Source organism: Pseudolabrys sp., assembly GCF_035943735.1.
GTDB lineage: Bacteria > Pseudomonadota > Alphaproteobacteria > Rhizobiales > Xanthobacteraceae > Pseudolabrys.
The window spans coordinates 1-57,671 of record NZ_DASZBV010000013.1 but is presented as its reverse complement, the minus strand read 5'-3'; the positions used below and the strand labels follow the sequence as shown (position 1 = coordinate 57,671).

Annotated in this window: 36 protein-coding genes and 1 pseudogene (1 of these 37 running past the window's edge); 13 read left to right on the top strand and 24 right to left on the bottom strand. The window is 63.4% G+C overall.

Translation table 11 applies throughout. The features are described 5' to 3' along the window. Positions 1 to 15,317: the 5' portion of a leukotoxin LktA family filamentous adhesin gene (locus VGV41_RS07355; protein WP_326863124.1), read on the bottom strand. Its footprint begins 1,084 nt before the window's first position; the window shows 15,317 of its 16,401 coding nt (coding positions 1–15,317); the start codon lies at positions 15,315 to 15,317; the stop codon falls past the left edge of the window. 445 nt (positions 15,318 to 15,762) lie between these two features. On the opposite strand from VGV41_RS07355, the gene VGV41_RS07350 reads away from it, so the two are divergent. Further along, on the top strand, positions 15,763 to 17,478 hold the full coding sequence (locus VGV41_RS07350; RefSeq protein ID WP_326863123.1) for a winged helix-turn-helix domain-containing protein: 1,716 nt from the start codon (positions 15,763 to 15,765) through the stop codon (positions 17,476 to 17,478). An 81-nt stretch (positions 17,479 to 17,559) separates the two neighbouring features. Here the strand turns inward: VGV41_RS07350 and VGV41_RS07345 are convergent, their stop codons facing one another. Further along, positions 17,560 to 17,832: a hypothetical protein gene (locus VGV41_RS07345; protein ID WP_326863122.1), complete on the bottom strand. Its 273-nt coding sequence runs from the start codon at positions 17,830 to 17,832 to the stop codon at positions 17,560 to 17,562. 272 nt (positions 17,833 to 18,104) lie between these two features. Here VGV41_RS07345 and VGV41_RS07340 point away from each other — a divergent pair, with 272 nt between their 5' ends. Continuing rightward, positions 18,105 to 20,006 carry an autotransporter outer membrane beta-barrel domain-containing protein gene (locus VGV41_RS07340; protein ID WP_326863121.1) on the top strand — a complete coding sequence of 634 codons (1,902 nt, stop codon included), beginning with the start codon at positions 18,105 to 18,107 and terminating at the stop codon, positions 20,004 to 20,006. 45 nt (positions 20,007 to 20,051) lie between these two features. Here the strand turns inward: VGV41_RS07340 and VGV41_RS07335 are convergent, their stop codons facing one another. Further along, positions 20,052 to 21,038, bottom strand: coding sequence for a SphA family protein (locus VGV41_RS07335; RefSeq protein ID WP_326863120.1), 987 nt, complete (start codon positions 21,036 to 21,038; stop codon positions 20,052 to 20,054). 602 nt (positions 21,039 to 21,640) lie between these two features. Between VGV41_RS07335 and VGV41_RS07330 the strand changes: the two genes are divergently transcribed. Further along, the gene (locus VGV41_RS07330) at positions 21,641 to 23,191 is read left to right on the top strand and encodes a long-chain-fatty-acid--CoA ligase (protein WP_326863119.1); all 1,551 of its coding nucleotides are present in this window, start codon (positions 21,641 to 21,643) and stop codon (positions 23,189 to 23,191) included. 133 nt (positions 23,192 to 23,324) lie between these two features. Here VGV41_RS07330 and VGV41_RS07325 read toward each other — a convergent pair whose 3' ends face one another. From VGV41_RS07325 to VGV41_RS07305, 5 genes are all read right to left on the bottom strand, one after another. Beyond that, positions 23,325 to 24,539: an acyl-CoA dehydrogenase gene (locus tag VGV41_RS07325; RefSeq protein WP_326863148.1), complete on the bottom strand. Its 1,215-nt coding sequence runs from the start codon at positions 24,537 to 24,539 to the stop codon at positions 23,325 to 23,327. A 60-nt stretch (positions 24,540 to 24,599) separates the two neighbouring features. Further along, a complete protein-coding gene (locus tag VGV41_RS07320; protein ID WP_326863118.1) occupies positions 24,600 to 25,988 on the bottom strand; it encodes a tetratricopeptide repeat protein in 1,389 nt (462 codons plus the stop codon). 69 nt (positions 25,989 to 26,057) lie between these two features. Further along, a complete protein-coding gene (locus VGV41_RS07315) occupies positions 26,058 to 28,424 on the bottom strand; it encodes a xanthine dehydrogenase family protein molybdopterin-binding subunit (protein WP_326863117.1) in 2,367 nt (788 codons plus the stop codon). A gap of 23 nt (positions 28,425 to 28,447) precedes the next feature. Beyond that, a complete protein-coding gene (locus tag VGV41_RS07310; RefSeq protein ID WP_326863116.1) occupies positions 28,448 to 28,930 on the bottom strand; it encodes a (2Fe-2S)-binding protein in 483 nt (160 codons plus the stop codon). Between the two features lies 1 nt (position 28,931). After that, a complete protein-coding gene (locus VGV41_RS07305) occupies positions 28,932 to 29,813 on the bottom strand; it encodes a xanthine dehydrogenase family protein subunit M (RefSeq protein ID WP_326863115.1) in 882 nt (293 codons plus the stop codon). A 229-nt stretch (positions 29,814 to 30,042) separates the two neighbouring features. Here VGV41_RS07305 and VGV41_RS07300 point away from each other — a divergent pair, with 229 nt between their 5' ends. From VGV41_RS07300 to VGV41_RS07290, 3 genes are all read left to right on the top strand, one after another. Continuing rightward, on the top strand, positions 30,043 to 30,795 hold the full coding sequence (locus VGV41_RS07300) for an SDR family NAD(P)-dependent oxidoreductase (RefSeq protein WP_326863113.1): 753 nt from the start codon (positions 30,043 to 30,045) through the stop codon (positions 30,793 to 30,795). 29 nt (positions 30,796 to 30,824) lie between these two features. Continuing rightward, complete coding sequence (locus VGV41_RS07295; RefSeq protein WP_326863112.1) at positions 30,825 to 31,586, top strand: N-acyl homoserine lactonase family protein; 762 nt, start codon at positions 30,825 to 30,827, stop codon at positions 31,584 to 31,586. A 61-nt stretch (positions 31,587 to 31,647) separates the two neighbouring features. Next, a complete protein-coding gene (locus tag VGV41_RS07290; protein ID WP_326863110.1) occupies positions 31,648 to 32,298 on the top strand; it encodes a PadR family transcriptional regulator in 651 nt (216 codons plus the stop codon). A gap of 100 nt (positions 32,299 to 32,398) precedes the next feature. On the opposite strand, the gene VGV41_RS07285 is transcribed toward VGV41_RS07290, so the two are convergent. Beyond that, positions 32,399 to 33,892, bottom strand: coding sequence for an ABC transporter substrate-binding protein (locus VGV41_RS07285; protein ID WP_326863108.1), 1,494 nt, complete (start codon positions 33,890 to 33,892; stop codon positions 32,399 to 32,401). On the opposite strand from VGV41_RS07285, the gene VGV41_RS07280 reads away from it, so the two are divergent. Continuing rightward, on the top strand, positions 33,830 to 34,300 hold the full coding sequence (locus tag VGV41_RS07280; protein WP_326863106.1) for a MaoC family dehydratase: 471 nt from the start codon (positions 33,830 to 33,832) through the stop codon (positions 34,298 to 34,300). The two genes, VGV41_RS07285 and VGV41_RS07280, sit on opposite strands and share 63 nt — an antisense overlap. 82 nt (positions 34,301 to 34,382) lie before the next feature. Here VGV41_RS07280 and VGV41_RS07275 read toward each other — a convergent pair whose 3' ends face one another. The 3 genes from VGV41_RS07275 to VGV41_RS07265 all read right to left on the bottom strand — a co-directional run bounded on the left by VGV41_RS07275 (position 34,383) and on the right by VGV41_RS07265 (position 37,160). Beyond that, positions 34,383 to 35,657 (bottom strand): TRAP transporter large permease, encoded by a 1,275-nt coding sequence (locus VGV41_RS07275; RefSeq protein ID WP_326863105.1) that lies wholly within the window; start codon positions 35,655 to 35,657, stop codon positions 34,383 to 34,385. 4 nt (positions 35,658 to 35,661) lie between these two features. Further along, a complete protein-coding gene (locus VGV41_RS07270; protein ID WP_326863103.1) occupies positions 35,662 to 36,159 on the bottom strand; it encodes a TRAP transporter small permease in 498 nt (165 codons plus the stop codon). Between the two features lie 83 nt (positions 36,160 to 36,242). Then, entirely contained in the window at positions 36,243 to 37,160 is a 918-nt protein-coding gene (locus VGV41_RS07265) for a TRAP transporter substrate-binding protein (RefSeq protein WP_326863102.1), read from the bottom strand. A gap of 252 nt (positions 37,161 to 37,412) precedes the next feature. On the opposite strand from VGV41_RS07265, the gene VGV41_RS07260 reads away from it, so the two are divergent. Further along, positions 37,413 to 39,038, top strand: coding sequence for a UbiD family decarboxylase (locus tag VGV41_RS07260; RefSeq protein ID WP_326863101.1), 1,626 nt, complete (start codon positions 37,413 to 37,415; stop codon positions 39,036 to 39,038). Between the two features lie 161 nt (positions 39,039 to 39,199). Next, positions 39,200 to 40,156 (top strand): tripartite tricarboxylate transporter substrate binding protein, encoded by a 957-nt coding sequence (locus VGV41_RS07255; RefSeq protein ID WP_326863099.1) that lies wholly within the window; start codon positions 39,200 to 39,202, stop codon positions 40,154 to 40,156. 73 nt (positions 40,157 to 40,229) lie between these two features. Here VGV41_RS07255 and VGV41_RS07250 read toward each other — a convergent pair whose 3' ends face one another. From VGV41_RS07250 to VGV41_RS07195, 12 genes are all read right to left on the bottom strand, one after another. Beyond that, the gene (locus VGV41_RS07250) at positions 40,230 to 41,891 is read right to left on the bottom strand and encodes a UbiD family decarboxylase (RefSeq protein WP_326863098.1); all 1,662 of its coding nucleotides are present in this window, start codon (positions 41,889 to 41,891) and stop codon (positions 40,230 to 40,232) included. 32 nt (positions 41,892 to 41,923) lie between these two features. Beyond that, on the bottom strand, positions 41,924 to 42,970 hold the full coding sequence (locus VGV41_RS07245) for a Bug family tripartite tricarboxylate transporter substrate binding protein (RefSeq protein ID WP_326863097.1): 1,047 nt from the start codon (positions 42,968 to 42,970) through the stop codon (positions 41,924 to 41,926). A gap of 71 nt (positions 42,971 to 43,041) precedes the next feature. Further along, on the bottom strand, positions 43,042 to 43,677 hold the full coding sequence (locus VGV41_RS07240; protein ID WP_326863147.1) for a UbiX family flavin prenyltransferase: 636 nt from the start codon (positions 43,675 to 43,677) through the stop codon (positions 43,042 to 43,044). A gap of 75 nt (positions 43,678 to 43,752) precedes the next feature. Further along, positions 43,753 to 44,715 carry a tripartite tricarboxylate transporter substrate binding protein gene (locus VGV41_RS07235; protein ID WP_326863096.1) on the bottom strand — a complete coding sequence of 321 codons (963 nt, stop codon included), beginning with the start codon at positions 44,713 to 44,715 and terminating at the stop codon, positions 43,753 to 43,755. A 31-nt stretch (positions 44,716 to 44,746) separates the two neighbouring features. Next, the gene (locus tag VGV41_RS07230) at positions 44,747 to 46,330 is read right to left on the bottom strand and encodes a class I adenylate-forming enzyme family protein (RefSeq protein ID WP_326863094.1); all 1,584 of its coding nucleotides are present in this window, start codon (positions 46,328 to 46,330) and stop codon (positions 44,747 to 44,749) included. Positions 46,331 to 46,349: 19 nt separating this feature from the next. After that, positions 46,350 to 47,921: a UbiD family decarboxylase gene (locus tag VGV41_RS07225; RefSeq protein ID WP_326863093.1), complete on the bottom strand. Its 1,572-nt coding sequence runs from the start codon at positions 47,919 to 47,921 to the stop codon at positions 46,350 to 46,352. A gap of 59 nt (positions 47,922 to 47,980) precedes the next feature. Further along, entirely contained in the window at positions 47,981 to 49,078 is a 1,098-nt protein-coding gene (locus VGV41_RS07220; protein ID WP_326863092.1) for an MBL fold metallo-hydrolase, read from the bottom strand. A gap of 38 nt (positions 49,079 to 49,116) precedes the next feature. Next, complete coding sequence (locus VGV41_RS07215; protein WP_326863090.1) at positions 49,117 to 50,514, bottom strand: amidohydrolase family protein; 1,398 nt, start codon at positions 50,512 to 50,514, stop codon at positions 49,117 to 49,119. A gap of 17 nt (positions 50,515 to 50,531) precedes the next feature. Then, positions 50,532 to 51,029 (bottom strand): cupin domain-containing protein, encoded by a 498-nt coding sequence (locus tag VGV41_RS07210; RefSeq protein WP_326863089.1) that lies wholly within the window; start codon positions 51,027 to 51,029, stop codon positions 50,532 to 50,534. Continuing rightward, complete coding sequence (locus VGV41_RS07205; protein WP_326863087.1) at positions 51,026 to 51,538, bottom strand: (2Fe-2S)-binding protein; 513 nt, start codon at positions 51,536 to 51,538, stop codon at positions 51,026 to 51,028. Before VGV41_RS07205 ends, VGV41_RS07210 begins: the two co-directional genes overlap by 4 nt. Beyond that, complete coding sequence (locus VGV41_RS07200) at positions 51,535 to 52,344, bottom strand: FAD binding domain-containing protein (RefSeq protein WP_326863086.1); 810 nt, start codon at positions 52,342 to 52,344, stop codon at positions 51,535 to 51,537. Before VGV41_RS07200 ends, VGV41_RS07205 begins: the two co-directional genes overlap by 4 nt. Next, positions 52,341 to 55,280 (bottom strand): xanthine dehydrogenase family protein molybdopterin-binding subunit, encoded by a 2,940-nt coding sequence (locus VGV41_RS07195; RefSeq protein WP_326863085.1) that lies wholly within the window; start codon positions 55,278 to 55,280, stop codon positions 52,341 to 52,343. Before VGV41_RS07195 ends, VGV41_RS07200 begins: the two co-directional genes overlap by 4 nt. Positions 55,281 to 55,487: 207 nt before the next feature. Between VGV41_RS07195 and VGV41_RS07190 the strand changes: the two genes are divergently transcribed. The 4 genes and pseudogenes from VGV41_RS07190 to VGV41_RS07175 form a co-directional block, all read left to right on the top strand. Next, positions 55,488 to 55,937 (top strand): GNAT family N-acetyltransferase, encoded by a 450-nt coding sequence (locus tag VGV41_RS07190; protein WP_326863084.1) that lies wholly within the window; start codon positions 55,488 to 55,490, stop codon positions 55,935 to 55,937. A gap of 28 nt (positions 55,938 to 55,965) precedes the next feature. Further along, the gene (locus tag VGV41_RS07185) at positions 55,966 to 56,409 is read left to right on the top strand and encodes an Rrf2 family transcriptional regulator (protein ID WP_326863083.1); all 444 of its coding nucleotides are present in this window, start codon (positions 55,966 to 55,968) and stop codon (positions 56,407 to 56,409) included. An 87-nt stretch (positions 56,410 to 56,496) separates the two neighbouring features. Further along, positions 56,497 to 57,369: an alpha/beta hydrolase gene (locus tag VGV41_RS07180; RefSeq protein ID WP_326863082.1), complete on the top strand. Its 873-nt coding sequence runs from the start codon at positions 56,497 to 56,499 to the stop codon at positions 57,367 to 57,369. A 53-nt stretch (positions 57,370 to 57,422) separates the two neighbouring features. Beyond that, positions 57,423 to 57,671, top strand: a pseudogene (locus VGV41_RS07175) (hypothetical protein); the annotation flags it as partial.

The following is a 57,671-nucleotide window of genomic DNA, read 5'->3' as shown; positions in this document are numbered from 1 at the left end:
CCTTGCAGCGCGATGGTCTGGGCAGCCGTCATGCCTGCTCCTGCCCCCATCGCGATCGAGTCCGCCGTGACCGCGATGAGATCGGTCCGGGACGTGAGCTGGCCACCGGCGTTCTCGGTGAAGGCGCCGCCGGCGTTTGCCCGGATCTTGCCGGCCGCCGCGGCAGTGCCGACGGTCAGGTTGCCGGTAGCCAGGTAGACGATGTCGCCGAGTACGGCCTCGGAGACCGAGGCAGTTGCGACTGCGGCGTTGCCGCCAGCAGTCACAGAGACGTGGCCTCTGGTCGACGCCAGCGTCGTCGCGGCCGCATCGCCGGTGGTCACGACGGCGATATCCAGCAACGCCGCCACCTGCGACCCTGCCGCCATGGTCAATGACGCGCCGTTCAGACTCGCCGCGCCAGCGGACGCGGCCACTTGCTCGTTGCCCAGCAGGTCGATGGCGCCGCCTGCGGTGACGGCGATGTTGCCGTTCGCCGCCAGCAGGGTCGCAAGCGTGGCGGCCCCGCCGGTCACCAGCGTCGCGCCGGTCGCGCCGGAGATCCGCGAGCCGGCCGCCATGCTCAGGCGGCTGTTCGCCGGCAGCGAGCCGAAGGACGTGTTGACGTCGACCGCATTCGCGGTCGAGTCGACCCGGCTGTTCGCGGTCAGCGACACGAGGCCGGCGACATCGAATTCGACATGACCGGCCGACGACACCGTCCCGTCAACAGTGACATCGAGCGCGGCCGTCACCAGCACGTCGGCGGCGCTGGCCACCGACTTGATGACGAGCTGATAGCCCGACGGACCGTAAAGATTGACGAGACCGAGCGCATTGGTCGTGACGCCGCCGCCGGCGCTGTCGCCGACGTTGATCGCGTTAAGACCGCCGGTGGCGCCGATGGTGCCGGCCGCGGCGTTCAGCACGACGTTCTTGCCCAGGATATTGATGAGCAGGTCGCCATTCGCATTCAGCAGCGAGCCCGCGGTCGACGTCAGCTTGATGTCGTTCGGCGAGAACACCGTGTCGATGTTGAGCGTTGCCGTCGAGGTGATGTCGATGCCGGCTTGGGCGCGGGCCACCAATGACTTGCCGGTGTGGACCGCGACGCGCAGCGGCTGGTCATCGTAGGAGCCGCTGCTATTGGCGATCAGCCCGATGCCACCGCCTGACGCTTCGAGAATAAGGCTGTCGGTATCGATCGCCGCGCTGCTTGGCGTCGCGTTGACGATCGAGCCGCGGACCTTGAAGCGGGCCTCGCCGCTGACCGACACGTTGGCGAGCAGCGCGTCACCCATCGACGCGAGATAGGCATTGCCGGTCACGTCGACGTTGAGCGCGGTCGCCGCCGAGAAGTTCAGCGGCTGCTTCGGCGCCACCGTGATGACCGTCGCGGAGCTGCCGAAGTTGATGAAATCGGAGCGCTCGGCCGCCGCGATTGCCACCAGCGCGTTCTTCTGCGCGGTCGTCAGGTTGGCGAGATCGGCGGGGATCGTGGTCGTGTCGAGGCTGACCGTCGCGATCGCCTGGCCAAGGCCCTGCCCCGCATTCAGCGTCACCAGGTTGCCGGACACGTTCGGCGCCTTGATGATCGGGTTCGTGCCGGTGATCGTCTTCAACGCGCCGGGTGACAGCGAGAACGCCAGCTCACGGGTCGTCCAGGAGATCCCGTTCACCAGCGTCGCCTCGTCGGTTCCGCGTTGCGCGGCGATCGACGTCGCCGTCGCGTAGTTGAAGTTCCCATCGAATAACGCGGTGTAACCGCCGACCTCGGCGTTCAGCGCGCGGTATTGCGTGGTGCGGCTGGCTTCATAGTCGGCGATTTTGCCGGCGATCTGACCGGACGGAACGCCCTGGGCGGTGAACTGCTGGGTCAGCAGCGTTCGCTCCGAGGCGGAGGCGACGTACTGGAAATTCGGATCGTAACTCGTGCCGCCGTTCGCCTGCGTCGCGCGGATCTGCCAATAGCTCTTGTAGTCGGCGTTGCGCGACGCCTCGAAGGTCGCGACCTGCGCCGCCTGTTTGTCCGCGTTCGCCTGCGTGCCGCCGACGAGGCCGAGCGACGTCCAGTAGGACAAGAGCTGGTTATAGGTCCGGGTATCGGTCGACTGGATCGGGTTGTTGTCGATGATGCGGCCGGGGGCGGTGAGCGTCACGTTGCCGCCGAGCGAGACAACCGTGTCGAGCAACAGGTCGCCGTTCGGATTGCCGTAGGTGCCGGTCCAGGCGGCTGCGGTGACGTTGATGTCGTTCGCCGCCAGCGCCTTGAGGCCGTAATAGCCGACGAAATTGCTGGTCGTGTCGATATCGCCGACACGGACGACGAGCGGCGTCGCCGCCGAGCCGATCGCGCCGTTGGTGGCTGTCAGCTCGATGCGGGCCGCCTGGATATAGCTGCTGCCATTGGCCGCCGTGATATTGCCGCCGGCGGTCAGCGACACCCGGCCGTAGCCGGCGGATGGGTCGCCATTCGCGACGATGCTACCAATGTTCGTGTCGCGCGCGACATCGACGACGAAGTTGCCCTGGTTGACGCCGCCGCTGAGCGCGCCGCCGTTGGTAATGTCGACCTCGATCGGCCGCGCCGCCGTCGTGCCGTTGCCGAGCGCGCCAACGCTCGCCGCCACGCCCACGGCGTTGAGCGCAAGATTCTTCGAGGAGATCAGCGCGCCATCGGTCGACTGGACGATAGTTTTGCCGGTAATGGATGTGTTGCCGTTCTTGTTGCCGATCGCGCCGCCGAGCAGAACCGCGCCGCTGTTCGACGTGACATTGATGATGCCGCTGTCAACGCCGCCGAACTGGATGGCGATCGGGTAGTTCGCCTTCAGCGAGTATGTATCGATCACCGTGTTGTAATCGGTCTTAGTCAAATCCTTGTAGTGGTCCTGCGCGGTGCAAAGTGTCCACCAGTTGCAGTCCGTCCACTCCGCTGTGGTGACCCAGACCGTACTGTTGGTGCGGGTCGCTTGGTTGTGGTTGTTCGCGACCGAATCCACCGACGTGTCGACGAGCGTATAGGTGCCGTTGGCGATCCGGTACACGCTGAGCGTATGCGGCCCGTCGACACTGTCGAACTGCGTATTGGAATCGACGGTCAGCGTGCTCGAACCGAACAGCTGCGTGCCGTGATAGGTGTAGTACGTCACCGTCGATTGGTCGGTGCCGGTCGTGTAGACGTAGCGCTGGCCGGGCGAGATCGTGCCGAGATCGTAGACCGTGTTGCGGCCGTCGCCGCTCGCCGTCGAAGTCGTCGTCGTGCCGACGACCTGGCCAAGCGAGTTCAGCGTACCGTTCGTGTTGGCGACCTGGATCTGGCCGTTCGCGCGCGTGTAGACGGTGTGCATCGCCGCGACGACGCCCGACGTATCGTTCACGCTCAGAATATTGGTGATGTCGATGAGGCCGGCCACGCCGCGGCCGGTGCCGCTATTGTCGAGGCCCGTGTTCAGCGTCGTGAGGTAGACGTCGTAGCTCGAATTGTTGGTCAGGTTGATCTGGCCGAAGCCGTCGAGCACGCGGATACGGCCGACCGCCGAGCCGTCCGCGTTTGGCTTCGACGTATTCATGATCTGGCCGTAGAGCTGGATGTAGCCGCCCAGGACCGCCGTCGCGTCGACATGGTAGCGCCCGTTCGCGGCGTCGAAATACGACGTCATGTTGCTGCCGGACGGCGTCACGAGCTGATACAGCCCGCTTGCCACGTGGTTCGCGCCGGTCGCGTAGTCGGCAAGCGCGAAATCGGTGCCGAACTGAATCTGCCCCGGCGTGCCCGTATAGGTCACGTTGTAGGAGTGGCCGCCGACGTTCACCGCGAAGGTCACCGCCTGGCCGCCGTTCGACTGGTATGTCCCGATCGCCGACGACAGGTCGATGCCGAACAACGCGGCGCTTGCCGTCAAGGTCGGCGTCGAGGGCAGGTTCAGGGTCCAGTTGTCGATGCCGCTCTGGATCAGGCCGTTGATGTTCAGGTAGCGCGCGCTGATGAACACGGCGCCGTTGGCGACGATGCCGCCACCGAGCGCGGACGTGTCGGTCGGATCGCCGCCATTGAGCCCCGTCCCCGCCGGATCGCCGGCGACGTGGTCGTAGCCAAACACGTAGCTCTGGACGAAATCGCCGTTCTTGACCTGGATGGTGACGGTGTTCGCATTGATCTGGCCGTTCGAATAGATGTTGCCCGCCTGGCTTTGGATCAGCACCGAGCCGAGCGGATTGCTGATCGTGGTGCCGGAGTTGAGAACGATGTCGGGCGCCGGATTGCGCAGCGAGGCGATCGCGGTCGTCGGATCGTAGTTGCTGACGATCGTGACGGCGGGGAAGATGCCGAGCGCCGCCTGCGTCCGCGCGGTCGTGATGCTGTTGAAATTGGCGACCGCGCCGCCGCGATTGATCGCATTGATGTCGGCATTGCTGTTGACCAGTACGCCGTTGAGCCGGAGGTGACCGCCGCTGTCGCTGTTGATGGTCAGGTTGTTGACCAGCAGGCTGGCGTCCGTGTTGTTGGTCAGCGCGATCTGTGCATCGCCCGGCGCCTGCAGCTTGCCGGTGCCGGTGAGCTTGTCGGCCCGGACGCTGAGATCGCCGAGCGTCGCAGTGATGTCGCCGACTGAGACGGCGCGGCCGGAGAGCCCGCTCGACGCATTCGCCAAGGCATGCGCATCCGCGGCGTAACCGCCGACCGTGTATAGCGTGGAATTGTCCGTGAACCCGTTGTAATAATTACCGAAATTGATCGAGTAGTAGCGGATCTGCGCGGCCGCCGTGCTGGCCGGAATGCCGAGGACGACACCCCAGACCGTTTGCTGAATCCCGGTGGGATCACCGAACGCCGTGACCGCGGTGTTCGTGCTGGTCTGGTTGGCATTGACCGAGCCCTGATAGCCGCTCGCGTCCGAGATGTTCTGGTCGTATTTCGCCAGCTTGGGCGCGACCGCACCGCTGTTGATCGCCGCGTCTGCCGCACTGTGATTGCCATTGCCGCTCGACGTATCGGTGGCGAGCGATTGCAGCGCCAGCAACTGCGATTTCACGCTGGTGGTCGCGCTCTGGAGGTTGCCCAGATCGGTCTGCAACTGGGTCGTCTTCGTCTGGATCTCGCCCATTTTGCTATAGGCGTTGGCGACGGCGGTGTTGAGCGTGGCCATCGCCGTGTTCATCGTCGCGTAGGCGGCATCGATGCTCGTCTGCGAGGAACTTGCGGACGCCACAATGGCATTCTGGGCGGTGACGATCTGCTGCTGGGCGATGATCGTGCCCTTCAGGACATTCAGCTGACTGTTGAGGCTATCGAGCGCAGCCGCATCGGCACCTGAGGTCGAGGCGTAGCTGCGGGCCGTCGAAAGCGCGTTGATGTAGGCCGTGTAAGTCGCCGACGCGACGGCGGTCGACCATTTGCTCAGGCTCGTCATGTTGGTGACGATGTTGACCGCCAGCCAGTCGTTCGTGTCGAACGAATTGCTGTCACCCCAGTAGCTGACGACCGAAGTCGCATTCGTCTTGACGTTCGACGCCGCCGTATAGGCGTTGCCGGAATAGGTCGCCGCGTCGGACAGCTTGGCCGTCACGCCGGAGATCGCCGACGAGAGCTGAACGGCATCGCGCTGAACCGCGGCATACGCGGTCTGGATGTTCTGCGCCCAGGCGCCGATGTTGTAGGTGCCGGCCGCCGGGTCGCCGGTGGCGAGTCCCATGGCGACCAGTTTGCGCTGCAGGAACAGGATCTCGCTGGCATAGGCGCCGGCCGCAACGGGATCGCCGCCATAGACTTGCAGCAGGTTTTGCAGCTGTGCGAGCCGGATCAGGATCGTCGTCGACACCGAGCGGCTGTTGTCGACCGTATAGCTGACGCCTGGGCTCGCATCGAACAGAAGATCGCCCAGCGTGTTCGCGAAACTGATCGTGAGGAAGCGCGAGCGCTGGATTCCGGTCGTCGCGACGCCGTCGATCTGCGCGGTCGCCGTGCCGCCCTGCCCGGTCGAGCCGCCATGATAATCGAACGTGACGTCGCCGCCGCCGAACAGGTTGCTGATCGCGCTCGCCGCCTGGGCCAGCGTCTCGCGGTAGATATCCTTGCCGGTCCCGACGGCGTTCATCGTGATCGTGCCACGGTCAGCATAGATCTGCATGTCGCCGGCCGAACGCACGCCGGCATTGGTGAACGTGCCGGAATTGTCGATGTCGATGACCGCGTCGCTCGTCACGCGCACGGTCGGGTCCGGCGTCGAGGGGATCGCGATGGCGGTCTTGTTGTAGAGATCGACCGTCGCGTTGGCGCCAATCGTCGAAACTAGCGTGCCGTCAGGGCTGTCGCCGGCGGCGAGCGTCAGCGCGCCCATCGTCGATTCGAGGCGGGTGTTGGGACGAACGTCCGTCTCCATGCGGCCATTGAAGGTGATGTTGCTGTCGCCAGTCGGCGCACCGGCATAGCCGTAGGTCGTCGCGGCGACGCGCATGTCGAGCGTCGCCGTCGTCCAGGCGCCGACCTGGATGTCGCCGATATCGACGATGATGTTGCTCTGGGTGTTGTCGGAACGGCCGATCTTGATCGAGGCGTTGTCGGTCACGTTCAGGTCGGCGCGCACGTCCGCCAGCGCGATGTAGCCGCCCGAGTCGAGCTTGGCCTTGTCCTGAACGGTGATGACGTTGTTGGCTTCGATCTTGAAGGTGGAAACCCCGCTCGCGGGGGCGAGGATATGAATATCTTCGTTGTTGCCGATGTTGACGTTGGTGTTCGCGGTAACGTCGATCTGGATGTGCGCGGCCGGCAGGTTCAGCACGCCGCCGGAGCCTGACGTCAGGTTCCACGACGAACCGTCCGGATCGCTCGGATTGCTGAAGGTGTGATAGATGTTGTTGTTTCCGGTCAGCGCGAACGAGGAGGCGCGGATCTTGGCGCTGTCGGCGATCGTGGCATTGACGGTGCTGTCGACGCTGTGTTGCAGGAACGCACCGCTGCCGCCCGCGATCGAGGCATTCACGCTGTTGGTGAAGCCGTTGAAGTTCGCCGTGTGCGTCGCGGCGACCGTGAGGCCGTTCGCCAGATTATAGAAGTGCGTTGCGTCGCTGCCGCCGATGCTCGCCGTCACCGTGCTGGTGGCCGAAGTCCGCGACGATGCCGCATTCCCGGCAATGACGCCGCCGGTGCCTGACGTCGCGTCGGCGTAGTTGGTATCGGTGCCGGTCGCGTTGACGTTCAGCAACGCGGCGTTGATCGAGCCGAGATTGCCGAGCGTCGCCGTGGTGTTGGCGCTCGATGTCGCCGACGAGAAGTTAAAGCCGGCGGCATAGGCGCCGGCCGCGACGCCGGTCGTCGTCGCGTACTGATCGGTGGTGTCGGTCGCGGCGATCGTGACGGCGCCCACCGGGGTCGTGGTCTGACCCGAAACATTGCCGAGCGAGAACGAGGCCCCGACCGTCGCCGAGGACGCACTGCTGTTCGAAGCCTCGGCGTCGGTCGCGTTGAGGCCAAGGATATAGCCGCCGGTGCCGGCGATCGCGGTGGCCTTCGCCGAATAGGCGGCACTGCCCGGATCGAGGTCGCGGGCGCGCACCGTGATGTCCGGAGCGCCCGACGTCGCGTTGTGGATCGTGACCGAGTCGCCGATCGACGCCGTCGTTTCCACCGCCGCGTTCGCCAGCGCGACCGAGGCGCCGAGCCCGAGGCCGGCGGCAAGCGCCACACCGACGGCCTCGGCCAGCACATGCGGCGTGGCGTCCGCCGCGATCAGGATATCGCCGGTTCCGATCGTGAGGGTGGCATCGTCGCCAACCCGCGCCGTGATCGCGCCATCGTCGGTCGCATTGGCGCCCGCACCCGTGCCGGCGCTGCCAAGACCACCCGCGCCCGCAATGCTCTTGGCGGCGATCGTGCCGTCTTCGCTCGCCGTGACATCGAGCGCGTTGTAGTTCGCGACCGCGGTCGACGAACTGCTTGTCGACGCCACCTGCGCCGTTACCGCGCTCGTCTTCTTGACGACACCCGAGGCGATGCCGAGCGCGTCACCGCCCGCGACGGCCGCACCGACGGCGAGCGCATTGAGGCTTGAACCGTCATCCGCATTGACGGTGACCGTGCCCGAATTCGCACCGGTGATCGTGCCGCCAATATTGGCGGCAACCGTGCTCGTCTCCGCCCCGTCGGCGACGGCGGCGCCGGCGCCGAAGAACAGCCCGCCTGCGCCCGCGTAAGCCTGAACGTCGATCGCGTGCGGCGCCGGCGAGCCGACCGGCGGGTTCGGCAAGTTGGCCGGGTTGTCCCCCATCGTCGCCTGCACGTTGACAGAGCCGGTGGTGATATTGCCGGTCAGCGACGCAGCGACGTTTTCGTTGAGGCGCGTGTAGGCCACCGCAGCGCCGACGCCAGCGGCGAGCGCCCCGACGCCGTAGCCCTGCGCGAGGTTGTATGTGCGCACCTGGCTCTGTGCGGTGACGCTCACCGAGCCGGCCGTGGTCGAGCCGCCGGTGATCTCGGCCGTCACAGCATCATGCGCACTACCGAGCTGGCTGGCGACGCTGACCGCCGGCGCGGCAGCCGCCGGCGTCTGATCGTTGCCCGGCACATGATTGCCCGAACGAATGCCGTTGCCGGACGACGAGGTCGAGGAGCTCGAATTATCGGCCGATGCGACCGTGTCGGCGATGGCGTTGGCCGCGTCGCCCGGTGCGGTCGTGCCGACCAGCAGCACCGCAGTCGCCGCGCCGATGCCCACGGTCAGGCCGGCGCCGACTGTCGCAGTCATCATGTTGATGTTCTTGGCGCTGCCGGCCGAGACGTTGAATGCGCCGCTAGTGTTGAGCGTGCTGTTGAGCACGGTCGCGGCAACAGTGCTTTTGAGCATGACGATGTTGACGCCGGCGCCGATGCCCGCACCGCCCGTCGCCAACGCGCCCGCGCCGGTGGTCGGACTGATCGTCACGGTCTCCTGGGCGTTGACCGTGACCGAGCTGCTCTGTTGCGTCCCCGTTGCCCGCTCGATGCGCGCCTCGGTCGTATTGTTGACGACCGTCGCATCGGCCATGCCGGCGACGGCGCCAAGACCGGCGAACGAGCCGCCGATGGAATAGCTGTTGAACGTGTTGTCCGAGATCGCCGAGACCGCCAGCGCCGAGCTGACGTTGATCGTCGTGTCCTGGCTGCTGTCGCCGATATAGGCCTTCGTGGTGTCGCTGCTGAGGCCGACGACAAACGCGCCGGCGATACCGATGATGCCTGCCGAACCGGCACCCGCCGCCGCGAAGAAGCCGTTGACGCTGCTGGCATTGACCGCGAGACCGCTCGCGGTGACCGAGCCTCCGTCGACATAGGCCTCGGTGTCGGCCGAGAACTTGTTGACCAGCACGCTCGCCGCGCCGCCGCCGAACCCGATGGCGAGACCGATCACGATATTTGACGACACCTGCGTCGAACTGGCGCGAACCGTCACATTATTGGGCTTGTTGGTGCCGCCGACCGCCGCATTCGTGACGTAGGCCTTGGTTGTTCGTGTGAGATTGGTGCCGGACCCTGCCCCCGCGCCGGCGAAGCCGCCACCGATCGCTCCGGAGACGATGAGAGTATTCGAATAGGTCTGGCTGCCGGCGCCGACATAAATGTCGGTACCGCCTGACGCCGCGAGCCGCGTATCGATCGAACCGCCATTAATGTAAGCAAAGGTCGAGCCGCCCGCGACATTGCTGACGGCCGTCAGCGCTACCGCATCGCCGACGAAGGGCTGGAACGACAGGCCGAGCGTGACCGCAGTCGCGACGATCGCCTGGTGCGACGAGGCGGCCACCGCGAGCCCGTCGACCGCGATCTGCGTCTCGCTGAGGTCAGGCAGCGCCGCCGGGTCCTGCGCCTGCGAGAGGTCGAAATTGCCGTTCGCCAGCGTGCCGCTGTCGACGTTCCGCCCGGTGCCGTTGCCTTTGGCATCGACCGTGCTGCCGTCGATATAGGCCTTGGTCGAGCCGCCGATCTCGTTGGCGACGATCGAGACACCGGCACCGGCTGCCTGCACGCCGACACCTGCGGCGCCGGCGATCACCTCGATCGTGTTGCCGTTGCCCGAAACAACCTGCACGTTGTTGTTGGCGACGACGTCGGACACGTTGCGGATGTCTGCAATGACATCGGTCTTGATGATGCTGGTCGAGACGGAGCCGGCGACGCCAACCGTGCGCGACAGCGCGATACCCATCGCCACCGTCAGGATCTTGCCGCTCGAGGACGCGTTGACCGCAACGCTCTGGCTTGCCGCGACGAGAGCGCCATCGATCTCGGCGGCGACCGCGCCGGAAATGCTGTCATAGACGAACGACAGGCCGACCGCGGCGCCCGACAGGCCGATGCCGAGCGCGCCGGCGGCGCCGCGAATGTCGGACGCGTTTGTCGCCGTGACATTGACGTTGGCGCCCCGAACCTTGCTCGTCGCGCTGGTCGAGGAATCGTTGCCGATCTGCGCCAGCACCGTGTTGTCGATCAAATTGATCGTAGTCGAGGCGAGGCCGGCGAAGGCGCCGGTCGCGAGACCGAGGCCGACCGTGACGCCGAGCAGTGTCGAGCGATCGATCGCCGTGACAGCGACGTCGCCGGACGCGGTCAGGTCAACGCCGCGCACCGTGGCGCTGTGCGTGGCCGCGATCGTGTTCTGCACCAGCGACAGGCCGGCATTGTTGGCGCCCGCCTGGACAATGCCGGCGACGCTGATGATCGCGGCGCCCGGACCGTTGCCGTGGCCCGCCCCACCGTTGAGGTCGGCGGCGGTGAAATCCACGCCGGAGTCGCTCGTCACCGCGTTGCCGTTATTGGTCTGCGTGACGACGTTGGCGAGAATGGTATTGAAGGTCGACACCGCGCCGCTGTCGGCGGTGACGGTCACGCCGCCGCCGACGTTGATGACCGGAAGCGTACCGTTGCCGCGGTTGTCGGAATTGATCGTCGCTAAAATCGTCGGCGTGATGTGGCTGATGACGATGGCGCCGGCAAGACCGTTGGCGTCAGGCGAGCCGCCGCCGGCCGCCGCGCCGGCGCCAATGCGCGCCGAGTCGCCGGCATAGACCTCGACATTGTCGGCAGTGGAGATCGAGGTATTGGTGATGGCCGCGCTGACCGCCGCCGCGCTGGCCGGATCGATCACCTCGGCATAGGTCAGCGCGATGCCGAAGCCGCCCCTGCCGCCGAGATAGAGCGAGCCGCCGCCGATGCCGATATCGGTCGTCTGGTAGGCGTCGACGGTGACATCGCGACTGTTCGTCGCCGCCGCGTAACCCGAAATCGAACTGTTGTTGATGAAGGCGTTGACGCTGTCCTTGATGCTCGCGATCGACGCCGACAGCGAGGCCGCACCGCCGTCCCCACCGACCGCGGCGAGGCCGATCGCGATCACCGTCGCCTCACCCGCATTGAGCGCGCGCACCGTAATGTCGTTGCTGTTCGCCGTCGTTGAGCCTTCGATATAGGCCTGCGTCCGGTTGTTCGAGAGGCCGACGGCGATGGCGCCGGCCACTGCCGCGCTCTGCCCGCCGGTCGGGCTCGCGATGCTCAGCGCGGCGGCGCCGCTGGCGTTGGCCAGCAGCGTGTTGTTGAGGGCGATGACGGTCACCGTCTGCTCGACGCCATTGGTGTCGAGATGCGCACCCGAGATATACGCGCGCGTATCGAGCGACACGTCGGTCACCGACGAACTGCCGGAAATCTGCAGGCTCAGTCCAGACGGTCCGGCCGACTGCGATGTCGATGCCGCCAGCCCCCCGGCCGCCGCCATGACGCCGGCGACCGAGCCGTCGGTCAGAATATTGCCCATGGCCTTGAGCTGTTCGCTCATGGGCGTGCTCGGCGTCGGATCCTGCACGGCGGCGGCGGCCGACACCGCATAGAGCCGGCCCGACGTCGTCGCGGCGACGTTGAGCGCGGTCGAATGAACGTAGCCGGCCGAGCGCGTCACTTGTGTCGGATCGTCCTGCGACGCGACGCCCGTGATGTCGGCGTGGTTCGGCCCGACGAACGCCGCCGTATCCGTGTTCGCGACCAGGGCCGCGACCGACAAGCCCACAGCCGAACCCCGGCTGACCGTCACCGCCGCCGATACCGACATCAGCGACAGCTCCTGCGTCGCCGAAATATTGACCGACGAGCCCGTCACTTCGGCGCTGTCACTGATCGAGGCATGCGTCGTGTTGTCGATCTGGACGGCACTGGCGATGCCCGAAAGCCCGGTCGTGGCCGCCTTGCCGGAGCTCGGCGCAACGGTGAAGACGGTGTCGTGCGTGTCGGCCGTGACGTTGACGGCGGTGTTGGCCGCGACGCTGATCCCGGCGTTGTCGCCGATGCCGGCGATCGTCGACGTCGACGACTTCATCAAGGTGAGCGAGCCGCCGACGGCCGCGCCCGTATCCGATCCGGTGCCGCCAAGAAGCGGCGTGATGTTGCCGGCGACGGTGACGGAGGCGAGATCGGACATCGCGTGGATGTCCAGGCCCTCCACGAACGACGCCTGGTTGCCGTTATAGAGATTGAGAGTCCAGCTCGGCGTCGTATTCAGGACCGTCGTGATCGACGAGCCGCTGCCGACCCAGGCGGTGGTCTTGGTATCGAGTGCGTAATAATCGAACGAGCCGGACAGCGAGAAATTCTCCGAACTGCCGGTCGCATTCGCATAGCTCGAGAGGATGTTGTTGACGACGCCAAGGTTGCCGTTCAGGTGCGACAGCACCTCACCAAACCCGGCCCACTGCGTCCAGGTGTTCGAGATCGGGACTTCGGTGCTGGCGCTGACGCCGACATTGTACGCGTTGATCGTAGTCCCGGGGCCCATATAGGCGTTCGAACTTTGCGCGAACGTGCCGACCGCGACGCCGGCGGAAATCGCCACCAGCGCGGTCGGGTTCGACGACGTCGGATTCGTCGTCTCGGAGTTGATCGACGAATCCGCGAGGTTTCGCTGCGCGAAGACGTTGGTGTCGCTGTAGACGCCGAGATTGTTGGCGTAGATAGTCGGCCCGTTCGCGGCGCCGTCATTCGCGATATTCGCCGACGACGCGATGTTCGATGAGGAGATCGCGATCGCGCTGCCGAATTTCGGGACCGCCGTCGAGCCGGACTGTGCCGGCGCCGTGTTGAAGATGGCATTGACGATCGAGGCCTGCGTGACGCTGGCAGCCTCCAGCACCGCATCGAGCAGACCGGTGACCAGCGCCGGGTTGCCGACCGTCACGGACGCGCTGTTCGTGTTCTTCTGGTTGTAAGAGAGGCCTTGAACCGTGACGTTACCGACCCGCGCATTGGCCAAGGTCCCCAGCGAGGCGCCGAGATGCGCCGCCGCGCTGGTCGAAATATCCGAATAGGCGAAGGCAATGCCCGCCTCCGCGGCACCCAGTGAAAAGGCGGTCGAGGAATTGCTGAAGTTGTTGTGGTTGCTGGCGATGACGGAGACGTCTTTGTTCTGGCCGACCGTCACCGTGGCGCCGGAGGACACGGACGCATTCGTGTCAACGTTGACCTGCGAATAGGCGACGGTCGCGTTCAGCGCGACGCCGTTACGGGTGATGCCGATGGCGGAGACCGCGGTCGTGGCGTCGTTCGCGGCGATGACGCTCAGGCCGCCGCCTGCCGTGATGCTGGCGCCCGAATTGATGTTGGCCGCGACATTGGCCTCGATCTGCCCGACCACCACGGTGGCGGCCGCCGGGTTGAGAATGCCCGAGCCCAGCGTGATGGCGGGGTCTGATGCCTCTTCCGAGCCCGTCGCCGAGAGGCTCACCTTGCCGCTGCCGCTGACGTGAGCGCCGTTGTTGATGTTGATCGTGGACGTCGCTTGGCCCCCGACATACCCGCCATTGAGACCGCTCAGCGCCGACTGGAACGTCTGACCGACCGTGGCAAGGATGCCGAGGCCGCTGATGTAGGACGATACGGCCGTCGCGCTGGTGTTGAGCGTGATGTCCTTGCCGGTGATGGTGCCGTTGATGTCGATCGTCGCGGTCGAAACGGCCTTGTCTGACACGAGGGTCTGACTGTGCGTCGACGTCAGCGTGACATCGCCGGCGGTGAAGCCGGTACTGTCGGTGCCGGCGAGGATCTTGCCGCTGACGGTAATGACCGGCGCGCTGAGCCGGATGTCGCCCGAATTGCCGGTAAGCGGGTTGGTCAGCGAGACATCGCCGGCACTGTGATCATAGGCGCGGCTGTCGAGCACGCCGTCCGAAGCGATGGTGATGCTATGGTCCGCCGAGAAATCGATCACGCCGCCATTGGTGTACTGGCTCGATCCGGCGTTGATGATCAAGTCGACCGGGTCGACGTAGAGCCGGCCGGCCTTCCCGTTCGGCGCCGACAGGTCGTAGACCGCGCTGGCGAGTTCGACGGTGTTCTTCGACGACAGTTCGATCGTGCCGGCGTCACCGGCCCTGGACGATGCGGCGAAGGTCGCGCCGGACTTCACCGTCAGCTTGTCCTGCGCCAGCAGCGTGATGTTGCCGGCGTTGCCGGCGTTGCCGGCGACCGTCCCCTTGGCGCTCGATGAAATGTTCGCGTGCTTGCCGACGCTGACCGACTTTGCGGTGACGGAGATGTCGCCGCCGTTCCTGCCCTTGTGGCCGTTCGCCGAGAGCCGTCCGTTGATGCGCGCGGAATTGCCCGCGACGATCTGGATCGAGCCGTTGCGGACGACGATGCCCGATGCGCTCTGGAGACCCTTGCTGTTGACCGTCGCCGCGAATTTGGAGGCGTGGTCGAGCTGCGCCACATCGGCCGGCGAGTGGTTGCCGCCGATATAGACGTTCTCGCCGATCAGGCGCGCGCCGTCATGCGCGTTAACACGGCCTTTGATCGAAATGAACCCGTCTGGCGACAGCGGCACGTTGCCGCTCATCAGGTTGTTCACCGACGATTGGTTGATCTGGCCGTTCGGCCCGATCACCCCATCCATGAACTCCCGCGTCGGTGTTGTGACGTTGAGAGAACCGACGTTGACGACGCCGCTGCGGCCTACGACGAAGCCATAGGGATCGGCGAAATAGACGTTTCCGCCGATCTGCCCGTTCTTGTAGGCATTGAGGACGCCATCGACGATGGCCGGGCCGCCGCGGACGAGGTTGATGAGGTTGCTGGTGCCGTTCGGCAGCATCAGATTGGCGGTGTTGCCGGCGCCGACCTGGAAGGCGGAAAACGAGTTGAAGGCGTTCTGACCGCTGATCGTATTGGTGGTGACGGTGCTGGTACCGCCGGTGGCCGTGACCGTGGTGGCCGTGCGGCCGTCGGGCACGATGTTGGTCACGCCGGCGGGAACGCTTTGGGCGAAGGACAACGTCGGAGAGAACGTCATCAGCACGGCGAGGCTCGCCGCCGACACGCGCATCGACGCCCGGTCGATGAAGAGCCGGACCGGTAATTCACCGGCGGGCGCGGCGGCCTCAGCCCTCGAAGGTTGCCGAGCGGCGACCTGGGCCGAAGCCGTGACTTTAGGTTGCGATCGTGACATCACGCAACCTTGAAACCAGGGGTGACCCTGATGCAGAGCCCGGGGGAGCATGCCGAGAAGCGCCCGAGTAGCGACGGCTTCCCACCGTGCCGCGGTCAGCAAAGGACCCGACAACAAGGCGCGCGCCAACAGCAGCTAAAGCGGCTGTACCCTCGAGACCCGAAACCAAGATGACTCCCCGTACGGCCGCCTTTGTTAATTATCTGCGGCATCAACAGGCTGGCAGAACGCTGCCGCCAAGTCCTGACAGGGCGCGGTGACATTCTGAAAGATTCCTGATATTTCCGGCTCGGGAGCGGTTTTGTTAAACTGTGAGGGTTTCGTGCTCCGTTTCGCTGGCTTCGAGTTCGATCAGCAGCGTGCCGAGTTGCGAGGCCCCGGTGGCGAAATCATCAGGCTTCGCCCGAAGACCTACGACCTCTTCCGGATTTTCCTCGACAATCCCGGCCGCACTCTCAGCAAACAGGAGCTGATGGAAGCGGTCTGGCCGAGTGTCCACGTCGGCGAGGACAGCCTCTTTCAGTGCATCAAGGAAATACGCGCGGCACTCGGCGACGAGCAGCGCCAGATGATTCGGCTGGTCTCTGGCCGCGGCTATTTGCTGGACATCCAGGTCGAAGCCGCGCCGACGCTCGATGTGGCGAAGGAGGCCGCGCCCGTCTTCGCCCCGGGATCCGGGATGACGCCTCCTGCCGCTGACGAGGCGGGCCTCAAGCGACCTTGGCGGCGCGGGCGCGCTGCGCTCGCCGCCGCAACCGCAGTCGGTCTGGCGGTTGCGGCCGGCTTGGCCCTGGTGGTGTTCCAGGCTGAGCGCCTGCCTCAGGTCCCAACCATGAATGTGATGCCGGTCGTCGCCGCCAGTCAGGATACCGAGGCCACGGCGTTGGCTGTTGCCGTGACTGATCGTCTGGTCGACGGGCTCGCCAGGATCGACAATATCAAGCTCGTCACGCCGGACACGCGTAAACCCGCGGTCCTGCCCGGACAAGCGACGCCCAATCCCGGAAACGCCGATTACGTCATCTACACCGAACTGTCCGGCGATCCGGCCTCGTGGACATTGCGGGCGCGGATGGTCAAGACGTCCAACGGACAAGTCGAGCCGGTCCCAGCCGTCACGATCGAGAAGGCCGATCTAAGCCCCGATCTCCTGCGAACGCGATTGGCGGCCGGGGTCGGCCATCAACTCGCCGTTCGCATCAACACGCTCATCGAGGCTGACAATCAGCGCGCCGACCCGGCCAGCGCGGCCCGTGGTGCGGCTGCCAAAGCGGCGATCAATCAGGCGACCGCGTCGATCATGCAGACGTCGCAGGAGCGCTTCCGTGTGGCGCAGACCATGCTGGAAAAGGCGCTCCAGGACGATCCCGACAACGTCAATCTGCAGATGGCTCTTGCCGCGTTGCAATTGCGCGGCGTTCAGATGGCTTGGTACGATGCACTGGGAACAGCGACGGCGGAGAAGAACGCCCAGACGATGCTGCAGCGAGCCCAACGCGCGCGGCCCAATAGCATCGCAGTCCTGGAAGCGCATTGCAGGTTTCTCAACGCCACCAATCAGTTCATCGAGAGCCTCGTGACCTGCTCGCGGGCGATGGCGTTCGACCCCTGGGACGGAATGGCTCTCTACCTCATTGGCGTCGGACAACTGCAGTTGGGCCGCTTCGAGGATGCACTCGCGACTTTCAAGCAGGCCGACCGCTTCGATACGCCGCGGGTCTCACGCTGGACCTGGCTGCTCGGCGTCGGCTGGACTTACGTGATGATGCAGAAATACCACGAAGCGCTTCCCTGGCTTGAACGGTCGATCGCCATCACGCCGGCATCGGGACGGCCGCTGATGCTGCTCGCCGCCGCCTATGACGGCGCCGGAAATTCGGACAAGGCGAAAGCGGCGTTGGCCAAGGCGATGGAAATCCGCCCCGGCTCGACCGCGACCAACATCATGCTGCCGAGCAAAAACTCGAGCCATGCATTCCTGGCTGCGGGCCTGAAGATCCGCGACCAGTTGATCGCTCTCGGATTGCCGAACCCATAGTCCGGCCTAAGCGCCGGTCATCGGCGCGCGCAGAACAGGAACGACCGCCCGCCGCGGGCGGCCGTCCCTGGAATCACGCGCTCAGCGCCAGCCGGACTGCTTGTCGCAGGCCTTTCGCTCCGCCGGATGCGATTTTTCCCACTGCGTGATAGACCGCTTTTCGTTGTCGTCCATCTTCTCGTTCATGCAGACGCAATAGGCCCGAACGACCTGCGGAGTGCCGCCGGGCTCGCCTTTGTTATCGCTGATGCACTGGTTGATCCATTTCACATCGTCCGCATTCATGTTTGATGCCGATGCCGTCATCGGCATCAAACAAGCACCGAGCAGCAGTAGCCCCGCCAAAGCCTTCATAGTCAGCCTCCCTTTCGGATGCGCTGCGTCACATATTCGGAATCCCAAACACGACGCCAGCGTGCGGCGGTTTCGCCGCACGAGCGCACCTATTGAGGCATGTGCCTCCCCACAGGTCCTGAGCCGGCCCCGCTGATACCCTGATATTTTTCTGAAATCCCCGGCAAGCGCCCGGTGGACACTCGCCACTTGGACCGTCAACATAGTATCCAAGTCTTTGGAAGTTCTGTCTCCGCTGCTGCCCGGGCGAGGCACATGAATGGCGTATCGGAATGAATTGGCTTGTCGCGCGGCGTATTCGGACCTCGGCGGCGACAGGTGCGATCGTGTGCGGTCTCCTGGCCGTTGCTTTAGCCGTGCTGGCGCCTCGACCTGCCTTTGCGGCCTGCGACCAGACCGGATCGACCGTTAACTGCACCGGCACCACGACAAACGACAACGCCGGCTCACAGGGCGGTGTGACCTTCACGGTGCAGCCCGGCGCCACCATCCAGGGCGTCGGCGGCACGTCCGCCTTCAGCCTCACAAACCCTACCTTCTCCGCCGACAGGTTGATCAACAACGGCACCATCGACGGCCTCGTCGACATCGTCAGCTCGGTCCCCGGCGTCGATTCATTCACCAACAACGGTGTGCTCAAAATCACCGATCCGCTGACCAACCTGACCTCGCATTCGCTGTTCGGCACGGACTTCACACAGTCCTCAAGCGGCACCTTCATGGCCCGCGTCGATTCCGCGGGTTTCAATGACAGCCTTCTGGTCAACAGTGCGACCTTGGCCGGCCGCCTTATCATCGTGGTGCAGCCCGGGCTCTACACCAGCGCGAACACCTACACGATCATCACTTCGACCAACACGATCGTCGGCGCCTTCGACAGTGCCTCGGTCACGTCGCCATTCTTCACGCTGTCGCTGTCGACCTGCGCCTGCAATCTCGACGCCACGCTGACGCCGATCGCCTTCAACGCGGTGCCGGGCCTGACATCGAATCAGCAGGCGGTCGCCGACGTCCTGCAGAACCTCTACGCCTCAGGGACGCCGACCGGGTCGCTGGGGGACTTCTATTCGAACCTGTTCGCCGCAACATCGGTGAACGTCTTCGATCAGCTCTCCGGCGCCGGCACGGCCGCCGCGCAGAATGCCTCGTTCGGTGCCGCCGGACTGTTCAATGATGCGATGCTGCAGCAGGGGCTCGCGTTCGTCGGCGGTGCGCCCGGAGGCGGCGCCTTCGGCGCGCCGCTGCAATACGCAGCCGCCGCCGACAAATCCGAAGCCAAGCCAGGATACGAGGCCTTCGCGGCAGTGCGTCGCGCTCCTGACGAGAAAGTCTGGCGCGCCTGGGCCGTCGGCTTCGGCTCGACGCGCAGCATCGATGGCAGTTCCGGCACGGCCGATCAGTCGATGCAGACCGCCGGCGGCAGCTTCGGCGTCGAGCGCAGCTTCGGACCGGACCTGCTCCTCGGTTTTGCGGCCGGCGGCAGCGGGTCGCATTTTTCCGTTTCGAGCCTGTCGACCAGCGGCAGCATCGACGGCGCTCATGTCGGCGCCTATCTCGCGAAGCGTTGGGGCGACATCTATGCCCTCGCCACGGTCAATTATGCACGGTTCGACAATACGACAGAGCGCACCATTTCCGGCGTGGGACCGACCGAAAATGCGCAGGGACGCTTTTCGAGTGACCAACTCGGCGGCCGGTTCGAACTCGGCTGGCGGCGGCGCATCGGCGAATACGCGATCACGCCTTTCGTGGCGGTCGAGCCGGCGGCGCTGTGGCAGCAGGCCTACACCGAAAGCTCCACGGTTACAGGCGGCGGCGCCGGAGTCCTGGCGCTGAGCTATGCGGCGCGCGAGACGACCTCGCTGCCGGCCTTCGTCGGCGCGCAACTCAATACCCGCTACCTGGTCGGCGGGCAGACGGTGCAGCCCTTCGTCCGCGCGGCCTGGGTGCACGAATTCATGACCGAGCGACAGGTTCAGGCGGCATTCGTCAGCATCCCCGCCCCATCGTTCACCGTCGACGGCACTCGGCCCGCGCGTGACGCGGCGCGCATCAGCGGCGGCGCAAGCTGGACGATCGATGCGGCCAAGGCGGTCTTCGCCCGCGTCGACAGCGAGCTGTCCGGCAGCGGCGTGATGCTCGCCGGCACCGTCGGCGCGCGCATCAGTTGGTGATGCAACCCCGTTGCGACATGCGTTCCGTAGACAATTCGTGTGCCGTCAATTGAATTTTCTCGCGACGGTCAACACGAAAAGCGTGACCATGGCGGTATTGTAGGCGAACACCGAGGTCCGGGCTTTGAATTTTATGGCAGTCCTGGCCTCGGGAATGTCGTAGTTGATGACGCCGCCGAGGCTGAGCACTTCGGACCGCCGCCCATCGGGCGCAACAATAGATCCGCCGCGCGTGTCGTCGGTGAACTGCCGGAGGTAGTAACCGGTCGCGCCGACTTGCCAGCGCCCGATATGCTCGGAAACTGCGAAGTCAATGTCCATATTCTTTCCGCTGACATAATCTGTTGCCGGATTGCGCAGGTAATTGTTCAGGTAAATCTTGCTGCTGAACTCGGTGCCGTCCATGAAAAGGGGCGGCGTCGTGTATGTGAAGGCGACCCAGGGCGCAATGTCGAAGATATTACTGCCGACAGTGACGCCGTTACTGGCCTGGATGCGCGAGTCGTAGAGGCCGGTGGGCAGCACGGCACCAACGCCGGCGCCAATCGCGAGGCCTTCCCTGATGGGAAGAGCGCCGCTTTCGCGCGACGGACGCGTGAACCCGAAAAAGCGGGACCATGAGGTCTCGACATAGATGTCACCGAAACCCGTTCGGCACGTGGCCGGACTTGCGGATTTTATTTGCCCGCAGAGAGATCCCGCGCCGGCCACACCCAGAAATCCGATCGAGCCGTCGAACACTTTGAAGTTCGGAACGAACAGCAAGGCAGCGGCGGCTGCCTTGGCGTCAATGCCGACGGCGTCGAGCCCCGCCCAGGGGTGCCCTGCACCGTCCCGGAGTTGGTAGGCCGACGCGGCGCTCGTGATCAGAGCACCATACGTTCCAGGCGACGGCAGGAATGCCGACCGAATGTCGGTTCCGCCGATAGGACCTGCGACAGTCGTACCTTCGGCAGCCCATGACGTCACCGTGCAGCTCACGAGCAAGCATAGCGGAAGAGCGAGCCGCGCGAATTTCACGATTTGAATCATTCCATCCACATCCAAGCAAACGGCGAATTCTAGGATAAGAGCGTACGGCCGCCAATCAGCGTCGCCCACTCTTCATCGCTGGCCTCGGCCCCAAGACCTTGTACAGCGTTGCGGACGAAGGCGTCGAGCGTTTCGCCTTCGGCCTCTGCCTCCGCGCGCATACGCGCCGCAAATTGAGATCGCCGAGCGCGAGGACTGTCTCCTCGGCGAACGAGGGTGTATCGAACCGCGCGAGGATTTCGCCGAGCAACATCGTGTGCGTCCTCAGTTAACCCGGTGCGCCTCGGCGCCATCGAGCGTGATTTTGGGGAAATATGGCGCGGCCGTTGGGTCATCCGAAGACGCTCACCGGACTCCCGATGCCCGCGCGATCCGGCGGAGAGCCCGATCCGGCGTTGTTGTGAGCCGGCCTGCCGCCGTCGAGCACGATCAGACATTGTGAGAACTCGTCAGCAACTATGGGAAAGAGCAGGTCCCCTGTCCATGCCCGCGGTCCGCCCAGCAAGCGTCCGGAGCGGCATGCCCCGGCGGCGAGCATTGGATTTGTCTCGACTGCGTCGCATGCTACTCTCGCGCCAAAGATAAGTAGGGGAGGAAATGCCATGTTGAAGGAGACTATCGATCAACTGCTGCCGGGGACCGCTGCCCGTCTCCCTGATAAGCCGGCGCTGATTTTTGCGGATCGCACATTGACCTTCCGCGAGCTCGAACGGCTGACCAACAAGGCCGCCAACGGGTTCAAAGCGCTCGGCGTCGGAAAGGGAGATCGCGTGACGCTGTTCGCGCAGAACAGCCCGGAGTGGGTGATCAGCTATGCCGGCATCGCGAAGGCCGGCGCCGTTATCAATCCTGTCAATGCAATGCTGACCGCGGACGAGCTTGCCTATGTGGTCAAGGATTGCGGTGCCAAGGTGCTGATCACCACCCCGGACCGCGCTAGGGCGATCATTCACTTGAAGACCGACGGCCATTTGAAGGAAATCGTCGTCATCGGTGAACCGATCTCCGGCACGCTGGCGTTCACCGACCTGCTGGCGGCGCAGCCGGAAGTCGTCGAAGCGCCGGGCAACAAGGCCGACGACCTCTCCACCATCTGTTACACCTCGGGCACCACCGGCTTTCCCAAAGGAGCAATGCTCAGCCACCGGAACGTGATGCTGAACGCCGCCTTGACCGCAGCCATGAACGTACGCACCGAGCACGATAATCAGTTCACCGGGCTGCCGCTCGCACATGTTTACGGCACCGTTGTCATGAATCTCAGCTTCATGCTCGGCCTGACCTTCGTGCTACTGGAGAAATTCGACACGCAACAGGCCCTCGAGGCGATCCAGCGCCACAAGGTCACCATCATCGATGGCGTGCCTACCATGTTTCTCTATATGCTGGCGCACCCCGATTTCGACAAATACGATCTGTCGTCGCTGCGCGCCGCCGTGGTTGGGGGGCAAGCCATGCCGCCGGCGAAATCGAAGGACTGGTTCGAGCGCACCGGCACGGAAGTGCTCGAACTCTGGGGCATGACGGAACTGGCCGGCCCCGGCATCATGCAGCATTCATATTGCGAAAACCGGCTCGGCTCGGTCGGCATTATGATGCCATTCATGCACGGTCGCATCGCCGATCCGGTCGACCCGTCGAAAACCATGAAGACCGGCGAAGTTGGCGAACTGGTGGTCAAGGGTCCGCTCAACATGCTCGGCTACTACGGCAACGAGCAGGCAACGCATGATACCATCGACGCGGATGGTTGGCTGCATTCCGGTGATCTCGGCAAGATGGACGAGGATGGTTATATCTACATTGTCGACCGCAAGAAGGACATGATCCTGACGGCCGGCTACAACATATACCCGGCCGAGATCGAACGCGTAATCGCCGGTCATCCGGCGGTCGCAATGGTCGGCGTCGGGGCGAAGGCCGACCCGAACAAGGGCGAGATCGCCAAAGCCTATATCGTTTTGAAAGCCGGTGCGAACGTAGATGCTGACGACGTCATCAGCTATTGCCGCAAGCATCTCGCGGCTTACAAGGTCCCGCGCGAAGTTCAGTTCGTCGCTGCCCTGCCGACCACGTCGTCGGGCAAGATCCTGCGACGCCAATTGAAGACACTCGATAAGGACGTCCAGACTTCAGAAGCCGCGCTGGCATAGCGACGAAGCGGCCGGCCGAGTTCGCACGCGCAACCCCCTCTTCCGCCGTCGTAGCCGGCGCTATTGAGGCGAAGCCTTTTACCTTCGCCGCCTCCGGCGGGAAGGCTGCGGGCCTGTGGCTGCCTGGACCAGCCTAGAAAAAAGCCTGAATGCCCGTCTGGGCCCGGCCGAGGATAAGGGCATGAACGTCGTGCGTGCCCTCATAGGTATTCACCGTTTCGAGGTTCACCACATGGCGCATGACATGGAATTCGTCGCTGATACCATTGCCGCCATGCATATCGCGGGCCGTCCGCGCGATATCGAGCGCCTTGCCGCAATTGTTGCGCTTGATCAGAGAAATCGCCTCGGGAGCAATCTTGCCGGCATCGAATAGACGCCCGGCCTGCAGGCAGGCGTGCAAACCCAACGTGATCTCGGTCTGCATGTCCGCGAGCTTTTTCTGGACGAGTTGATTGGCGGCCAACGGCCTGCCGAACTGCTTGCGGTCCAGCACATATTGGCGTGCGGCGTGCCAGCAGAACTCGGCCGCCCCCATGGCCCCCCAGGCGATGCCGAAGCGGGCACGATTGAGACAGCCGAAGGGGCCGGCGAGCCCGGTCACGTTCGGCAGCAGATTTTCCGCCGGAACAAAGACGTCCTCCATCACGATCTCGCCGGTGATCGAGGCGCGCAGGCTGAGCTTGCCTTCGATCTTCGGTGTCGACAGCCCTTTCATCCCGCGCTCCAGCACGAAGCCGCGGATTACATCGTCGTCCGTTTTCGCCCACACCACGAACACGTCGGCAAATGGCGAATTGGTGATCCACATCTTGTTGCCGGACAACCGGAAGCCGCCGTCGACCGTGCGGGCGCGTGTCGTCATGCCGCCGGGATCGGAGCCAAAATCGGGTTCGGTCAGGCCAAAGCAACCCACCCATTCGCCGCTGGCGAGCTTGGGCAGATATTTCATGCGCTGCTCTTCGGTGCCGTAGGCATAGATCGGATGCATCACCAACGAACTCTGCACGCTCATGGCCGAGCGGTAAGACGAATCCACGCGCTCAGCCTCACGCGCGACCAGCCCGTACACGACGTAGCTCGTGGCCGCGCAGCCATATTTCTGCGGCAGCGTCGGCCCGAGCAGACCCATCGCGCCGAATTCGCGAATGATGTTGCGGTCGAACTCCTCGTTGCGGTTTGCCATCAGCACGCGCGGCATCAGCTTTTCCTGGCAGTAGCCGCGGGCCGTATCACGAATCATCCGCTCCTCTTCCGTGAGCAAGCTTTCCAACAGCAGCGGATCGTCCCAATGAAAGGCGCCGTATTTGTTGGACGACGCCGTTTCGACCTTCTTCGGTAGAGCCATCGTAGTCATTTCGCACTCCCCCGGGCCTGCTCGGCCGTTCATGAGCAAAATCTCTGGGTCTCACACGCCTGCTTCGGGGGCGGCGTCAGCTTGACGCCGCGCGGCTTCGGCGCGCTCACCGTCTCCCAACGCCGTCAACACCTCGGCATAGGCAAGCCAGTTGCCCTTGTGCGTGCCGCGGCTCAATACCCGCTCCGACAGCAGGCTGCGCGCCACCGGCAGATCGCGCGCCCGCACGGCGGCATCGCAGACGATCTGCGCAAACAGATCGCGTTGCGCATGGCTGCCGCCGATGGCCACAATTTCATTGCGCACGGCCCACAGGACGTCGCTGGCGTGTGCGTAGTTTCCTTCTTCATAAGCGATCATGCCTTCGCACAGTGGGATCAGCACGTTGCGCGTAACCTGCGCGCGCCAGCCCTGCTCCTGCCCCGCGGACTCGGCCATGGACTCGATGTGTCGCCGCGCCACATCGAAGTTGCCGTTGGCAGCCAGCGCCAGGCAGAAATGCGCGTCGCGGAAGGGCAGCATGTGATCGTGCATACGCGCCCTCGAATGGTCGGCCAGCACCTCCCAACGATTGCCGATGTCCATACCGCTCATCTGCAGACGCTTGAGCAGCGATGCCTGGTTGGACACGTCGATGTATGTTTCGGAGTTCACCGAGTTCAATTCATTGTCGTAGATATGCAGCGCGCACTCGAATTCGCCCTGCGCCATGAAGAACAAGGCGCCATGCCACCACACGTGCGCCTTGAACGGGTTCTTCTGCGCCCATTGATCGGGCGTGTAGGCGAGCCATTTGACGCCTTCCGCCGAACGGCCCTGCATTTCCAGGACATGGGCTACGGAGTGAATAGCCCAAAGGTCGCCGGGATTGCGCTCGACGGCGCATCGGCCCCAGCGCTCGGCTTGCTCGTAATCGCCGCATTCCTCGAGCGCATAGGCATACATGCCCTGCACGCAGCCGTAGCCGGGCACGTCGTCTTCCCACGCACCGAGAACGCTCGCAAGCACCGACCGCATAATCTGGCTGCGCCCGGCGTAGAAGCTCATGGTGTGATGCAGCTTGAGAGCCAGAAGGTCGCGCGGGCTTTCGGTGAGCAGCCGCTCCCAGTGGAAGCAGGCCCGCATGATGTCGCCCGCCGCCCAGGCTTCTAGCGCGTTCGCATGCAGGCGTTCACGCTGCGTCAGCGAGCCCAACTGGGGTCGAATCTCATCGATCGCCTGCTGCACCTTCGGCAGGATCGCCTTGTTCTCCAGCATCAGCAGGAAATAGCCGCGAATACACTTGGCGAGAGCAAAATCAGGGTCGGCGTCCAACGCTTGCTTCACCTGGCCAGACGCCGTGGTCCGGTAGTCCATATAGTCGGCAATAGCCTGATCGAGATGCTTCGCCGCGTTCTCGCTCGGCGTCGTCAGGTCAAGACCACGGCTATCGGACTGCATACGCTTCCACTCCAAATTCAGCCGCGCGGGCGCGCTGATCGTTCGCTGCTTCGACCCTGGCTACGTCGGTCAAGCCCCGCCGGGCAGCACGCCCAATCCTCTCAACACCCGCTCCGGGGTCGCGGGGAACTCGTGAATATCGCCGCCCCGCTGGCTCAACGCGTCGGCAACCGCGCAGGAAATCGCACTGAGCGCCCCGATGATCGAGCCCTCGCCACACCCCTTGAATCCGCCCAGTGCGGCCGACGGCGTATTGGCGTGATGCAACTCGATGCGCGGGACGTCCAGCGCGGAAGGCACGAGATAGTCGGCCAACGTCACGGTGCGCGGCTGGCCCTGTTCGTCATAGACGATCTCTTCCAGTAGCGCCTCGCCAATGCCTTGCGCGATTCCGCCGATGATCTGGCCCTCGACGACCGAGGGGTTGATGATCGTGCCGACGTCTTCGGTCGCCACATAGCGCACAATCTTGACCTCGCCGGTCTCGGGATCGACATCGACAGCAACGAGGTGCGCACCGGCGGCAAAGCTGCCGCGCTTGGGGTCGTAGAAGGACGTGACCTCAAAGCCGGGGTTAAGCTCCTCCGGAATGTCCTTGGCGGAGAAATAGCTCTTTTCCGCCATCTCCCGCAGCGAGATACTCTTGCCGCGGTCAAGCGTGTGAATGACGCTGTTCGCGATCGTCACATCCTCGACCGGGACGCCGAGCAGGAATGCGCCGCAGGCCAAAATGCGCTGCCGCAACTCCTTTGCCGCCTTGATGACCGCGCCGCTGCCGAACACAGCCGTGCGTGAGGCAAAGGTCCCGAAACCGTAAGGCGCGGTCGCGGTATCGTTGATTATGCAGGTGATGTCTTCAAGATTGATGCCGAGCTCGTCGGCGGCAACCTGGCGCATCGCCGTCATGATGCGCTGACCCTGCGATGGTAGCGCCGCCGCCACGGTGAGCACGCCGCTCGTCTCCAGGCGCAACGTGACGGCGTCTCGGCCCGGCTGCAGCAGTGTGCCAGGGCCGACGGCGGTGGTGGTGCCGAGCCCGGTCAGCTCGGCGAAGCAGGAAACGCCGATGCCGCGCAACCTGCCGTTGGCCTGCGCCTTCTTCTGTTCCTCGCGCAGCTTGGCGTAGTCGCCCTTGGACGTAGAAAGCTTCAGACAGGGCACATAGTTGACGTGGTCGTGCACCAGATTGTTGGAGTTGCGATACGGCATTTCCTCGTTTGCGATAAGGTTGCGCTGACGCAATTCCACCGGGTCGATCTCGAGCCGGCGGGCGACTTCATCGAGCAGCAACTCGAACGAGGCCGAGGCCGAGGGGCGCCCGACTGCCCGATAGGGACCAACCGGCGTCTTGTTGGTGGCGACACCGCGCGTGCGGTATCGCAGCGCCGGCACCTTGTAGGGCCCCGGCATCAGGCCAGCGGTCTGCAACGGCTCCATGCCTGCGGACCAAAGATAAGTCGAGTAGGCACCGACATCGACCCATATGTCGGAGCTCAAAGCCAGAAGGTGGCCCTCGCGATCGACCGCCGCCTGCAGTTCGATGTACTGGTCACGCGCATGCGTGGAGGCGACCATGTTCTCCAGCCGGTCTTCCACCCATTTCACCGGACGGCGCAGCGCCAGCGCGAGATGGGCGCAGACGAATTCTTCAGGATAGATCGAGGCCTTCTGGCCGAAGCCACCCCCCGTGTGCGGAGCGATCACCCGCACCTCGTTCTCGTGCAAGCCGAGATGCTTGCCGAGGTAATGACGGACGACATAGGGAAGCTGATGGCTCATCCAGACGGTGAGCGCGAACGTGCTTTCACGATAGGCGGCGACGCAGCCGCGGCTTTCCAGGCACAGCGCCTGTTTACGGCCGATGCGGAACTTGCGCTTGACGACGAGGTGCGCAGCCTTCATCGCCTCGTCCACATCGCCGCGCTCGTATTCGCGTTTGATGAGATAATTGTTCGTGCAGCTATCGTGCACCAGCGCCGAAGCGTCCTTCTCGCCCATACGTGGATCCGACACCACTGGCAGCGGATCGTAATCGACCTCGATGAGTTCGACCGCGTCTTCGGCGATCGCCCGACTTTCGGCCACCACCGCGCAGATCGCTTCGCCGCAGAAGCGCACCTTCTCGACCGCCAGCCAGTGCTGCACGGATTCGCCGCCGGAGAAGCGATTGGGCATGCTGCGGAAAGGCTCGACCTTGCCGAGCAATTCGCTGCCGGTGAGCACCTTGATCACGCCGGGCAGCATCCGCGCCTTGCTCGCATCGACCGAGCGAAGGCGGGCGTGTGCGTGCTGGCTGCGCAGGAAGGCGACGTGATACGTGCCAGGCAACTGAATGTCGTTGAGGAAGCGGCCAAAGCCCTCGACCAGCGGAATGGCCTCGTCGGGCAGCACCGAAGTGCCCACTGCCCGCTGGTTGACGAAGCGCATGTCCGACATCAATGAACTCCCGGCATGTGCAGCTAGCCCGCCGCTCCCTGGCGGGCTACGGCCAGCACCGCATTGACGATGGCCTGGTAACCTGAACAGCGGCAGATATTGCCCGACAAGGCTTCGCGCACCTCCAGCTCGCTGGGATCGGGGTTCTCCCGCAGGAGCTCGATGGCCGTGATCAGCATGCCGGGCGTGCAGTACCCGCACTGCAAGGCGAAGTTCTCATGAAAGGCCTGCTGCATGGGGTGGCGCGTCCCGTCCTCCGCGCGCAGGCCCTCGATCGTGACGATCTCGGCGCCCTCGGCCTGTACGGCAAGCGTGAGGCACGAGCGCACGCTGCGCCCGTTCATCAGGACCGTACAGGCGCCGCACACGCCGTGTTCGCAGCCGAGATGCGTGCCCGTGAGATACAGGTTCTCGCGAATGAAATCGGCGAGCGACAACCGCACCGGCACGACCTTGTCGTAGGCCCTGCCGTTGACGGTGACCTGAATGCGTTGCTCTCTCGCCAATTCAGGCTCCTCCGCTGCGCTCGAATGCCGTCTGCAGGGCGCGCGCCGTCATCACCCCCGCCAAGTGTCGGCGATAGTCGGCCGACGCATGCACGTCCTCAGACGGCCCGACGCCGGCGACCACTTTCGCGACCGCCTCAGTGAAGGCATCTTTGCTCGTCTTGCCGTTCAAGGCGCTGCCCGTGAGCACGGCTTCCGCCTCGTGCGCGCGAAACGGGCCATCGCCCATGCCAACCACGGTCACCCGTGCCTGCTCGCAGACGCCTTTGCGGATCGTCAGAATGACGGCCGCGCCGGCCAGCGCAAAGTCGCCAAGGCGGCGGGCGAATTCGACAAAGGCCGCGCTGGTGCCGGCGACCGGCCGCGGATAGCGCACGGCCACGACCATCTCGCCAGGTTCGAGCGCGTTCGACATTATGCCGGTGAGGAATTCTTCCGCCGGCAGTTCGCGGCGCCCGGCGGCGCCGGCGATCACGACCGTTCCGCCGAGCGTGACCAGTATGCTCGGCTGTTCCGCCGCCGGATCGTTGTGCGAGATGCTGCCGCAGACCGTGCCACGATTGCGGATCGCCGGATGCGCGACATAGGCCGTCGCTTCCGCCAGCAGCGGCCAACCGGCGCGGATCTGCGGATTGCGCAGCAAGTCCGCATGACGCACCAGCGCGCCGAGGGTCAGACTAGCGTCAGTCGCCTCGACGCGGTCGAGTTCTTCGATGCGATTGATGTCGACCAGCACGGCCGGGCTGACGATACGGCAGTTGAGCATCGGCATCAGGCTCTGCCCGCCCGCCAGCACGCGGCAGTCGCGGCCGGCATCCGCGAGGACGTGCACCGCTTCGTCCACGCTGCGCGGCGCGTAATAGTCGAACCCTGCCGGCTTCACGAGTATTTCGACCCCTTTCTTTCCGCCGCTTCTTCCCCCCGGGACGTGGCGCGCTGCGCGCACAGGCGGGCCATACAACGGTTCTTTACTATATAAGACCTTTACTATACTTTCACCCGCGGCGCGATGGTGTCAATAGTACAGGCGCGGTGCGGCTTGACGAGAGGGTCCCCGTTTTCAAAACCTGTCGGCCGGGGCCGCCGTTCCGCCAACTCCAGAGGCGACAATCATGGAAATGCAACTCAAGGACCGTGTTGCTCTCGTAACGGGTGCGACGCGCGATGTCGGACGGGAAATCGCGCTGACGCTCGCCGGCGAAGGGGCCAGGGTCGCCGTCCATTATCACGGGGCGAGCGACGCCGCCGAGAAGGTGGTCGCTGAAATCAAGAGCCACGGCGGCCAAGCCAAGGCCTATCAGGCCGACATCGCCGACAACGCGTCCGTGCAGAAAATGATTGCCGGCATCGTCGCCGACATGGGTGGCCTGAACGTCCTGATCAGCAATGCCGGGCTGGCCATCCGCAAGCCGTTCAAGGACACGACGCCGGAAGAGTGGCGCAAGCAGATCGACGTCAACCTGCTTGGGGCCATCCAGCTTTGCCACGCCGCCGGCCCCCACCTGGTGAAGGGCGGCAACGGACGGATCATCGCCATCGTCGGCGACTCCTCGCGCGTCGGCGAGTCCGGCCTGTCGATCGTTGCCGCCGCGCGCGGCGGCGTCATCATGCTGATGAAGTCGCTGGCCCGCGAAATGGGTCGCGCCGGGGTCACCGCCAATACGGTCTCGCTCGGCATGGTCGAGACCGGACACGATCCCGAATGGCTTGCGGCCAATCGCGAGAAGCTGGTCAAGTTTTATCCGGTGCGCCGGCTGGGGCAGCCCGAGGATATCGCTCCGACAGTGACGCTGCTGGCCTCGCCGAAAAGCGGCTGGATCACCGGCCAGGTGATCAGCGTGAGCGGCGGCTATTGCATGGTCTAGGCCGGCCCGGCCAGCGAGGATCACGCGCGATGAAAATGCACCTGTTATCCTGCGGCCGGCTGCGGATGCGGAAAAGCATCTTTTTGCCGGCGGCCGACCGCAGCGAGACGATCGAGCTTCCCGTGTCCAGCGCCTTGCTGCGGCATGGACAGGCGAACGTGCTGTTCGACACCGGCTGCCACCCCACTGTGGCGGAGGACCCGGACGCCCGCTGGGGCGGCCTTGCGAAGCTCATGGTTCCGATCATGCAGCCGGGCGAGCACGTCCTGACCGGCCTTGCCGAACTCGGTCTCGCCGCCGACGACATCGACGTCGTCATCAACTCGCATCTGCATCCCGATCACTGCGGCTGCAACGCGTTTTTTCGCAAGGCCACCTTCCTCGCCCACGCGGAAGAGCTTACCGCCGCCGGCGCGCCGAACAGCGAGGCGGCCGGGTACCTCTCCGCCGATTGGGATCAGCCGATCCCGTTCGACGCATTAACCGGCGAGCGCGACGTCTTCGGCGACGGCAGGGTGGTATTGCTGCCACTGCCAGGCCACACGCCAGGCTCGATCGGCGCAATGACCCAGCTCGACCGCAGCGGCACCTTCCTGCTGGCGGGCGACACGGTCAGCTTGCGGGAAACGCTCGACAGCGGCATTGTTCCTCGAAATACCTGGGACGGCGATGCGCTGTTGAAGTCGCTTACCGAGGTGCGCCGCATCGAGGCAGCAGGGGCAACCATCATATGCAGTCACGACGCCAAGCAGTGGGCCACCCTGCGCAAAGGAGCCGACGCCTATGATTGAGCGGTCCGCTTGCTCCGGATGCCGCGCTCGCCGCGCACGATACCGCCGGGCTTAAGACGGCATGTCGCTTCGCTTTGCCCTTCTTGGCCTGCTCGCGGTCGAACCGGCGTCCGGATACGATCTCAAGCGCGCGATCGACCGCTCAACCTATTTCATCTGGAACGCCACCGGTCCGCAAATCTACAACACGCTGCACAAGCTACGCGACGAAGGCTACGTTACCAGCCAGTCACTGCCTCAGGTCGGCAAACCCGATAAGCAGATTCACACCATCACTCCCAGCGGCCGTACGGCGCTTCAGAGGTTCATGAGCGAGCCGATCCGGGCTTCGGTGACCCGCGACGAAGTTCTGCTGCGCATCTTCCTCGGCAACTTCGCCAGCAAGGATACCATGCGCCGCGAGCTCGTCGCCTACCTCGATCGTATCCGCAGCGAACGCGCCTATCTGGAAACGACCAAGGCCCGTGTCGAGGCGCATCCGGGCAAGAAGCACGAGGCACGCCGTTATCAGCTTTTGTCCTTGCGGCTGAAGGTGGCGCAATATCGCGCCATGGAGCAGGAGCTGACCACGTTTCTCGGCACCGATGCCGCCGCGCCCACGCGGAATGGCGGCAAGTCGGAATCACCAGACAAAGCGAAGGCGAAGCGCGGCAGGCAAGCGCCTGAGCGCCCAACACGGCGGCGCGCCGGCAAGGCCGGCTCTCGCCTCTGAACCGTCGCCCTACAATACGGGCGCGTGCCGGGTCGTAGGAGGAATAATAAGAGAGGCGACCCGCCGAGCTTGTCGGCGGGCCGCCTCGATATTCACGTCATCACTTGCCGCAAGCGCCCTCGACGCTGCACCCGCGGACCTTCGTCGTCCAAGCGCCGTTCCGGCCCTCGACGATGAAGTACCTCTTCACCGCATCGCCGTGCTCATTGAAGGCGATCGGGCCGGCAAGGCCTTCGAAACCCTTCAGTTTGGCGATGTAGTCGCGGATCTTCTCGCGGTCCTTCTCAAGGTCGCCGGGCTTCCCGGTGACGCCTGCCGCCTTCACCGCGTCGACATACATGTTGACGGTTTCATAGATGTTGGCGTCGAACATGCTGGGTTCGACGTCCTTCGGCAAACCGGACGCCTTGCGCAAGAGCGGCTGCAGATCCTGCACGAACTTCTGCGCCCGCGGCTCGCTCATGCCCGCGTAGAAGGTCGCCGGCGCAACGATCGGGATATCCGGTGCCGCCTGCAGGATAGCAGAGGAGATCGCGGGGGTGCCGCCGATCACCGGCTTGGTGAAGCCTTGCCGTTTCATCTCGCGGATGACCGTGATCGCCTGGCTGTAGTCGGCGCCGATCACCACGCCATCGGGCTGCAGCGCCTTGAGGCTGGTCACCTGGGCGCTGACATCGAGGTCGCCGGTGTTGAACGAGATCGGCTTCTGGGCATTGAGAACGTCGATGTCGTTGGCCTTCATCACCGCCGGCATGATCTTGGTGGCGATGGCCGTAGAGACCGCGTCCTTGGCGTCGTAGATGATGGCGACTTTCTTGATGTTGAAGGCTTTCTTGAAATACGGCACCGAGGCCTTGGTCAGGACGCCTTCATCGACCGTGTTACGGAAGGCCCAGGGACGGTTCGCCTCCGCCACGCCTGGTTTGGACGAAGCCTGCGACGTGGCAACGACTTTCATCTGATTGGCAACGGGAAACGCCACCTCGCAGGCGGTGCTGGTCAGCGGACCGGCAATGGCGAGTACCTTGTCGTCGCCGGCAAGCTTGCGCACGTCGTTCGCCGCCTGCGCCGGCTTGGCGGAGTCGTCCAGGACCATGATCTTGAGCTTGGCCCCGTTCACGCCGCCCTTTTTGTTGATCTCGCTTTCCAGCATTTGAAGTGTGACGGTGTTGGCGCGCCCCCACTCGGCGAACGGACCGCTACTCGGCACGATGGCGCCGATGACGATTTGGTTTTGCGCGTGCGCGAGCTGCGCTCCCGCAACGAGCGCCGATGCTGCAACTAGAGCGCTAAAGATACGCTTATTGATCATCCTCCCCTCCTCCAAACGGGCGTTGAGCCTCATCCAAGATCCGACATAGTAAAGGACTTTCATAGCTAGGGCAATTCCTCGGATACCGCTCGCTGACAGCCGCGCGAGCAGCGTATAGGTTGAGAAGTGCGCCTGATCTCCGGCGTCGTCGAAGATCGCAATCGTACGGCTGAAGCGAACCACCCCAAGCACGAGCGATTGAACGTCCGCGAGGTCCTCATGGCTTTTCTTCACGATGTTAACGATCGATATTTCGAAGACTACGTCGAGGGTGACGTCCACAATTTCGGCACGGTGGAAGTCGAGGTGGACGAGATTATCTCATTTGCCAAACGCTACGACCCGCAGCCGATTCATACCGATCCCGATGTCGCGAAACTGAAGCCGTTCGGCGGCATCATTGCGAGCGGCTGGCACACCGTCGGCCTGATGATGCGGCTCTATGTCGAGTACTACTTGAGCAATGTTGCCAGTCTTGTGTCCCCCGGCATTGATGACTTGCGCTGGCACAAGCCAGTACGACCGGGTGATCGGCTGTCCGTCCGCGTTACGATCGCCAAGACAGTTGCTTCGAAATCCAAACCGGACCGGGGCATCGTCACCTCTTTGGTAGAGGTCTACAATCAGCGTTCTGAACTCGTAATGTCCCTGACAGCCATGAATATTATTCTCAAGCGCAAGACGGCGTAAAGACGCTCGCTGTGCTGCCGGCATCCGCGCTATGACTGGCCGGCAAGCCCTCGTTCTTCGCCGCCGCTACGCGGAGGCGAAACTACTTCAAGAGATTCGGGAGCGCCATCGACACGATCGGAACATACGTAATGATCATCAACGCGATCAGATTGATGACCAAATACGGAATGACTCCCTTGTAAATTTTCGTGATCGGCATCTTGAACATCAGGTGGGCGGCAAAGATGTTCAAACCGAACGGCGGCATGAACATCCCGATGCTCAGGTTGACGGCGAAGATGACGCCAAAATGGATCGGGCTGATGTGCATGGCTTCGGCGACCGGCACGCAGAGCGGTGCCAGGATCAGGATGGCCGCCGGCGGCTCGAGGAAGCTGCCGACAAACAGCAGGATGATGTTCATCAGCAGCAAAGTGACGACCGGCCCGGCGTCGAGCGCGCTGATATAATTGACGAGCTGCTGCGGAATGCCGCTGGTGGTCAGCAGCCAGGAATAGACGCCGGCGCCGGCGACGATCAGCAGGATCTGGGTCGTAAGATTGGCCGCGCTCATCACGATACGGCCGAGGTCCGGCCACGTGATCTCCCGATAAACGAATTTGGCAATGACGACCGAATAGACGACGGCAATGCCCGCGGCCTCGGTGGGCGTGAAGATGCCGCCATAGATGCCGCCGAAGATGATGCCGATGGTGCCGAGTGCCCAGCCTGCATCCTTGGTGGCCGCGGCGATATTCTTCCACCGCGTCTTGTCGGTGACCGGCACGACCTTGATCCGGGCGTAAACGAGCACGAAGGCCGCTTCCATCACGCCGATCATGATCGCAGGAATGATGCCCGCGGTGAAAAGGACCGTCAGGGATTGCTGGGCCGTGACGGCATAGATGATCATGGCGATCGACGGCGGAATGATGATCGCTATCGCGCCGGAACACGCGATCAGGCTGACCGCGAAGCGATCGCCGTAGCCGTTATCGCGGAGCGCCGGGAAAAGCAGGCGCCCGACCGCGGCGACGCAGCCGACGGAGGAACCGGACATGGCACCGAATATCTCGGATGACGCGATCGTCGCGAGCGCCAGAGAGCCCCGCACGCCGCCGACGATGGAGATCACCCAGGCGACGATCCGCTTCGCAATTCCGCCCTGCCCCATGATCTCGCCGGCGAGGATGAAGAACGGAATGGCGACGAGCGGGTAGCTTCCCAAGCTCCCGAACAGCACGGTCTGCACCACGCCTGCCGGTGTTCCGCTCGTCAGCAGTATAAAGAGGCCCGTCGTCAGAAGGACGAGAAAGATCGGCAATCCCAGAACCAGCAGGACAATCGGGAGGACGATGAAAAGGATGTGGGACATCGCGTCAGGGCTCTGATTGATTCAATGCGGTCGGCGCCGGCTCGAGGAGATTCACGATCACGGCGACGATCACCAGAAACAAGCCGATGGGAATGACGCTCTGCGGAATCGCGACCGGGATCGCTGCCGCATCGGTCACCTGACCGAAGTCGATGAACTGCATGATCACTGGCACGCCCAGCCAGATGATCGCGCAACACACGCCCGCAAGAACAACCTGGCCGAAAACGTCGGCGCCCCGCCGCAGAGACTCGGGGAAAATCGTGAGCATCATATCCATCCGGATATGGGCTCGACGCAGCGTCAGGATCGGAGCGCCGAAAAACACACCGGCGATCATCATGAACTGAATGATCTCTTCCGCCCAGACGATCGGGGCATGAAAGAAGTAGCGGCCGAGGATATTGACGAAGTTGATGGTGCAGCCGAGGACGAGGCACGTGGCGGAAATATATTCAGCCGCGCGGATCACCCATTTGCCTGCATTCAGAAGCCCGCCCAACACAATCGTGCGCTCCGAATTCTGGTCGATGGCAATAAAGGGGCTTCACCGGCACGCGTGTCGTCCGGTGAAGCCCGCTCTGCCTATTGCGTGCGCTTGGCGGCGGCTTCCAGCACCTTGTACATCGCCTCGACGGGCGGCTTGGAAGCCGCGACACGGGCCGCGACCGCGACCAGCGGCGGCGAAGCCTTCGCGCGTTCTTCATCCGAAATGGCGATCACCTCGCCGCCCGCTGCGTTCCACACCTTCTTCTGCGCGTAGTAGAAGTCGACCACCCATGGATGCATCTGATCGCCGACGCGCAGCGTATCGTCGTTCACGATCTTCTGCAGGTCCGGCGGCAAATGATTGAACCAGGTGCTGCTGATTACGAATGTGCTGACAGCATACGAGAGATTCGTCTCGCTGACATACTTGGCCGTGTCGTAATAGTGCATCGCGGCAAGCACCGGCATGACCGACATCACGCCGTCGATCGCGCCCTGCTGAAGCGCCGGCAGAACGTCGCCGAGCGACAGCGGGACTGGTGTGGCACCGAGCGCCTTCACCGGCTCCATCTGTATCGGCGACGCCAGGACGCGAAGCTTGAGACCTTTCAGGTCGGCAATGTGGCGAACGGGCTTGCGGGTGTTGACTGCGGTCGGGCCGCTCAAGAACGCCTCCGACACGCGGAGACCGCGTTGGGCGCCGACCTTGTAGAACTCCTTCCGGAATTCGGGATCTTTCACGACGCGGTCGACGTGGTTCATGTCCTTGAAGATGCCGGGCGCGCTCAGTACCTGGAATCGCGGATCGACGCCTTCGAGAAATTCGGCCGGAGAGATGAAGCCCTGAATGGCGCCGAGTTGGACTGCTTCGATCTCGCGCGGAATGGGACCAAGCTGGCTTGCCGGATAGACCTCGACCTTGATGCGCCCACCGGTATCCTTCTCGATCGCCGTCGCCAATCGCTTGAGGAATTCGTGCTGGCCATCGTTCAGGGTCGGAGTGCCGAGCTTCATGAGGATCGGTGACTGCGCCCAAGCTGGACCGGCGACAAAGGCCGCGAGCATTGCACCGAAGAAAAGCCGGCCGGCAGCCGACCTGTAGCGGCACGTTTCCATAGATCACCCCTCCCTATTCTGACCGGTACCAATCCTTGCGAGGATCAGTTTTTCACCAACTGAAAACTGTCATTATGATACAGGAATGCATTTATTTTGGATAGAGGCTTTAGTAGCATCGCGCCATTCGTCGCGCCCCCGGGGAGAACAATGGACAATTTCGGATATCCGGATCTGCACGCTCACATTGCCGCACTTGAGAAGAATGGCCTGCTGCTGCGTGTAAAAAGACCAATCAACAAAGACACCGAGATGCATCCGCTGGTGCGCTGGCAATTTCGCGGCGGCATACCGGAAGATCAACGCAAGGCGTTTCTGTTCGAGAACGTCGTCGACAGCACCGGGCGCAAATTCGATATGCCGGTCGCTGTCGGCATTCTGGCGTCCAACCGCGATATTTACAGCGTCGGCATCGGCTGCGCCGTCGACAAGATCAAGGAGAATTGGGACCGGGCCGAGCAGCATCACATCGCGCCGGTGATGGTCGACAATCCAAGCTGCCAGGAGATCGTCATCGAGGGCCCTGCTCTGCTCGAGCGCGGCAAAGGCGTCGACGCGCTTCCGATTCCGATTTCGACGCCGGGCTTCGACAACGCACCTTACGCCTCATGCTCAATGTTCATCACGAAGGACCCGGATACGGGGCTACAGAACATCGGCAACTATCGCGCGATGGTGAAGGGCCAGACCCGGATCGGCATGAATCCCGAGGTCGAACTGAACCAGGGCATCTACGAACACTGGCTGAAATACAAGGCGCGCGGTGAACGGATGCCGGCCGTCGTGGTCCTGGGCGCGCCGCCGGCGATCACTTACGCATCGGTTCACAAGCTGCCCAAGCATCTCGATGAGCTCGCGGTGGCGGGCGGCCTCGTCAATGCCCCCATTCGCGTCTGCAAGGCAAAGACGGTCGACATCATCCTGCCGGCCGAATCCGAAATCGTCATCGAGGGTTACATCGACACGGAATGGCTGGAGCCGGAAGGCAGCTTCGGCGAATCGCACGGCTACATGAACCTGAAGGAATACAATGCCTTCATGGACGTGACGGCGATCACGCGCCGCAAAGATGCCGTGCTCGTTTCCATCATCAGCCAGGTCACGCCAAGCGAATCGAGCCTGATCAAGCGTGTCGCTTACGAGCCCGCCTTCCTGCATCACCTGCGGCACCATCTGAATATCAGCGGCGTGAAGCGCGTGTTCATGCACGAGCCGCTGACCAATTTGCGCAAGCTGATCATCATCCAGATGGAAGCCGGGACACTCGAGGCCGAGGTCTGGCGTGCGCTCTACGGCGCCTCGTCATATTCCTCGGCGGTGGGCAAAATGGTCATCGCGGTGAACGACGACATCGAGCCGGAAAACCTCGACATGGTGTTCTGGGCGATGTCGTACCGCATGCGGCCGCACCAGGACATGCGGGTCCTCGACCACAAGGACATGGGCCACGGACCGCGCACCGGCGCCGATGACAATCACTACGAAGCGACCGACTCGGCAATGCTGATCAATGCCATGCTGAAGCGGCCCTTCCCGCCGATCTCGCTTCCGGCACGCGAGTTCATGGAGAATGCCAAGAAGATCTGGAATGAACTTGGACTGCCGGCGCTGAAGCCCGAGATGCCCTGGTTCGGCTATGCCCTGGGGCAGTGGCCGCAGGAATTCCAGATGGAGGCGGATCGGGCGACCCGCGGTGAATATTGGAAAACCGGAGAGGAGCTCATTCAGAAGCGCCGCAAGGACAAGCGGATGAACGACCCGTATCTCGATCTCTGACCTGACCGAAAGATCGGCGGCAGGACCGATTTCGAACAGCAGTCGACAGATGGCCATGGATGGCGACGCAGCCATCCGTGTGCGGAAGCCCGGAGAGAAGGCCAGCGAATAGATAGACAACAGCCAAGCCATAACAACAAGCTTCAACGAAGGGAGGACATATGCGTGCTATTCTGAGTGTGGCGGCGATGCTTTGCCTGATCGGCAGCGCATCCGCGTCAGATTATCCCGACAAGCCCGTTCGCATGCTCGTCGGCTGGGCGCCGGGCGGCATCACCGACGTAGCAGCGCGCGTCGTCGCCGAGAAGCTGAGCGAGAAGTGGCACCAGCAGGTCGTCGTCGATAACCGTTCCGGAGCGAGCGGCATGATCGCCGATGCGATGGCTGCACGTGCGGTCCCGGACGGTTATACTCTGCTGATGGCATCCAGCCCCGAGGTTACGACCACCCCCTTCATCCAGAAGGGCGCGGAAAACCACTTCACCGGCGAGCTCTTGCCGGTCGGAATCGTCTCGATCAATCCGGTCGGCATCGTCGTGCCCGCCGACAGCCCCTACAAGACATTGAAGGACCTGATCGCCGCCGCGAAGCAAACGCCCGGAGCAATCAGCTATTCCTCGCCGGGGCTCGGTACCGCACCGCATCTCGCGGCGGTGACCTTCGAAAAGGCAGCCGGCATCAAACTGCAGCACGTACCCTATCGCGGCGGCGGTCCGGCCGCCCTCGCCACGGCGAGCAAGCAGGTGCCCGTCGGCTTCAACGCCATGGCCGGTGTCATGGGCATGATCAAAGGGGGGAAATTGCGGGTTCTCGGAGTCGCGTCCTCCCAGCGCATCCCCTGGGCCCCGGACTGGCCGACGATCGCCGAACAGGGAGTCGCGAATTCGGACTATTCTGTCTGGGCCGGTCTGTTCGTCCCGCGCGGCGTGCCGGCCGACATCGTCAAGAAGCTCCATGCCGATCTGACGGCGCTTCTTGCCGAACCGGATGTCGCCAAAAAGTTCTCCAGCTTCGGTGCGGTACCCGCATCCGAAAGCCTCCCGGCCTTCGAAAAGCGGATCAAGAGCGAAACGGTCGCCAACAAGACGATCGTCGTTGAGAACCATCTGCAGAACTAAGCGCGACGCGGGGGCCGGTACGCCGGCTCCCGCTCGCTTGCATCGAGTGTGCGGCGGCCGATGAGGCTGACCGCTACTCCTTCACCGTCCGCACTTCCGTATTCATCGTCAGGTCCTTGCGGCGGCGCTTTTCGATCTCCTTGCCGGTCTCGAAATAGTCCCCGCGAGCCGCGCGCGCAGCTGCCTCGTCGAGCTCCGGCGACCACTCGCCCAGCGAGTAACCGAACCACGGTGCCTCGGGCTTCAGTTTGGGAAGCCCGAGCTCCTCCCAGATCTGTTTTGCCCGCTCCATGTATTCGCGCTTCGGCAACGAAATCGGCGGGAACTTCTCTTTCAAGGTCGCATCGATGAGGACCGAGCCGTCCTGCCCGCCGTTGCGCTGGCTGCGCGGGCCATGCCCCTGGTCGCGGTGCGGCAGAATGTGGAAATCGAGGTTGGGATTGGCCCGGTAAGACATCGCCCAGAAAATCGCGTCGGTATTCTCGGGGTCGATGTCATCGTTGATCGCGATGACGTACTTGCCGGCAGCACGGTGCAGCACCGCCGCACCATAGAGTGCGCGCCATATTTCAGTCGTCGGCGCATCGCGATCCATGACCAGCAACAGCACCTTGCGAATATTGGTCAACGGCTCGTGCAGCGATACGCGCTTCACGCATTTGATGCCCAGCGTGTTGCGCAGGAAATTCAGGAAAAGCGGCTCCATGCCGATCTTCTTGATCAGGCTCGATTCCGACGGCGTCACCTGCGAGATAATTGACGTCAGCACGGCGTCACGGCGGCGGGTGATCGCCGTGATGTCCATGAAGGCATTGAATTCCTGCAGGTTGATGTGGCCGTGTGACTCGCCGAACGGCGCCTCGGGCTCGAGATACTCAGTGTCGATGAACCCTTCGATCACGATCTCCGCCTCGGCAGGCACCAGCAGGTCGACGGTCTTGGCGCGGACCACATTCAGAGGAGAACCGACAAGGGCGCCAGCCACCTCGAGTTCATCCAACGTTTCCGGCAGCTTCTGCACGGACGCAAATGTCACGCACGGGGGCGCACCCAGCACCACCGCAGCCGGTAATTTCTTGAAGCCTTGCTCGCGGAGCTTTTGCCAATGGTTGTAGATGCCGGGGCGCAATTCGAGCGACGGGTTCATGCCGAGGCGCCGCGGCGACTTCACCTGGCCGCGGTAGTTGCCCATGTTCTGGATCCCTGTCTCGGGATCCTTGGTGATGTACTGGGACAGCGTCGCGTAAGGCGAAATGTCCCAGCCGGGCGTTGAAATAGGCAGAGGAATCCCATCGAGGCCCTGACCGGGCCTATCGAGATCGTCGCCAGTGATCACGATCTCGTGGCACGGCGCATTCTCGACAATCCTGGGAGGCAGCGGATTTTGGGTGGCGCGAATCCAACGGGCATCCATTTCCTCGAAGGCGCAGCCGAGCCCGAGGCGATAAATCTCCCGATTGGCCGCCAAGCCGCCAACGAGAACAGGGATGTCATATTTATTGCCCTTGCTGTCGACCACATTGGTGAAGAGAAACGCCTTGCGATCCTTCTCCTCGATGCCACCGCGGAATTGCCACCGCACGAGCGGGTGCATCTCCGTGTCCTTGTTGATCGGCCGATCGACCCTGACCAGCATCCCGGCCTCTTCGATGGCACGGATATGGTCGTGCAGATCTGGGTAGGAGCGACCCGTCGCCGTGGCTTCGGTCTTATTCTGGTTGGTTTTGGCGTCCATTCTGCTTCCCTTCCGAATACCAACTTCGCTGATCAGTGCTTGGCGATGCCGGCCTCTTTCGCCAGCTCCGCATTGGTCTTGAGCTCCTGCCGGACGAACGCGTTGAAATCGTTCACGCCCATCGGAAACGGCTGCACGCCGATCGTCTCGAGCTTTTTGGCGACGTCCGGAGTGGCGAGCGCTTTCTGGATCGCCGCATTCATCCGCGCGACGATGGCGGGAGCCGTCTTCGCGGGAGCAAAGACACCAATCCAGAAGTTATAGTTTGAGTCGGGATAGCCCGCCTCAAGGCTCGTCGGAACGTCAGGCAACGCGGAGACACGTTTGTTGCTACTGACGGTCAGCGGCAGCAGTTGTCCGCTGCGGATGAACGGCAGGGCAGCCAGCAGCGGCGAGTAATACACGTCGATCCGCCCGGCGATCGTCTCCGTCAGTGCCTGCGGCGCACCCTTGAATGGAATGATGCGAGCCTGGAAACCGGCCGCATGACGGAACCGCTGCATGGTCAAATAGATCGGCCCGCCGACGCCGGTCGACCCGAACGTGACCGGATCCTTTTTGGCCGCCGCCACCAGTTCCTGCACCGTCTTGATGTGCTTTTGCGGCGAGATGACAAGCACGTTGGGCAGATTGCCCAGCGACCCCACACCGGTGAAATCCTTTTCGGCATCGTAAGACAGGTTGGGGAATGTCGCCGGCGCGATCGTGAAACCGGAGGAAGCGGCCAAGAAGGTATACCCGTCCGGCTGCGCCTCCGCGGCGAGCCGCGCGCCGATCGTCCCGCTCGCTCCCGGCTTGTTCTCGATGATGACGGCCTGACCGAGTTCCTTTTTGACCTCTTCGAAAACGATCCGAGGCACGACATCTGCCGCGCTGCCCGCCGTGTACGGCACGATCACACGAATGGTGGTGGCGGGCCATTCGTCGGCACGAGCCACACGCGCGCCTGCGCTCCACAAGAGGCCGAACGCGACGGTGGCTGCGAGAGCATGTCGGGTCATGCCCGACGATAGGAGTGAAAGACGTCGCACAATTCCGGTTGAGCAGGCGTCACGTTGCAAGGCCGTATCCGCGCGCATGTCGTTTTCCTCCGCCTGTTTATTTTGTTTGGCTTTATTCGCAGCTCGCCGCCCCCCGCCGATCTCGACGTTCAGATTTCTCCTGTCTCGACGCGGTGCATCTTCGCGCCTTCTTTGCCGCCCCGGGTCTTCTCGCCGGTCCACCGACGCAGCGTACCGATCTCGATATCGAACAGATCCAGGACACGACCCAAGGTATGCTCGATCATATCTGAAAGGTTTTGCGGCCTGGCGTAGAATGCCGGCACTGGCGGGCAGACGATCGCGCCCGCTTCGGTGACCGCCGCCAGGCTTCGGATATGGCCGAGGTGCAATGGCGTCTCACGAAGGAGCAGAACGACCCTGCGCCGCTCCTTCAGGGCGACATCGGCGGAACGCGAAATAAGATTATTGGTGGTCCCGGTGGCGATTTCCGAGACTGTCTTGATCGAGCAAGGGGCGACGATCATGCCCATGGTCTTGAACGAGCCGCTCGAGCAAGCCGCGCCGATATCATTGATCGGATACGTCACGGTGGCGAGGGCCTCGACCTCCGCTACCTTGAAGCTGGTCTCATAGGCGAGCGTAGTCTGCGCCGCGCGCGACATGACCAGATGGCTCTCGATGCCGCAATCGCGCAATAACTCGAGCAGACGTATGCCATAGACGATGCCCGAGGCGCCGGTGATGCCGACCACCATTCGCCGCCTCTGGTCATGATCACGCATTCCGGACATGCCCTCTCCCACCCTTGCAAGTCCCGCCGCGCACGAGGCTTCGCGCGTGAGCTTGCTGGCTTTGCGCTACTTCTTCACCGCAATGCCGGCGGCCTTCGTCAGCTCGGTCGTTTTCGCGTAATCGTCCTTCACGAACTCGGCGAAGCCCTTGTGACCCAGTTGCATCGGTTGCACGCCAAGCTTGGCAAGCTTCGCCCGGACGCCTGGGTCCTTGAGCGCCTTCTCAACCTCGTCGCTCATACGATCGACGATGGCGGCCGGCGTTTTTGCCGGTGCAAAAAGTCCGATCCAGAAGCGGTAGCTCGAATTCGGATAGCCGGCCTCTTCCGACGTCGGCACATCCGGGAGCGTCGCCGCGCGCTCGGGGCTGCTGACCACAAGGGCGCGCAGCTTGCCCTGCTGAATTTGCGGCAACGCCGGCAGCAAAGGCGAGTAATAAGTGTCGATACGTCCGGCCATCGTATCGAGCAGAGCTTCAGGCGCACCGCGGAAGAAGACCGCCTGCGCCTTGAACCCCGCGCTGAGTCTCAGACGTTCCAGTGCCAACTGGACCGGACTGCCGACTCCAATGCTGCCGTATGTGATCGGGCGCTGTTTTCCGGTCTCGACGAATTCGCGAATGGTCTTGAACGGCCCCGTCGGCGAAACGACGAGGACGTTGGGCAGGTTGCCGAGCGCAGCGATCGGCTCGAAATCCTTGACCGGATCGTAGGGGACGTTCGGCACGGTCGACGGCGAGATGACGAGAGCCGACGACGTCGCCAGAATCGTGTAGCCGTCCGGTTCCGCGGTGGCCACGGCCCGTGCCCCGATCGTCCCGCTTGCCCCGGCCCGGTTCTCCACGACGATCGGTTGGCCGATCTGCTTGGAGACCTGCTCGAAGACGATTCGCGGAATGATATCGACGGCGCTTCCCGCGCTGAGCGGCACGATCGCGCGGATGGGCCGCGACGGCCAGGTCTCGGCCTGCGCAGCCGTCGCAAGGCAAAATAGTGCCAACGCGGCAGCTAACCCGATCTTCCTGTGCATGTTGCTCCTCCTTCGTTTTTTCTGTTCTGCTTTACCATGCCGCGGTTACGGTGCTGACGCGCTTCGCCCAATCCTCGCGAAGTTTGTCGCGGACGACCTTGCCGCGGTCGTTCTTTGGCAGGTCGGAAACGATGACAACCCGCTTGGGGATCTTCGGAGGCGGCAGATAGGACTTGCAGAACTCCTGCACGCCCTCTTCCGTCACGCCGGCTTTTTTAGGAACGACGTAACAGACGACCTCTTCGCCATAGATCTTGTCCGGCACGCCGACCGCCGCCGCTTCGAGGATGTCAGGGTGTTTCATCAGGACCGCATCGATCTCGAGCGGCGCAATATTCATTCCGCCGCGAATGATGAGATCCTTTGTCCGGCCAGAAATCCGGACAAAGCCGTTCTCGTCCATGATGGCGAGATCGCCGGTCTTGATGCGCTTCGGCTTGATCGGCTCAATGGAGCCGTCGTCCAGCAGGTAGCCCACCGCTGTTTGCGGTCCGCCGGCCGTCACTTCGCCTTCGACGTCGATCGGACAAGGTTTGCCCTGTCCATCGACGATCTCGAATTCCTGATGGAGCGCGGGGACGCCCACGGTGCCCAGCTTGAACTTGTAATGACGGTTTCCGCAGACCCAGCCCGCCTCGGACATGCCGTAAAGCTGCAGCAGGCGAAGCCCATACATCTCCTCGAACTGCACCCATTGTTCGGCAGTCAACGGCGCCGTGCTGCAGGTCATCATGCGCAGCGTCGGTAAATCCTTGGCCGTGTAACCCAACGGCTTGTTCAACAGCATGTTGACGACCGTCGGCACACCGGCGGAAAAATTGATGCCGTAGTTCTTGATCCACTCGAAGAAGCGGCTGTGCGAGAAGCGCTTGGCGATATGCATCGTCAAACCCTTCTGCAGAAATGGCATCAGGCTGAGCACCTGCGCGGAATTCCAGCCGAACGACCGATACTCGAGGGTTTTATCGTTCTCGCTCAGCCCGAGGAATTCGAGCGTGGACAGGCCGTTCAGCCAATAGGCCCCGTTGTTATAGACAACAAGCTTCGGCCGCGCCGTCGTGCCGGAGGTGCAGAAGATGCAGCAGACATCGCCCGGCTCGTTACGCTCCGGCATCGATTCGGCTTTCGCGTCGCCGGGAAGCGCCTTGAAGAACGCGTCGCCAGGACCCGACGCACCGCCGGCAGTATATTCCCCGAACGATATCCTGGGCGCCGGGTGGTCGCCGACCAACGCCGCCATATCCAGGTCTTTGTGGACCAGAACGAGCGCGGGGTTCACCGCCCTCGTCAGGTCCACCATCACATTGGCATTGATCTCGACGTTGAGCGGGCAGACCACCGCACCGATCCGCCAGGCGCCCAGCCAGATCAGTAGCTTCTCCAGGCATTCATCGGAGAGCAACAGAATGCGGCTGCCCTGTTTGGCCCCTTTCAGCTTGAGCAACGCGGCGATTTGCGTCGTGACGCGATCGAGATCGCCGAACGTGATCGACGAATTCTGATCGAGATCGACGATCGCCGTCTTGTTCGGGTCCCGCTTGTTATATTTGGCCAGGAGATCGGCAACGGGTTGATACGGGATGCCAAGCTCGTGGCCGCCAAAGACGTCGTCCAAGGCGCCCTCCTCGTCCGGCTCAACGGCCGGTTTTCGCCAGCAGCTCAGTCCATCCGGACAGGCGGCCGGTTACGTTGGCGATCTGCTCTTTGGTGAAGAAGTCCGTGAGCTTGACGCGATCCACCGGATAAACGGGGCGCATGAAGTCCTCTTCGTAGCCATACGGAACGGTGGCATCGATGCCCATGCCGCCCTCGTAACGCGTATTGGTCGCCGTCCATTCGCGATCGCCCGCCGTCATGCGCTCGGCCGGCATGAATGTCTGGCCGCGGCCGCCCGGCGTCGGATTGAGGATGTCGGTATGCGGGTTCACGCGGGTCGTGATCGCCCACATGACCTCATCCATGCTGTAGATGTCCGTGTCTTCGCTCACCGCGATCGCCACGCGCATGCCCTGCGACGTCGCGAGCAAGGTGGTCAGGAAGTTGCGCTGCCAGCCCTCTTCCAGACGATTGCGCTTCTTGACCTGGATGATGACGCCGCCCCAGTCCGTCATGCAGTAGGGAATATTGACGTCCTGGATGATGCCCGGCTGCAGCCGGTGGCACAGCTCGTACATCGCCGCCTCGCGGATCGACGTGTCGATGTTGTGCTCGTCGAGCGTATGCGCGCCGAGGCAGTAGATGATATTCTTGGCTTCCTTGCGCATCGTGATCGCAGTCACGTGGAAGGTGGGCGCCTTGTAAGCCTTGCCCATGTAACCCGCCCACTCCGGATGGAAGTGGTGGCGGCCCTGCGTCTGGTCGGCTTCCGCTTCAGCAGTCTCGAAGCGCCGGTCCTGCGGATCGACATAACCCTCGATCACGATTTCGGCGTCGGCGATCGCCCAGGCGTCGACCGTGCGCGCCTTGACCACGCGCACCGGGAACCCCTGCGCCGCGCCGGCCACGCCCAGCTCGTCGCAACCGTACGGCAGAATGACGTAGTCGAAGGCCGCGCCGGCCAGCAGCGTGCAGGCGGGCGGAACGCCGAAGCAGAACGTTAGCGGCACCCGCTCCTTGCGGCGGTACGCCTCGCTCACAACCTGCCACATGTGCGAGCCAGGGGAGATCTGAAACGTACCGACATTCCCCCAGCGGAAATTCATGCGGTTGTAGCCGACGTCGGTGCCGTCCCCGAACTGCGCGCCGGACACGCAGCGGATTCCCGAGCCGACCGTCAGTTCCTTCTCGAGCGCCGTGTGGCGGATCGGCACGAGATGTTCGTTGACGTCCTTCGGATTCTCGATGACGACCTGCTGGCACGGCGCTTCCGATTGCGAAATCTCGACCGGCGGCAACGGCTTCGACAGTGCGCGGGCGAGCTTCCGGGTGCGATCCTTGTCGTCCGCCCAGCCGAACATCGCGTTCACGACCTTGATGTCGCCGAACAGATTGGTGAGCACCTGATGCTTCGGCTTGCCTTTGACGTTGTCGAAGACGACAGGGCAGCCGCCGTCCATCAGCTTCTGCAGTCCGGTGACTTCCAGATCCGGATCGACCTGCTTGGTCGTTTCGATCAGGTCGCCCCGCGCGCGCAACCAGTCCAAGGTGCCGCGCAAATCCTGCAAATGCTTGTTGGCGTGATCCGACTTCTTGATCTGTCCGCTCATACCCATTGTCTCACCATCCAATTTTGTTCGTTGATTTCCTGACGCGGAGTCGTGTCGTGCTATTGAAAGACCGGCAGTAACTTGAGCACGCCGGTGCCCGTGCGGTTGTACCGAATACGGTCGTCACGTTCCGTCATGCACATGTGACCCAGCGAGACGAGATGGTTCAGATGCGCGATGATCTCGCCCATCGCGAACCCCAGAGAATGCCCGTCGAGACCCGATCTGAACAACGGACCGATGAGGTCGCCGGCTGAGATCTCATCCCCGGCCGTCGTCGTCGCCAGAATAAGGTTCAGCCGCTCCGCATGGTGAACCGCCAATTCGCGCAGCCGCGCGTGCACGTTGAAAAACGGCTTGCGGTGCGACGGCAGGATTAACGTGTCCGGTGCCAGCAACGGCAGGAACTTCCTGCACGTCGCCAGAAACGCCCCGACCGCGTCGAACTCCGGTTCGCTCGGCCAGGTGCTCACATTGGTCGTAATACCCGGCAGGATCTGGTCGCCGGCGATCAGGATGCGCCGCTTGCTGTCGTAGAGCGAGACGTGCTCGGGCGAATGTCCCTCGCCGACGACGACCTGCCAGTCATGGCCGTCGATCGAGATGAAGCTGCCCTCGCGGATGCGGCGATACTCGCTCGGCAGGTTGACGCCATCCTTGTACGGCACGGCCTCGGCGAGGAATTGACGAACATCGTCTGCCGGCAGGCCGTGCCTGCGATAGAAGGCACCTCTGTCGGCGATCGCGTCGCTCTCGCGATCGAGCCACGCAAGGTTCGCGGCGAACCACTCCCCTTGCGTCATGTAGGGCTTCAGGCCCCAGCGCCTACAGATGAAGGCCGCATTGCCGGCGTGATCGGGGTGGAAATGCGTCACCAGCAGCCGTGTGATCGGACGCCCGCAGAGAACGGCGCGCCAGGTATCCTCGATCTGCGCGGTCAGCCGCGGCTCGCCGTAACCGCAATCGATCATCGTCCAGCCGGCGCCGTCGCGCAGCAGCCACACATTGACCTGCTTGAGGCCGACGAAGGGCACCGGCACGGAGAGCCAGAAGATCCCGTCGTCGACTTCGATGGCCGCGCCCGGCGCCGGATAGTCGGCGAACGGATAGCGGATCGTATCGACCCGGTCGTCCGCCGCCTGACCATGCGTCGCCATCGCTGCCGAACCTTCTGCCATCCGCATCGATCTCGCTGTCAAGACACGGGCCAGCGCAATTGCACCATCTCGTCGATCTTCAGATGCCGGCCAAACCGCGCGACGGCCTTCGGGATATCCGCGTAGAGCTTGATCTCGTCGACCTTGGTCAGACTTCCGTCCGCCACCACGTGCTCTCCGGCGACGAAGACGTCCCGAACCGAGTCGCCGGTGGCGCTGTAGACCAGGTTCGCGAGCGGGTTGATCAGCGGCTGCCATTCCGGCCGCTGCGTATCGAACAGGACGATGTCGGCTTCCTTGCCGACCTCGATGCTGCCGATGCGGTCGCTCAGCAGCGCCGCCTTGGCGCCGTTCAAGGTCGCCATTTCGAGCCCGGTTTCCGGCGGCATCACGCGCGGATTGAGGCGGGTCTCCTTGTAGCAGCAGCAGGCCAGCCGCATCTCCTGCGACATGTCGACAATGCCCGACGATGCGTGGTCGGAGCCGATCGTGACGTTCACACCGAGCGCCAGCAGCTCCGGCAGCTTGCCGACGAGGAAATTGCCGTAGCCGTTGTGCAGGCTGGAGCTCGGCGCACAGACGAGCGAGGGCTTGCGCCTGGCGAGAATGGCCACCTCCTCCGGCTCCAGCCAGCCGGAATGGACGATCAGCATCCTCTCGTCGATGACGCCGAGCGAATCCAACCGCTCGATCTCCGCCATCCCGGTGCGTGAGACGCTGGAATCGTGCGTCGAATAGCTGAAGCAGGCGTGGGTTTGCAGCAGCGTATTGTAACGCTTCGCCAGCTTGTCGAGGCCGACGATCAGTTCGTCGGAGGCATTGTTGAGCCCGCGGAAGGACGCGGTGGCGCCCAGTCGCGGATTGCCGCTCTTGCAGTACTTTTCCAGGACCTCTTCGGCTCGCTCGAGGGCGACCTGGGTATTTTCGATCATTCGCTCCGGCAGGATACCGAGCACCGACTTAGTCAGGTCGAAAGACGAACGCGACACGAGAGCGCGAATGCCGGTCGACATGATGCCTTCGACCGACGCTTCCGGATGATAGTTGCCGGGATCGATGAAGCAGGTGACGCCGTGCTTGAGCAGCTCCGCCGCAGCCAGTGTCGCCGACAGCTGCACGTCCTCCGCGTCGAGGGCCGCCTCGTACGGATACATGCGGTCGAACAGGAACGACTGGGCATTCGCCTCGTCGGCCAGGCCGCGCGAGAGCTGGAACGACGAATGCAGGTGGCAATCGACAAACCCCGGCGTTGCGACGGTTCCGCGTCCATCGAGCGTCTTGCGCCCCGTGTGCGATTTCGCGAGCTCCGCGGTCTTGCCGATGGCGGTGATCTTGCCGCCGTCGACAGCGATCGCCGCATCACGGATGATGCGGCGCCCGGAATCCACCGTAATAAGCCAGTCGATATTGGCGACGATCAGGTCAACGGTCTGCACGGCTACCTACTACTCGCTTACTTGTTTTCGCCGACATAGGTCAGCTCATCGGAGATCTTCAATTCGATGAGGACATTGTCGTCGGTTGAATCTTCGCAAAGCATCGAGCGGTGGCCGATACCCTTCGGGATCAGCAGCATGTCGCCCGGATGCATGATGCGCACGCCCATTTCGGTTTCCCACTTGAGCGCGCCCTTCACGCAGAAGATGATCTCGTGCGCGTCGATGTTGCGGTGCCAGAAGCCCATGTCGTGCTTGCGGCGCTTCGAAACGTCGATCTTGACGGTATCGGAGGTATAGAGACGCAGCGGCGTGCCGTCGGCCTTGTCGATGTTGCTCGGCGAGAACTTTTCCGCGAAAATGTTGATCATTCGGAAGATCTCGGCGTTCGCCAGCACGCCAGCATTGATGACCGGCGGCTCGTTGTGCGAAAGCACGACGTTCTTGCCGTCGATCGTGACGCGCTCCTCGTAAACCTTGGTGCCGGACTGCGGCGTTTCCTGCGGCTTGTTCATGATTTCCCTCCTGTTTTCGGTGCGGCCGTTCCGGTCGCTTCCAGAACCGCCGCGACGATGCCTGCGTAGCCTGTGCAGCGGCAAATATGGCCGCTCAGCACGTCAACCACTTCCTGTTCCGTCGGTTTCGGATTACGCCGCAGATAGTCGGTGAACGACATCAGGATGCCCGGCGTGCAGAAGCCGCATTGCAGCGCGTGATTGTTGCGGAACGCGTTCTGCAGCGCATTGAGCGTTCCGTCCTGGTCGGCGAGCGACTCCACGGTCGTCAATTCGCGTCCGTCAGCCTGTGCCGCCAGCGTGAGGCACGAACGGACTGCGGTTCCATCGAGCAGAACCGTACAGCAGCCGCAAACACCATGCTCGCAGCCGACATGGGTGCCCGTGGCGCCGAGTGCCTGTCGGATGAAGTCGCTCAACAGCATACGCGGCTCGGCGGGAGCCGAAACGCGACGCCCGTTCAGCGTCACGGCGATGACAGGTCGCTCGTCGCGCTTGAACTGCTTCATCGCAACGCCTCCGAAATGACGAGCGGTCCCATGCGCCGCAGCAAATCCCGTCGCATCCGGCTTGACGCGTGCATGTCTTCGTAGCCCTCGAGCTCCCACGCCAGAGTGTTCATCGCGTCAGCGAAGTCTGTACCACGCGAGAATTCGCGCACGGCCGGCTGGCCGGCCATGCCGCCGACGCCAAGCTTGACCTTGTCGCCGGCCGCGACAGCCGCGACCCCGACAATGGCAAAGTCGCCGTGCCGACGCGCGACTTCGCGGAACGCGGCGCGCTGGCCGGCGTGAACCGGGAAGCGCACGGCGGTCACGACTTCGTCCGGCCGGCGCGCGGTCATCAGCATGCCGCGCTGGAATTCGCGTGCCGCGAGAACGCGCGTACCTTTGCGCGAACGCAACACCACCTCGCCTTCAAGCGTCGCCAGCGTGAGCGGGATTTCCGAACTCGGGTCTGCGTGCGCAACCGAGCCGCACACGGTGCCTTTGTTGCGTGTTTGAAAATGCCCGACGAAGGGCAGCGCGGCCGCCAGCAGCGGCAGCTTCTCTTTCAAGTCCGGCCACGCCAGCAACCGGTTCTGCGTTACGGCGGCGCCGACTTCGACTTTGCCATTGTGCTCGCGGATATTCGTTAGCTCGGGAATGCGCGTGATATCGACAAGGATACCCGGCTCGAGCAATCGCAGATTGAGCATCGCCAGCAGAGACTGTCCGCCCGCAATGATGCGCGCCGCCTCCCCGTGCTCAGCCAGAAGATCGATGGCTTCGTCGATCGTCTCGGCGCGGGCGTAATCGAACGGATGCGGCTTCATGACCGCCCTCCGAACAGCCTCTTCCAGAGGCTTTTCCCGCTTGCGGACCCCGACGCGTTGCCCTGCCCGGACTCGGGATTGAGCTGCCGGGCGAGACGTTCGAAGAACTGGCGGATAATGACACCAGCCGCGCCATCGAGCAGACGTCCACCGACGGAGACCACCTTGCCGCTCACCGTGACCACATAATCGTAATCGATCTTCGTGCCGTTGGCGGTCTTTTCGAGCACGAGGCGACCCGAGCCCTCGGCACCGCCGAGCGGTCCGGTCAACGTGCCACCGATGCGGCCCGACTTTTCCGTCACCAGGTCTGTCAACTTGACAGTCGCTTCGAATTTGCCGCGCACTGGACCGACCCCGAGCGAGACGAGCGCGCGATAGTCGTTCTCGCCGCGCCGCTCGAGTTCATGGCAGCCGGGGATGACCGATTTGAGGCTCTCCGGATCGAGCAGCGAGCGCCAGACCACCGCAGGTGCGGCGGCGACCTCGAAGGTGCCATGGCCGCGCAGTTTACGCCCACCCGCCTTCTCTTCCGGCTCGACAGGCGCCTGCTGCCGTGCCGGCGGTGGCGGCTCGGCCTCGGCGAGTAACTCATGAATGCGCCGCGGCGAAACCGGCAGCGTGACATCCTTCACGCCCAGCGCGTCGGCAACCGCGTTCGCCACGCACGCCGGCACGCTCATGCAGTTGCCTTCGGCAAGACCCTTGGCGCCAAGCGGCGTGAATGGCGACGGCGACTCGATATGCAGCAGCTCTACCGGCGGAATCTCCGCCGCGGTCGGCACCAGATAATCGGCAAAAGTGCCCGAGTGGAATGCGCCGGTCTCGTCGTAGACAAATTCTTCGTAGAGCGCCGCGGCAATCCCCTGCACGAAGGCGCCGCGGATCTGGCCTTCCGCCAGCATCGGATTGATCAGCTTGCCCGCGTCATGCGACGAGACGTAACGATCGACGCGCACCTGATAGGTAACCGGATCGATTTCGACGCCGCACATGTCGAAGACAAAGCCATAGGTCAGCGATGTATTGATCCGATCGTCGCTCGACGGCGGCTCGAGTTCCTGCGGAGACCACACGCCGGTTTCGCGCAACCCAGGCGCCATGCCCTCTGGCAGCATGACTGGCGACCAATGCGCCGTGCCCGCGACGCGGCCGAACGGGATGGCGTTGTCGGGATTGCGCCGGCTGCCGATCTTGCCGTTGGCGAATTCGATGTCGTCCGGCAGGACGTTGAGCTGCTTGGCGGCAATGGCGGCCAGCTTGTCCCGCACCTGCCCGGCCGCGGTGTGCGCGGCGACGGCGGTCCCCGGCGTAAACCGGCACGAATAGGTGCCGGCCGCGATGGACCACTGATCCTTCGCGGTGTCGAGCTCGAGATTGACCGCGATATCCGCGGGCTTGAGGCCGAGCCGATCGGCGATGATCTGCGATATCGCTGTTTCGTGACCCTGCCCCTGCACGGTCACATCCGCGGTTGCCGACACGGCGCCAAGCGGGTCGACCGCGACGGTCACCATCGATACGGCGCCGTTCTTGGGACCTGCCTTCTCGCGCGCATCGGCCGTCAGCAGCGTCGACAGATAGCCCATGTTCGACATGCCCGGCTCGACTATGGCGGCAAACCCGATGCCGTAATGTCGGCCGGCGGCGCGCGCCGCATCACGGCGCTTCTTCAATTCCTCGAGCCGCCCGTCACCCACGGCCAGTTCGACATTCCGCTGATAGTCGCCGGAATCGTAGAGTGAGCCTGCGGCGGTCTTGTACGGAAATTTCGTCGTCGGGATCAGGTTCTTCCTGAGAACATCGAGATGATCGAGGCCGAGTTCGATCGCGATACGCTGCACCAGACGCTCGATCGCGAGATAAAGCTGCGGTCCGCCAAATCCGCGGATCAGGCCAGCCGGCATCTTGTTCGTGACCACGACGCGGTTGACCACGTCGACATTGGGAATGTCGTAGGCGCCGGTCACCGAGCCGTGCATACGATAAAGCGGCCCGGGCATCGGCGCGCGCAAGAAGGCACCGTAGTCTTCGAGCTGGTCGAGCCTGAACGCGAGGATGCGCCCGTCATTGGTGACCGCAGCTTCCATTTCGGTGATGCGGTTCGGCCCGGAGCTCGCCGCAACGAGATGCTCGACGCGGTCCTCGACCCACTTCACCGGCCGACCGGTGACGCGCGCGGCAATTGCCATCAGCACCATGTACGGAAAGACCGACAGCTTGATGCCGAAACTGCCGCCGCTGTTCGGCGGAATACGAACGCGGAATTTGGTGCCGGGGACGCGCAGCGCGCGCGCCATGACCGGATGGGTGCTAAATGGCCCCTGGAAATTGGCGGTGACGTCGTAGCTGCCCTGCCCCGGATCGTACTGGGCGATCACGACGTAACACTCCATCGGCGTGTAGGAGAGCCGCGGATAGGTGGTCGTCAGCTTCACCACACGGTCGGCCTTGGCGAAGGCGGCGGCGGTGTCGCCATACTTGAATTCGCGAACGGAAATCTGGTTGGTACGCGCTTCCGCATGCAACACCGGCGCGCCGTCCTTGCACGCTTCGATCGGATCGACGACAGCCGGCAGATCGCGATAATCGATGCGGACCGCGTCCGCGGCGTCCTCGGCGAGATACCGGCTGTCGGCGACGACGAGCGCGACCGGCTCGCCGACATAGCGCACACGTCCGACCGCCAGCGACCACTGATTGACCGGGGCTTTCAGCGCAATGAGGAACGGATCGGAGAGCTTCTTGACGTCTTCGCCGGTGATGACGGCATGCACGCCTGGGCGCTCGAGCGCGGCACGGGCATCGATGGCGACGATATCGGCGTGGGCGCGCGGTGAGCGGATGACATGCGCCTGCAAGGTGCCCGCTGGCACCGGCAGGTCGTCGGCGTAACGACCCCGCCCGGACAGAAGGGCGGCGTCCTCCTTCCGCAAGACAGACTCACCAACGAACTGCGTCACAAGGCCCTCACCTGCAGCACCGGATCTGCAAGACGTTCACTTATGCTCTTGTCGCGGACCTTAGAACTGCCGCGACTTCAAGTAAAGGTATTCTTGTATCAAAATACTTTATTTGTCTTCCCGGCCGCGGCATACTGTTCGCGTTTCGCTAGAGACCTACAATGGCGCGAAAGGACGCTGATGACCGCCGCAGGGTTGACGATCAGAGAGGCTCGGCCTGACGAGCTGCCAAGTGTCATTGAACTCGACGCCAAAGTCACCGGCGTCAAGCGTCCTGACTTTTGGCTCGATCTGTCGCACCAAAGAACTGGTAGCAAGACCCTGGCAATCGTCGTCGCCGCGATGGGCGACGAGATTATCGGCTATGCCTTAGGCGACCTGCGCGCCTGGCCGGTCCGCGCGCCTGCTTGCGGCTGGATTTATGCGATCGGGGTGGCCGCGGAATACCGACAGCAGAAAGTCGCCTCGGCCCTGATGGAAGCCATGATCGATCATTTCGCAAAGAACGGCGCCGCCTCGATCAGAACCATGATCGAAGTCGACGATCATTTGCTGATGTCTTTCTTGCGCAGTTTCGGAATGACGGCGGGGCCGTTCGTCGAACTCGAACTAAAGCTCGAGCGCCCGTAAAGGGCGCCGCTATCCGGAATTCATCCTTATGAAGCTGCAACAGGCAACACGATACGCACTGTGGGCCGTCGTCGAGCTTGCCTCGCGCGCGAACGAGCAGGTTCGCGCGCAGGAACTGGCCGAGCGTTATGACCTGTCGCAAAATCACATGGTGCGCGTCCTGCATGCGCTGACCAAGGCGAAGATCGTCAAGTCGGCGCGCGGCCCCGGCGGCGGATTCACGTTCTGCGCGAACGCCAACCGGCTGACGGTCTATGACATTATCTGTCTGTTCGAAACCGGCTGGCCAAACGAGGAAAGCACCGAGCACCAGCAGCACAATCCCGTCGTCGGCGAATTGGGCCGAGTACTGCACGAAGTCGATCGCATCACGTGGGCAACGCTCCGTTCGGTGACGATCCAGACGATCATCAAGAACGCTACACGGGCCGCTGCATCTCGTCCCAAAGCGGACCCTGCCGGCACGCCGTAGCGGCGCTCCGCAAACGCTTTCGTTCTTTCAGTCCGTTCGGAGAAAATCGTGACGTTTCAACTGCCCGCCTCACTTAGACGCTATGAAGTGGCCCTCGAAGATGGCGCGGCGATTCGCGCCCGCACCTACGGCAATCAGGCCGGCGCGAGAATCCTGATGTCGCACGGCAACGGCTTTGCCGTGGACGCCTACTATCCTTACTGGCGGCAGTTCCTGCCGGATTTCGAGCTGGTCATTTTCGATTTCCGCAACCACGGCCAGAACACGCCCGCCAATCCGCCGAACCACACCTACGAGCAACTGACACGCGATCTCGAGCGCGTGTTTCAGACGACCCAAACCGAACTGGGCGCCAAGCCGACTATCGGCATCTTCCATTCGATGTCGGCGCGAACGGCGATGAAGCATGCGATCGAGGTCGGCTGGCGGTGGTCCGGCCTGATCCTGTTCGACCCGCCGGACGTCCCTCCTCCCGGCCATCCCAATTACGCGGCGATGGAGGTCTTCGAAAACAAGCTGACGGAATTTGCCCGCAACCGCCGACGCGCGTTCGTCTCCATCGACGAGTTGACGCAGGAATACCTTGCCTCGCGCGCGACGCGGAACTGGGTCGAGGGCGAGCACGAACTGATGGCCCGTAGTGTCCTGCGCAAGAATCCGAGCGGCGACGGCTTCGTCCTGGTCTGCGATCCAGAGAACGAGGCCGGCATCTATGCCGCCGCGGTGACGCTCAATCTTTGGCCGAAGGCCCGTGAGTTCGGCGGCCCGGTCAAGCTCATCGGCGCCGACCCGAATGCAAAGGGAGCTCCGGCCACCGCGCCTGCAAACCGGGCGCTCGCGATCGAAGGCGGCTACGACTACGACATCGTCGAAGGAGGCGGTCATCTGCTGCAAATCGAACACCCGGCCGAATGTTATCGTCTGAGCATGGAATTCATGACGAAGCACAATCTGCTGTAACGGATCTGCACACTATTGGGTGCCGAGCCGAAGAAAAAACGTGGAGAATGGGAATGAGCGTGCAACGTAAACCGGTCGCGTTTGGCGATCTGCGCGGCTGGATCAAGGCGCTGGAAGCGGCCGGCGAGGTGCGCGATATCGACGCGAGCGTCGACTGGAATGTCGAGCTCGGCACGATCATGCGGCTTGCCCAGGGGCCCGGCCAGGGCCCGGCGCTGCTGTTCAACAATATCAAGGGCTACGAAGGGCCGGCCGCGCGCTGCCGCCGCGTGTTCGGCAACGGCCTGTCGAGCTATCGCCGC

What these genes read in the sequence shown, in the direction of transcription:
- VGV41_RS07345 (WP_326863122.1), bottom strand. Translation starts at nt 17,832, where the DNA reads ATGAAGGCTTTGGCGGGGCTACTGCTGCTCGGTGCTTGTTTGATGCCG.
- VGV41_RS07340 (WP_326863121.1), top strand. Translation starts at nt 18,105, where the DNA reads ATGAATTGGCTTGTCGCGCGGCGTATTCGGACCTCGGCGGCGACAGGT.
- VGV41_RS07335 (WP_326863120.1), bottom strand. Translation starts at nt 21,038, where the DNA reads ATGATTCAAATCGTGAAATTCGCGCGGCTCGCTCTTCCGCTATGCTTG.
- VGV41_RS07330 (WP_326863119.1), top strand. Translation starts at nt 21,641, where the DNA reads ATGTTGAAGGAGACTATCGATCAACTGCTGCCGGGGACCGCTGCCCGT.
- VGV41_RS07325 (WP_326863148.1), bottom strand. Translation starts at nt 24,539, where the DNA reads ATGGCTCTACCGAAGAAGGTCGAAACGGCGTCGTCCAACAAATACGGC.
- VGV41_RS07320 (WP_326863118.1), bottom strand. Translation starts at nt 25,988, where the DNA reads ATGCAGTCCGATAGCCGTGGTCTTGACCTGACGACGCCGAGCGAGAAC.
- VGV41_RS07315 (WP_326863117.1), bottom strand. Translation starts at nt 28,424, where the DNA reads ATGTCGGACATGCGCTTCGTCAACCAGCGGGCAGTGGGCACTTCGGTG.
- VGV41_RS07300 (WP_326863113.1), top strand. Translation starts at nt 30,043, where the DNA reads ATGGAAATGCAACTCAAGGACCGTGTTGCTCTCGTAACGGGTGCGACG.
- VGV41_RS07295 (WP_326863112.1), top strand. Translation starts at nt 30,825, where the DNA reads ATGAAAATGCACCTGTTATCCTGCGGCCGGCTGCGGATGCGGAAAAGC.
- VGV41_RS07290 (WP_326863110.1), top strand. Translation starts at nt 31,648, where the DNA reads ATGTCGCTTCGCTTTGCCCTTCTTGGCCTGCTCGCGGTCGAACCGGCG.
- VGV41_RS07280 (WP_326863106.1), top strand. Translation starts at nt 33,830, where the DNA reads ATGGCTTTTCTTCACGATGTTAACGATCGATATTTCGAAGACTACGTC.
- VGV41_RS07275 (WP_326863105.1), bottom strand. Translation starts at nt 35,657, where the DNA reads ATGTCCCACATCCTTTTCATCGTCCTCCCGATTGTCCTGCTGGTTCTG.
- VGV41_RS07265 (WP_326863102.1), bottom strand. Translation starts at nt 37,160, where the DNA reads ATGAAGCTCGGCACTCCGACCCTGAACGATGGCCAGCACGAATTCCTC.
- VGV41_RS07260 (WP_326863101.1), top strand. Translation starts at nt 37,413, where the DNA reads ATGGACAATTTCGGATATCCGGATCTGCACGCTCACATTGCCGCACTT.
- VGV41_RS07255 (WP_326863099.1), top strand. Translation starts at nt 39,200, where the DNA reads ATGCGTGCTATTCTGAGTGTGGCGGCGATGCTTTGCCTGATCGGCAGC.
- VGV41_RS07250 (WP_326863098.1), bottom strand. Translation starts at nt 41,891, where the DNA reads ATGGACGCCAAAACCAACCAGAATAAGACCGAAGCCACGGCGACGGGT.
- VGV41_RS07245 (WP_326863097.1), bottom strand. Translation starts at nt 42,970, where the DNA reads ATGCGCGCGGATACGGCCTTGCAACGTGACGCCTGCTCAACCGGAATT.
- VGV41_RS07240 (WP_326863147.1), bottom strand. Translation starts at nt 43,677, where the DNA reads ATGCGTGATCATGACCAGAGGCGGCGAATGGTGGTCGGCATCACCGGC.
- VGV41_RS07235 (WP_326863096.1), bottom strand. Translation starts at nt 44,715, where the DNA reads ATGCACAGGAAGATCGGGTTAGCTGCCGCGTTGGCACTATTTTGCCTT.
- VGV41_RS07225 (WP_326863093.1), bottom strand. Translation starts at nt 47,921, where the DNA reads ATGAGCGGACAGATCAAGAAGTCGGATCACGCCAACAAGCATTTGCAG.
- VGV41_RS07220 (WP_326863092.1), bottom strand. Translation starts at nt 49,078, where the DNA reads ATGGCGACGCATGGTCAGGCGGCGGACGACCGGGTCGATACGATCCGC.
- VGV41_RS07210 (WP_326863089.1), bottom strand. Translation starts at nt 51,029, where the DNA reads ATGAACAAGCCGCAGGAAACGCCGCAGTCCGGCACCAAGGTTTACGAG.
- VGV41_RS07205 (WP_326863087.1), bottom strand. Translation starts at nt 51,538, where the DNA reads ATGAAGCAGTTCAAGCGCGACGAGCGACCTGTCATCGCCGTGACGCTG.
- VGV41_RS07200 (WP_326863086.1), bottom strand. Translation starts at nt 52,344, where the DNA reads ATGAAGCCGCATCCGTTCGATTACGCCCGCGCCGAGACGATCGACGAA.
- VGV41_RS07190 (WP_326863084.1), top strand. Translation starts at nt 55,488, where the DNA reads ATGACCGCCGCAGGGTTGACGATCAGAGAGGCTCGGCCTGACGAGCTG.
- VGV41_RS07185 (WP_326863083.1), top strand. Translation starts at nt 55,966, where the DNA reads ATGAAGCTGCAACAGGCAACACGATACGCACTGTGGGCCGTCGTCGAG.